The sequence below is a fragment of the Saccharopolyspora terrae genome (assembly GCF_004348435.1).
Taxonomy (GTDB): domain Bacteria; phylum Actinomycetota; class Actinomycetes; order Mycobacteriales; family Pseudonocardiaceae; genus Saccharopolyspora; species Saccharopolyspora endophytica.
In genome coordinates this window covers 55,777-104,600 of record NZ_SMKS01000013.1, presented here as the reverse complement: position 1 = coordinate 104,600, position 48,824 = coordinate 55,777, and the positions used below count along the sequence as shown (strand labels likewise).

The window sequence follows — 48,824 nt, the reverse complement described above, 5'->3', positions numbered from 1 at the left end:
TGCCCGTCTCGGTCAGCGGAGCGTTACGGTGACACACGAGGACCTCCTGGTGATCGGTGCAGATTGTGGTGATCCACACCGAACCCGGAGGTCCTCACTCATTCCAAGATCATCCGACCCCGTGTCAACCGTTCACAACCTCCCAAGGCACTACACCTAGTGGTAGGCGGTTTCTTCGATGGCGCCGGCGCCGCAGACGACATCGCCGGTCCACTCGACCGGAACCGGATCGGTCTCGTCCGGCGGGATGACCTGCAGGCCGGTCGGCGTGGGCTGGCACGGGTCGCCTTCGTCGCCGTGCGGGACGGCGCTCCAGTGCAGCGTCGCCGCGGCCGACTGGCCGGGCGAGAGCCCGATGAGCGCCGGTCCCGGGCCGGCCGCGCGGGCGACGTTCGTGGGAAGCGGGTTCCCGGCGGCATCGACCAGCTGCATTCCGCCGTAGCCGTAGATCGTGCAGAACTGGTCGCTGGTGTTGGTCAGCGACACGTCCGCGTAGCGCTGGCCCGCCCCGGCCTCGACCGGCGACATGCTGCCGGTCAGCTGCGAGGTGTGGCAGCGCGGATCGCGCGGCTGGTCCGGTGCGTCCTGCGCGTGAGCGGGCAGGCCCGCGCCCGCCAGCGCCCCAGCGGCCAGAAGTCCGACGGACGTCCGCAGAATGCGTGCTCCGATGTGCCGGTTCACGGCCATCACCCCCGTTCCCGCCGCCCCAGCGGGTTGGTTCGGTCATTGCTCTGCTGTTGGAAAGACGCCCTCCGGCGGAAATGGTTGCCCGCGCCGGAAAAACGGCGGTGCTTCGCGGGACCTCCTCCACTCTGCATCTCGTGAAGAAAACTCGCGACTAGGATCAGTGACTCACTGGAACAGGTGAGTGGAAATACGCACCGATTGCATTGCGTGCCGATCTCCTGGGGCTTTCGGGCGGCGATCTTAACCCGAATGGCGGAGCTGGCGGTTTGTTGGACTTCGATAGTTTGAGCAGCGGCAGAGGCCAGAACTTCAGGGGGTAAAAACATGGCCGAACGCATTCCCGGTATCGACGTAGCGCGGTACCAAGGGGAGCCGAACTGGGGAGCGGTGCGCGGCGCCGGATACGTCTTCACCTACATCAAGGCGACCGAGGGCATCGGATACGTCAGCCCCACGCTCGACGCCCAGCTCAACGGGGCGCGCGGGGCCGGCATGGTCACCGGGCTCTACCACTTCGCGCGACCGGACACCAACACGCCGCAGCAGGAGGCCGCCGACTTCGCCGCGCAGCTGGCGCGGACGAACTCCGCAGGCCCCGGCAACCTCCCGCCGTGCCTGGACATGGAGACCGAGGCGCCCAACCTCGGCGGCTGGATCAAGGGCTTCATCGACGCCCTCCGCGCCCACACCGGGCGCAACGAGATCGTCGTCTACGCCTCCAGCTCCTGGTTCCAGGACAAGATCGCCCCGGAGACCTGGGTGGATCCGGGCGTGTTCCTGTGGGTCGCGCACTACGGGCGCAACCCCGGGGAGCCCGGCTACATGACCGATCGCGTCGTGATCCACCAGCACGCCTCCGACGGGCAGGTACCCGGCATCGGCGGCGACACCGACCTCAACGTCTCGCTGGTGCCGCTGGAGGTGCTCACCGGAGCCGGAGCTCCGCCGCCACCGCCGCCCGCACCGCCGCAGGAGACCTACGTGGTGCAGCCGGGCGACACCCTGTCCGACATCGGTGCCAAGCTCGGCGTCGACTGGCGGGAGATCGCGCGGGTCAACGGAATCTCCGATCCCGACCTCATCTACGTCGGTCAGGTCCTCAGGATTCCGCGCTAGAGCGGCGTTCTCGTGATGGCCCGGGTGGTTGCGCCGCCCGGGCCATCGTGATGCGCAAGTGGCTGAATCGAGAGCGAACGCGAAAACAACGTGCCAGGAGTCACTTTCCGCCCGGCGCGCATTTCCTTTGGGAAAAGGTTCGCCCGGAATAACCGGTTCCTGGTTCTCGCTCGATCAACACGGGTTACCGTTTTCGTGAACATCACCCGAGGTGGAGGTGAACGCGATGGCGGACGTCGCTGCGCTGGTCCGGGCTCACTGGACCCGCGGTGCACCCGGCCGAGACGCGCCGGGCGAACTGGTCACGGCGTTGTACCGCTGGTGGGTCGTCGCGATGGTGCTCAAGATCCTCGGCGCCACGTGGGACATCTCCTGGCACTTCCGGTGGCTGCGGGACGACCTGGCGCCGCCGCACCTGCTCAACACCGTCGGCACGGTGATGGTGATCGGGCTGGTGGTCATCCACAGCTACACCGGCATCGGCGTCGACAAGGCCACGCTGCGCTGGATGCAGTGGGGGCTGGGGATCTTCCTCGTCGCCGCGCCGCTGGACGTGATCAACCACCGGGTCAACGGGCTGGACATCACCGCGTGGAGCCCGTCGCACGCCCTGCTCTACCTGGGAACCGGGCTGATGAGCATCGGCCTGCTGGTGGGCTGGAACCGCCTCGGCCGCGCCGACCGGTACTTCTACCCGGTCACCTGCTTCCTGTGGTTCACCGTGCTGGACAACTTCATGTTCCTCAACCAGCACCAGGAGTACGGCGTGCTCGGGCTGGCCGCGTGGGAGCGGGGAACGCCCTACGCCGAGGACAGCCTGCTGCAGTTCGCCGCCGATCAGCTGCACCGGCCGCTGGACTACATCGCGGTGGAGAACTTCACCCTGCCCACGCCCGACTGGCTGTACCCGAGCTGGGCGGTGCTGACCGGGCTGGGAACGCTGCTGCTCGCGCGGATCCTCGTCGGACGTCGCTGGACGGCCACCACGATCACCGTCGGGTACCTGGTCTTCCGCTGCGTCGCGTGGGCGCTGCTGGCCGCGGCCGGGTTCCCGATCTCCACCGTGCCGTTCTTCCTGCTGGTCGGGGCGCTGGCCATCGACCTGTCCTGCCAGCTGGTGATGCGGATGCGGCCGCTGGTCGGCGCGGTCGCGGTGACGGCCGCGGCCTACGCGGCCCTGTGGTTGCAGCACGCCTACATCGCCGCGCCGCCGTCGGACTTCGCCTCCGCGCTGTACGTGGTGGTGCTGCTGGCCGGGCTGTGGGGCGTGTTCGAACACCTGGGTTCCGGAGGGGTGCGCCGCATCGAGCAGCACCTGGCCGCGGTGCGCGACTGGCGCGTCCGCGGCTGAATCACACGATGACCGGGGCGCGGGAGAGGACGACGCCGAGTCCGTAGGCCACGCCCATGACGGCGACCTCGAAGGTCACCCAGGTGAGCAGGGCGGTCCGCTCGTGGCGCGCGATGCGCGGCACGAGCCGGAACCGCATCTGGGCGCCGACCACGGCCAGCAGCACCAGGCACAGCGCCTTGCCCAGGAGGATCTGGCCGTACTGGGTGGTGACGAGGCCGGTCAGACCGGCGTTCGGCGTGATGACCAGCTCCATCAGGCCGTTGAACAGGCCCGAAGCGCCGACCACGAGCAGCGCGAGCCCGGCGAGCTTGGAGAAGCGGGGCAGCGCTTCGGCGAGCAGGCCGCGCTGCGGCGCGACGAACAGCGCCACTGCGGCCAGCCCGCCGACCCACATGGCTGCGCCGACCACGTGCAGCTCCATCGAGATCATGCTGAAGTCGTGGTACTGCCAGTCGGTGGCGTGGCCGGTCAGCGGCATCGGCAGCAGCCCGAGCAGCGCGACGATGGTGCGCAGCTCGGTGGGCACCGACTCGCCGAAGCGCACCGCGAGCAGGCCGATGACCGCGCACAGCAGTCCGCCGCCCGCGCTGGCCAGCAGGCCGGGGCCGGCAGGCACGTCGTTGACGTAGGTGATCACCAGCGAGGTGGTGGCCGGAGCTCCCGGACTGGCTTCCATGGCCTGCAGGACCAGCGAGAACAGCGCGCTGAGCATCCACACCAGCGCGGTGATCACGGCGATCGGGCGGGCCTTGGCGAGCACGGGTTCGGTGCGCGCGGGCTGGTCGAAGCCGAGCAGCTTGGGCAGCATCGAGAGCCCGACGGTGGCCAGCGCCGCCAGGTCCAGCAGCGCCCGCATCACGGGGATGCCGAAGCGGACCAGGGGAGGCAGCGCGGGCAGTCCGGGGATGGTGCCGACGTCGGTGTAGGCCGTGGCGGCCAGCGCTGTCAGCAGCGCGGCACCCAGCAGAGCCACGACGACCAGCGCTTTGGCGTTGCGCGGGCGCTTCTGCTCGGTCTGCTCGCTCCCGGACACCGCTTCGTGAACAGCCACGTTCCGCATGATCTCACTCGAAGGTGGTTCGGCGAGCAGTAGTCGCATCAGATCACGCCTCGTGACGGAATTGTTCCTGAGCGCAAGGGCGGGTGGGCGACGTGATGTTCTCCATGTCGTTTGGGTCACCGTTTACCGCCGCATATGTTGATCTTCATTTTCGCCGATGTACCTGCTCCAAAGGCGTGTTCGGCGGAATGATTCCCATCCGGTCCATTTGTCCGGGGCCACTCGCCGCGCCTCGGGTGCCGTTGAGCGATGTGTTGCTGACAAAGTCCTCAGCGTTGTTGTTCTAGAGTCAGCGGCGTGATTCCGGCGGCGAGCGCACTTGTGCACCTGAAGTGTGCTACTCCCGTGCGCGATTCGCCGGGCCGTCGAGGAGTGTTCACCGGATCGGTTCCCGCGAATTCCACTCGACGTCGGACTGGTGGCGGACAATTCGTGGTCTGCTGTGACGCCGGGGCACCGGCACTACGGGATCACCCTGGGTTCACCCGGGGTAGGCCCGGGAACCCCCCGGGTGGCTCTGAAGCACGTCCCCGCAGCCAGGCGGCGGGAGCTCGGCACGACGGCGGTTCGCGGCCGGCCTCCGTCGCTGGAATGCGAGCGAGGATCGCCTCAGGGAAATTGGGGGTCCGGCCCCGGATGTGCGCCGGGCTCGCGAGACGCGAGATTGAGCGGTGTGAACGGACAGAGTGTCATGCAACGCGCGCTAGGGCGTGATGCGCGATGACCGCACTTGCGGTGGTGCTGGCGGCGCTGGGCGCCTGCGGATACGCGGTGGGCGCGCGCCTGCAGCACGCGGCCGTGCACGCCACGATGGACGGCGGCGGGCTCGGCCTGCGCAATCAGGCCCTGCTGGTCCGCAACCCGCGCTGGCTGGCCGGACTCGCCGCGCTCGGCGGCGGCGCGGTGCTGCACGTGTGCGCGCTGGGACTGGCCCCGCTGAGCGTCGTGCAGCCGATCGGCGTGCTCGCGCTGCCGCTCACCGTGCTGCTCAACCTGCGCGAGCAGGGCTACAGCCGGCGCGACGTCAACCCGAGCATGGCGCTGGCGGTGCTCGCCGCGACCGGTGGGCTCGCCGTGTTCGTCCTGCTGGCCGCGGGCAGCGCGACGCCGACGCCGGTCGGCGACGACGATCAGTTCACCGCCACCCAGATCGTCGCGGTGGCGGTCCTGCTGCTCGGCGTGGTCGCGGTCGCGACCCGCTCGAAGGTGCGCTGCGTGCTCTTCGCCGCGGGTTGCGCCGTGGCCTACGGGTACGTGTCGCTGATGGCTCGCGCCGTCGCCCAGCAGGTCGGGACCTGGGACCTGCTGGCGATCAACCTCCTGTCCGTTCTCGGCATCGCCGTGGCGATGGTCGCGGGTGGCTGGCTGCTGCAGCACGCCTACGCCAGCGGCCCGCCCGACCTGGTCGTGGCCTGCCTGACCGTCATCGACCCGCTGGTCGCCGTCGGCCTGGGCATCGGCCTGCTCGGCGAGGCCGACCACGTCAGCGGCTGGGTCGCCGCCGCTGAAGCGCTCTGCGCGCTGGTGGCCTGCGCCGGGGTGTTCGCCCTGGCACGCCACCACCCGGACAACACCGAACACCGCACATCGGACAGGCTGGACGTCGACCAGCCCCCGACAGAAGTTCCTGCCGCTACTGCCGAACACCGCACGTCCCCTCGTCCTAACGGGAGTTCCTCTTGACTTCGCAACCGTCGCGCAGGCACCCGCTGCGGATCGTGGTCGGTGCGACCACCTACCCGCCTCACGTCAACGGGGCCGCCAACTTCGGGCACCGGCTGGCCACCGGTCTGTCCGCACGCGGGCACGAGGTGCACGTGGTGTGCCACTCCGACACCCGCGAGCCGCGCACCGAGGTCGAAGACGGCGTTCTGGTGCACCGGGTGGGCTCCTACAGCTCGCCCTTCCACCCGTCGATCCGCGGCCTGATGCCGTGGCAGGCGCGGCAGGCCGACGCGCTGCTGGAGGAGATCCAGCCCGACGTCGTGCACGTGCAGTCGCACTTCTTCATCTGCCGCGGGCTGATCGACTCGGCTCGCAAGCGCGGCATCGGAGTGGTGGCCACCAACCACTTCATGCCGGAGAACATCTTCGGCTACTTCAAGATCCCTCCGTTCCTGCAGAACGCCGCCGGACGGCTGCTCTGGCACAACCTGGTCAAGCACTACCGCAAGGCGCAGATGGTCACCGCGCCGACGCCGCGCGCCGTGCAACTGCTGCAGGACAACGGTTTTGACCGCACAGCGCTGCCGGTGTCCTGCGGCATCGACGTCGACCGCTACCGGCGTCCGGCCGCGCGCTACCGGGAGCAGAACCCGGACCCGGAGACGCGGACCGTGCTGTTCGTCGGCAGGCTCGACGAGGAGAAGCACATCGACGACCTGCTGCGCGCCATGTCGTTGCTGCGCACCGAGGTCCGGAACCGCCTGGAGATCGTCGGCAACGGCGCTCGCCGGGAGGCGTTCGAGCAGCTGGCCGACGACCTCGGCATCGCCGACCGGGTCCACTTCCACGGTTTCCTCAGCGATGAGGAGCTCCTCGAGGCCTACGCCCGCGCCGACCTGTTCTGCATGCCCAGCATCGCCGAGCTGCAGAGCCTGGCCACCATGGAGGCCATGTCGGCCGCAACCCCGGTGGTGCTGGCCAACGCGATGGCGCTGCCGCACCTGTGCCGCCCGGGCGAGAACGGCTGGCTGTACCCGCCGCGCGACGTGCACGCGCTCGCGGGTGCGATCGGCGACGTGCTCGCCGACCGCGCCACGATCGACCGGATGGGCCAGGCCAGCCAGCGGCTGGTCTCCCGGCACGACATCGAACAGGTCCTGGGCCGCTTCGAGTCGCTCTACCACCACGTGATCGACCCGGACAGCGCCGTGGAACTCGACGAGATCAGCACCGAGCTGGCGAGCTGACCATGATCGTTCCGGACCTGCACCCAATGGAGCGTGTAGCTCGGATCAACGGCTCCGACCTGCACTACTGGGTCTACCGCGAGGAGCTCGGGGCCACCGCCGAGACGGTGCTGATCGTGCACGGGCTGCGCGGCACGCACCACGGCCTGGAGCTCATCGCCGCCGGCCTGACCGGCAGGCGCGTCGTGATCCCGGACCTGCCCGGGTTCGGGGACTCCGGGCCGATGAACACGCGGCACGACGTCGCCGGCTACGCCGAGGCGATCACCGAGCTGATCGGTCGGCTCGGTGGCGCCGAGCGGCCGCTCGTGCTGATCGGGCATTCGTTCGGTTCGATCATCGCCTCCCGTCTGGCTGCGTTGAACCCGTCCTTGGTGCGCCGGTTGGTGCTGATCAACCCCATCGCCCAGTCCGCGTTGCGCGGTCCGCACGCGGCCCTGGCCGGTCTGACCGCCGCCTACTACACGCTCGGCGAGCGGTTGCCCTCCCGCGCCGGGCGGTCGCTGCTGACCAACCGGTGGGTGGTGCTGGCGGCCAGCCGGGCGATGACGCGGACCCGGGACAAGCAGCTGCGCGGGTTCATCGACGACAACCACCTGCGGCACTTCAGCCGGTTCCACTCGCCGTCCGTGGTCAACCAGTCCTTCCAGGCTTCGGTGACTCACACCGTGACCGACTACGCCGACCAGCTGTCGATGCCGGTGCTGCTGGTGGCCGGTGAGCACGACGAGATCGCCCCGCTGGCGGGTCAGCGCGCGCTGGCGGCGCGATTGCCCGACGCCGAGCTCGTGGTCATCGCCGACGTGGGACACCTGGTGCACTACGAGACCCCCGACGCCGCGGCGGCCGAGATCGTGCGGTTCCTGGGGCGCAGCGACCACCGCGAGAAGGTCGCGATCCCGGAGCAGAGCCGATGAACCTCGTGGTCGACGCGCGCTGGACGCGCACCGATCAGCACGACGGCATCAGCCGTTACGGCGCGAGCCTCATCGAAGCACTGCACCACCTCCATCCCGTGACGATGCTGATCCACGACGAGCGGCAGCTGGACCTGCTGCCCGACGGGGTTCCGCACGTGCTGATCAACAGCCCGTTCTCGCCGCGCGAGCTGTGGGTCTCGCGCACCCTGAACCGGTTGGGCGCCGACGTGGTGTTCAGCCCGATGCAGATCATCGGCGGGTTCCGGCGCGACTACCGGCTGGTTCTCACGCTGCACGACCTCATCTACTACCGGCACCCGGAGCCGCCGGGGTTCCTGCCGCAGCTGGTGAAGATCGCCTGGCGGCTCTACCACAAGGCGTTCTGGCCGCAGCGCGTGATGCTCAACCGCGCCGACGCCGTGGTGACCGTCAGCAACACCACCCGCCGGTTGATCGAGCGGTACCGGCTGACGCGCAGGCCGGTCACCGTCGTGCACAACGCACCGCAGCCGCAGACCGCCCGGAGTTCACCACCAGGAACGGGTGGAGGACCGTGCGAGCTGGTGTACATGGGTTCGTTCATGCCGTACAAGGACGTGGAAACGTTGTTGGCGGGCATGGCTTTCCTTCCTGGTCACCGGCTGCACCTGGTCAGCCGGATCGCACCGCAGCGCGAGGCCGAACTGCGCGAGCAGCTGCCGCCGGGGGCGGACGTGGTGTTCTGGCGGGGGATCGGGGAGGACGAGTACCAGCAGCTGCTGGCTCGGGCGAGCGCGCTGGTCACCGCCTCGCGGGACGAGGGTTTCGGGTTGCCGGTCATCGAGGCGATGAACGCGGGGACGCCGGTGGTCTGCAGCGATCTGGAGATCTTCCACGAGGTCACCGGCGGGCACGCGAAGTTCTTCGAGTCGGGGAGGCCGAAGGACTTCGCCGATGCCGTGCGCGCGCTGGAGGACGACGACGCCCGCGCCGATCTGGTCGAGGCGGCCCGGTCCCAGGCGGCGAAGTTCACCTGGCAGAACTCCGCCGAACGACTCCTGGACCTGGTGCGGAACCTGACCGGCCGCGGTCAGTGACTCCAGACCTGAATGGCCCGAGCCACGTAACCGGCCTGCGGGGTCTGCGATCCTGATGGGTGGGTGTCGAAGTCGGCCTCCTCATCGCAGTGCGGATCCTGGTAGACGGTCACGGGATGACCGGTGTTGTTCGCGAAGGACTTCGCCTCCCAACCGGTTTCGAGCGTGACGCACTGCTCGATGCCGGTGGCCCGCAGCGCGAGCTCGCGCGGCTGACCACCGAACCCGGTCTCAGGCCAGACGCAGAAAGACCCTGCGGGACAACTGGTTCGGTTCACCTCGGCGTCGGCCGGTGGGCCGGCCAGCAGCGCGGCCAGCGACAGAACCGCCGTGAGCACCAGCCCCAGCGCGAGCGACCAGCGGGATCGGAACCGGTCGGTGGCCGACCGGGGGAGGGCGTAGGAGGACATGGCGGAAATCCTTTCGCTGGGTTGGAATTCGTTCCGGGTGCGGCGTCGATCGCCGCGTTGGAGCAAGATTGGCGGCACCGCGGAGCCGTTTCCAGCGAATTGGCCGGATACACCACCTACGGGTGGTTTCCCAGGCGTGGAAATCCATTCCGGGACACCCGGAGATCGACTCGCGATCCCTGCCGGATACACCACGATTGAGGTATAAAGTCCACCACTACCCGTCGGTAATAGCGGAGGTCGGCGATGGCGCTGGACGCTGATGTGATCGTGGTGGGCGCGGGCCTGGCAGGCCTGGTCGCCACCGCGGAACTGGCCGATGCCGGTCGCCGCGTGGTGCTCCTCGACCAAGAACCCGAGGCTTCCCTGGGAGGTCAGGCGCACTGGTCCTTCGGCGGGTTGTTCCTGGTGGACTCCCCGGAGCAGCGCAGGCTCGGCGTGCGCGACTCCCACGAACTCGCCCTCCAGGACTGGATGGGCACCGCGGCCTTCGACCGCGAGGAGGACCACTGGCCCCGCCGGTGGGCCGAGGCGTACGTCGACTTCGCCTCCGGCGAGAAGCGCGCGTGGCTGACCGCGCAGGGCGTGAAGTTCTTCCCGCTCGTGCAGTGGGCCGAACGCGGCGGTTACCTCGCCTGCGGACACGGCAACTCGGTGCCGCGCTTCCACGTCACCTGGGGCACCGGTCCCGGCGTGCTCGAACCGTTCCTCCGCCGAGTCCGCGAGGCCGAGGCCAAGGGCCTCGTCGAGCTGCGGTTCCGGCACCGGGTCACCGAGCTGGTCACCACCGGCGGAGCCGTCACCGGCGTGCGCGGCAAGGTGCTCATCCCCAGCGACGCCGAACGCGGCCAGCCGAGCCCTCGAAAGACCAAGGGGGAGTTCGAACTCTCCTCGCAGGCGGTGGTCGTCACCTCCGGGGGCATCGGCGGAAACCTCCCGCTGGTGCGCAAGAACTGGCCCAAGCGCCTGGGCAAACCGCCGAAGAGCATGATCGCCGGAGTTCCCGACCACGTCGACGGGCGGATGCTCGAGGTCGTGGCCAAGACCGGTGGCCGGATCATCAACCCGGACCGGATGTGGCACTACACCGAGGGAATCCGCAACTACGCCCCGGTGTGGACCAGGCACGGCATCCGCATCCTGCCCGGCCCCTCGTCGCTGTGGCTGGACGCGAACGGCAACCGGCTGCCCGCGCCGCTGTTCCCCGGATTCGACACCCTGGGAACGCTGGAGCACATCATGGGCACCGGCCACGAGCACACGTGGTTCGTGCTCAACCGGCGCATCATCAGCCGCGAGTTCGCCCTGTCGGGATCCGAGCAGAACCCCGACCTCACCGGCCGCAGCGTCCGCCAGCTGCTGCAACGCGGCGGCGGTGCCACTCCCGGACCGGTCATGGAGTTCGTGCGGCGCGGTGAGGACTTCATCGTCCGCAACAGCGTCGCCGCACTTGCAGAAGGCATGAACGAGCTCGGCGACGGCCACATCGACGCCGCCGAGCTCGAACGCACCATCATCGAGCGGGACCGCCAGGTCACCTCAGGGCTCGGCAAGGACCTGCAGATCAACGCGATCCGGGAGGCCCGCCGCTACGCGGTGGACCGGCTGATCCGGGTGGCTGAGCCCCACCGGCTGCTGGACCCGGCGGCCGGGCCCCTCATCGCGGTGAAGCTCAACCTGCTGACCCGCAAGACCCTCGGTGGCCTGGAGACCGACCTGGACGGCCGGGTGCTCACCGATGGGGTGACGCCGCTGGACGGGCTCTACGCGGCCGGAGAGGTCGCCGGCTTCGGTGGCGGCGGCGTGCACGGATACCGAGCCCTGGAAGGCACCTTCCTCGGTGGCTGCCTGTTCTCGGGCAGGCAGGCCGGAAGGGCCGCAGCTGCGGCGGTGGGTTGAAAAAGGGAATCAGATGAAGCAGCCGCTCACGAATCCTGAAATCTGGCTGCGCTCATCAGTCACGTCGAGCCATTCCGAAACGGCCCGTCCGTCCTCGCAGACAACGGTTTCGCCGATCACCCTGCGGTGAATCGTCGCCGTGTCCCCGGGATTGCCGATTCCCCGCACCGAGGCGTGCGTTCCGGGCTCCGAGCGGATCCGGGTGCCGAAGGCGAGGAAGTCGGTGGTGTCCTGCTCAGGGGCCGCGTGCGCGGCCTGGACCAGGACATCTCTGATTTCGAGGGCGATGGTGGCGATGTGAGTTCCGAGCCCGGAGATGGGCACGATCGCCGCCACCGCCATGCCTAACAGGGCATTCCGAAGCTTGCGCATCACAACCCCCACTTGGCCCGCCAGTTCGCTTTTCGACCGGATTTTCGGCGAAGTTCTGCGTTGGTCGGGACGGTTCCCAGTTTATTGACCAGAACCCGGATTCAGCAGTATCCGATCGGGTAAGACGATTTCGTGCGGGGCACGCACGAAGACCGGTGACGCGCAGCGGTCGGGACTCCTTCGGCAACACCTCGGGTGAGTGAGCGGACGACCAACATCGACGCGGTCCGCGACGACGAAGGCGCCGGCGGACCGCTTGGTCCGCCGGCGCCCTTCGAACACGTGTGCCGCGCAGGTCAGCCGGTGCGCGAGCCGATCCCCGTGAGGGAGCGGACCTCCATCTCGGCCAGACGTTCGACGTCCTGCTCGGACTTGCCCACGAAGGTGCCGATGGCGGCGAACAGGAACGAGATCGGGATCGAGACGATGCCCGGGTTCTTCAGCGGGAAGAACGCGAAGTCCACGCTCGGGATGATCGAATCCGGCGAGCCCGACACGACCGGCGAGAAGATCACCAGCAGCAGGCAGGAGATGAGCCCGCTGTAGATGCCCCAGAGCGTGCCGGTGGTGTTGAACCGCTTCCAGAACAGCGTGTACAGCAGCGTGGAGAGGTTGGCCGAGGCGGCGAAGGCGAACGCCAGACCGACCAGGAACGCCACGTTCTGGCCCATCACCAGGATGCCGCCGCCGATGGAGACCACGCCGATGACCAGCGCCGTCATGCGCGCCACCCACACCACGCGGTCGGAGTCGACCTCACCGCCGCGGACCACGCTGGCGTACACGTCGTGCGCGAACGACGCCGACGCGGTCAGCGTCAGGCCTGCGACCACCGCCAGGATGGTGGCGAAGGCGACGGCCGAGATGATGCCCAGCAGGACCGTGCCGCCGATCTGGTAGGCCAGCAGCGGTGCCGCCGAGTTCTCCGCACCGGGCGCGGCCAGGATCGCCTCGCTGCCGACCAGGGCGCTCGCGCCGTAGCCGATGATCAGCGTGCACAGGTAGAAGATCGCCATCGTCCAGGTTGCCCACACCACCGAGCGTCGCGCCTCGCGCGCGTTGGGAACGGTGTAGAAGCGCATCAGCACGTGCGGCAGACCGCCGACGCCGAGCACCAGCGCCAGCGACAGCGAGACGAAGTCCAGCTTGGTCATGTCGGACTTGCCGTACTGCGCACCCGGAGCGAAGATCGCGCGTCCGTGCGGGTTGTTGTCCGCGGCGGCGCGCAGCAGCTCGGACATGCTGTAGCCGAACTTGCCGAGCAGGAAGATCGTGATCAGCACGGCGCACACCACGAGCATTGTGGCCTTGATGATCTGCACCCACGTGGTGCCTTTCATGCCGCCGACCAGCACGTAGACCATCATGACGGCGCCGACGCCGACCATCACCAGCATCTGTCCGACGTGGCCGTGCACGTTGAGCAGCAGCGCCACCAGACCACCGGCACCGGCGATCTGGGCGATCATGTACATGACCGTGATGGCGAGGGTGGACGTCGCCGCCGCGGCGCGCACCGGGCGCTGCTTCATCCGGAAGCTGAGCACGTCGCCCATGGTGAAGCGGCCGGTGTTGCGGGTGCGTTCGGCCAGCAGCAGCAGGTTGACCAGCCAGGCGACCAGGAAGCCGATGCTGTAGAGGAAACCGTCGTAGCCGTAGATGGCGATCGCGCCGGCGATGCCCAGGAACGACGCGGCCGACAGGTAGTCACCGGACAGCGCGATGCCGTTCTGCACACCGCTGAAGGCGCTGCCGGCGACGAAGTAGTCGCTGGCCGTGCCGCGGTTGCTGACGCGGTAGACGATGAACAGCGTGATCAGCACGAACGCCGCGAAGACGCTGGTGTTGATGATGACGCTGTCGTCGGGGATGACGTGGGGTTGGGCAAGGTTCATCGGTCGAACTCTCCGGCCTGCTCACGGATCTCGTCGACGCGCGGGTCGATGTGGCGGCGGGCGAACCTGACGTAGAGGGTGGTCAGCCCGACGGTGGTCACGAACTGCCCGATTCCCAGCAGCAATCCGACGTTGACGTCGCCCACGACGGGCTTCGCCAGCTCCTCCGGGAAGTACGCCGCGGCCACCACGTAGCCCAAGTACCAGATGAGGAAAAACGCCGTCGCGGGGAAAACGAACCATTTAAGTCGACGGCGGAGGCTGCGGAATTCGGCGCTCTGCTGGATTGCGGTGAAATCGGGCCGGTCGGCGGTTGTGCGAACCGCGCTCTTCTCGATTCCGCCGAACGCCGCGCGTTGATTTCCGGGCTCGCGGGGGGAACCGCGCAGCGCGGATTGCGTTGCGTTGCTCATGCATCCTTCCTGGGGCTTCAGGGTGTGCCGGCCGGGGTCGCCGAGCTGGCGGAGGCGGGCAATTCTTACCACTGTTCTACCGCTATCGACACTGTGGGGAGCACCACCTGCGGATTTCCATTTCACCCGTCTGAGCAGGAACGGAGCCGAGAGCCCGCGACGGGTGGGCGACTCTCGGTTACTGGCTGGTAAGGCCAGGTCAGAGACCTGCCTCTTCAAGATCGAAAGTCGCTGACCAGGCGTTACAGCCTCTCTCGAGGAAGAGTTCAGGGCTCGTTTTAGTCCGAACGGGTGAAATTGCGTGAAGCGCTCCCGAACTGATCGAACACTCGGCGTGATCTCGCCTGTTTGGCGTAGCACATTGCGAAAAAGCCCCCGGTGCTTTCCTTGCGGCAGGGGCATATAGTGCTTGGACACTGAGAGGTAGTCGTGCGAACGGGAAGGGTCACGGTTCGATACCAGTGTCCGGAATGTACCGGCCGGGGAAGTCATTGGTGACGCTGAGTATCGACGAGATCGTGAAGGCAGGGAGTCTCGCGTTGGTTCGTCGGCCCCGCGCCCTCCCGGCATGCCTGCCTTTCACCCCAGACCATCAGCACGACGATTGCGGGACCGCACGCATGCGCCGTTCGCCTACGCTTTGTTCGACACGCCTGCTTGACCAGCGCGGAGACGCACAGGGAGATCGCTCGTGAGCGGGGACCGGCGGCCCGCCGGCGTCCTGCAGTGGCGCAACTGGTCGCTGCCCACGAAGCTGGCCGCCGTCGTGCTGGTGCCCGTCCTGTTCGCGATCACGCTCGGTGTCGGCCAGATCCAGTGGCAGGTCGACCAGGCCGACCAGTACGGCCGGGTCGCGCAGGTGCTCGACGCCGAAGACCAGCTGGAGCCGCTGACCAGCGGTCTGCAGCTGGAGCGCAACCACGCCGTGGAGAACCTCGTCGGTGACGGCCAGATCGGTGCCTTCACCGAGCAGGTCGGCGCCACCGACAAGGCGGCCGAGAACCTGCGGGCCATCCTCACCGAGAACGACGTCTACACCGACGTCGTCCACGAGCGCTTCGCCGAAACCCGCAAGGCGCTGGACGGACTGGCCGCGGTGCGCGCCGGTGTTCAGGCCAAGCGGGTCACCGCCATGCAGGCCGTCGGCGCCTACAGCCAGGCCGTGCGCGCGGCGCTCGCGCTGGACCGCGCGCTGACCACCAGCGTCGCCGACCCCCAGATCTCCAGCACCGCGACCGCGCTGACCGACCTGCTCAGCCTGACCGAGGAGGTCCGGCTCCAGCAGGCGCTGGTGCTGTCCGGGCTGCGCGACGGCTCGCTGGACGCGCCCACGCTCGACAACCTCTCCGGTTCCCGAGCCCGGCTGCTGTCCAAGATCAACGACGCGAGCTCCGGTGTGGCCAAGCACTGGCAGAAGCGCCTCGCGGAGCAGCTCCAGGTCCCGGCGATCGTGCAGCGCAACCAGATGCTCGGCGTGATCGTCTTGGAGAGCACCGACCGCAAGTCCAGCGGGGGCTTCTCGGTCGAGCGCGAGGCGTGGAACAGCGCCAGCGATGGCTCCGCGGCGACCATTGAAGGCGGTCGCGGCGAGCTGGCGGTCGAGGTCCGCACCATCGCGCAGGGCCTGGCCGACGACGCCAGCGACCGCGCCGGGTGGGACTCGGTGATGCTGCTGGCCTCGCTGATCGCCGCCGCCGGCGTGATCATCATGATCAGCCGTCAGCTGCTCGGTTCGCTGCGCGAACTGCGGATCGGCGCGCTGGACGCGGCCGAGTACGACCTGCCCTCGGCGGTGACCGCGGTCCGCCAGGGCAAGGGCGCCGAGGCCGAGGTGCCGCCGCTGCCGATCAACACCACCGAAGAGGTCGGCCAGGTGGCGCGGGCCTTCGACGAGGTCAACCGGCAGGCGCTGCGACTGGCCGTCGAGCAGGCCGACCTGCGCCGCGGCTACAGCGACGCGTTCGTCAGCGTCTCCCGCCGCAGCCAGGCCCTGCTGGAGCGCCAGCTGCGCCTGTTCGAGGAGCTGGAGCAGGACGAGGAAGACCCCGACCAGCTGTCCAGGCTCTTCCAGCTCGACAACCTCGCGACCCGGATGCGCCGGAACAACGAGAACCTCATGGTGCTCTCCGGCAGCGACCTGGCCCGCCGCTTCACCCAGCCCACCGAGCTCGCCGACGTGCTGCGCTCGTCGGTCTCGGAGATCGAGCAGTACCCGCGGATCGCGGTGCAGCCGACCCCGTCGGTGAAGCTGCGCGGCAACACCGCCAGCGACCTGGTGCGCCTGATCGCCGAGCTGATGGACAACGGCGCGAACTTCTCCGCGCCGGACACCGTCGTAACCGTCTCCAGCTACCAGTCCGGCGACGGCACGGTCGTTCTCGACGTCCTCGACAACGGCATCGGCATGGGCGACGACGACCTGGCCTCCGCCAACGAGAGGCTCGCCCGCGTCGCCGAGGACGACATCTCGACCTCGCGCCGGATGGGCCTGTTCGTGGCCGGACGCCTGGCCGCGCGGCACGGCATCAGCATCGAGCTGCACGGCGGTCCCGACGTCGAGGGCGTGCGCGCCACCGTGCTGGTCCCCGCCGAGCACGTGGTCTCCGCCCAGCCGAGCGGCCAGTCGCAGATGCCGCCCGCGGCACCGCCCGCGCAGGTCAACGGACACTCGATGCCGGGATTGCAGACCTCGTTCCCGGGTGCGGGTTCGCCGCTGCCGCAGCGGGTTCCCGACCAGCACCGTCCCGAGGACGACGGCTGGCAGACCCACGAGCCGGCCTGGGCCCAGAACGACGAGCCGAGCTGGGCGCGCAGCGAAGAACCGAGCTGGGCGCACAGCGACGACGACTACAACGCCAACGCGCCGACCAGCCTGTTCGAGCCGATCTTCCCGCACGACCAGGCCGAGCGCTCGGGCCAGTTCGACGGGAGCGGGTTCTTCGACTCCGGCTCCGGCCAGGGCAACGACTTCTTCACCCCGGCCGGAGGCGAGGACTCGCAGACCAACAGCTTCTTCGAGTCCTCCCTGGACTACGACCAGCCCGTGACCGGCGAGGAGCCCGACGAGCCCGCCGAGGAACCGGCCCGCAACGACCTGGCGGGGCAGTGGTTCATGCCCGCGGCGTCGGACTCGATCTCGGAGACCGGCGAGTTCCACTGGCCGGAGACCAAGGACGGCGACTCCGCGCTGTTCACCCCGGAGAAGCCGGCCGAGGACGACGAACCGCAGCTGACCTCGTCCGGTCTGCCGCAGCGCAAGCCGCGCAACCGGACGGCGGCTGAGCCCACCGCCGAGGAAGCTCCCCAGAGCCGCAGCGCCGAGGACATCAGCAAGCAGCTGGCGCACAACGGCGTCCAGTTCGGGCACACCGACCCGGAATCGGCGTTCAAGCCGTGGCCGCCGGACGCCTCAGAGCAGGCTCCCGAACTGCCCCAGCCCCAGCCCTGGATCCCGCAGACCCCGGAAGCGCAAGCCTGGGACTTCGCCGCGGACAAGGCGCGCGAGGCGGCGGAAGCCGCCGCGAACCCGCAGGAGGCGTCGTTCACCAGCGCCGGGCTGCCCCGGCGCAAGCCGAAGGCGAACCTGGTTCCGGGAAGCGTGTCCAACCAGTCCCAGCAGGAGAGTCAGCCACGACGCTTCCAGCGCGACCCGAACGCGTTGCGCAGCAGGCTGTCCGACTTCCAGGGCGGCGTCAGCCGTGGCCGGCACCGGATGACCGACGAGGGCTGAGTGGTGGACACACGCGAGAAGACACGTGATCATCTCGGCAACGAACAGGAGGTTGCATGAGCGCACAGACTATTTCCCGCAGGTTCGGCTGGCTGATCACGGACTTCACCGAACGCGTGCAGGGAGTGGCGCACGCGATCGTGGTCTCGGCTGATGGACTGGTGCTGACCGCTTCGGCGACTCTGCCCAGGGATCGCGCCGATCAGCTCGCAGCTGTGGCCTCTGGTCTGCTGAGCCTGACGCAGGGATCGGCGAAGTGCTTCGAGGCCGGCCGGGTCGTGCAGACGATCGTGGAGATGGACCGGGGCACCCTGCTGCAGATGGGCATCAGCGACGGTTCGTGCCTGACGGTGCTCGCCGCGCCGCAGTGCGACATGGGACTGATCGCCTACGAGATGACCATGCTGGTCGAGCGCGTCGGCCAGATGCTCACCCCGGAGATCCGCACCCAGCTGCAGAACAGCGCAGGCGCGGTTTCGGGTCAACTGGTGTGAGGACGAGATGAGCAGACGCTCGGAATACCCACGCCGAGACCGAAGACGGCAGAACTCGGGCGATGACAGCTTCGCCGATGTCGTCAACGCGTTCACGTTCGGCGCCAAGCCCAAGCGGGACAAGCGCAAGGGGCGCGAGGAGCCGGAATCGCCGCAGGCCCACGAGCTGGACCAGCGTGCCCGGACGGTGTCGCAGGACCCTGCCGACGCCGCTCCCGAGGCCCCCGCTGCCTCCAGCATCCGGTCCTACACCTGGACCGGCGGCCGGACGAAGTCGAACTACGAACTGGCCATCGAGACCCTGGTTTCGGTCGGCGAGAATTACCGACCCGGCGCACCGGTCCGGCTGGAGCACCAGTCGATCGCCGAGCTGTGCCAGCAACCGCGTTCGGTGGCCGAGGTGGGGGCACTGCTGTCGGTGCCGATCGGGGTCGCCCGCGTGCTGCTGGCCGACATGGCCGAACTCGGATTGATCACCGTGCACAACACGGTGAGCGAAAGCGGTAGCGCACCACACATGATGTTGATGGAAAGGGTTTTGAGTGGACTCCGTCGGCTATAGCGCACCCCAGCTCGGCTCCATGCCGGAGGCTGCCAACCGGGGTGGCACCAGCTCGACGTCGGCGAAGATCGTCGTCGCGGGCGGGTTCGGTGTGGGCAAAACGACGTTCGTCGGTTCGGTCTCGGAAATCGTTCCGCTGACGACCGAAGCGGTCATGACGGAGGCCTCCAAGGGCGTCGACGACCTCGACGCGACTCCGAACAAGACCACCACGACGGTCGCCATGGACTTCGGCCGCATCTCGCTGGCCTCGGACCTGATCCTCTACCTGTTCGGCACGCCCGGGCAGCAGCGGTTCTGGTTCATGTGGGACGACCTGGTCCGCGGTGCCATCGGCGCCGTCGTGCTGGTCGACACCCGCCGGCTGGCGGACTCGTTCTCGGCGATCGACTTCTTCGAGGACCGCGGCCTGCCGTACCTGGTGGGCGTGAACATGTTCGACGGTCAGATGCTGCACTCGCTCGAACAGGTGCGGGAAGCGATGGCGATCGGGCCCGAGGTGCCGATCGGCCCGGTGGACGCCCGGGACCGGGAATCCACCAAGCGCACCCTGATCGCGCTCGTGGAACACGCGATGCGGCACTGGACTTCGCGCCAGGCCATGTGAGCTCGACCGGGCGCCTTTGCGGTCACGGGTGGCGGTTTCGACCGAGGAACTGCCACCGACCCCGGAAAGGCGCCCCTCGTGCCGACTTCCGGAGTCAGCGCTTGCGGCCGACGCCGCCGAGCAGGTTGTACTCGCCGTCCGAGGGCTCGGTCAGGCGCGGTCCGTCCGGCCACCAGTCGAAGAGGTTGACCAGGCCGGGCTCGATCATCTCCAGGTCGGCGAACAGCTCCTGGATGCCCTCGCGACTGCGGTAGAAGCAGCTGCCCATCATCGAGTTGAACTTGACCTGCGACTCCTCGGCGAGCTGCGCGCGGGAACTGCCGTCGCCCGGGTTGTGCAGGTGCGAGATCGCCAGGTACGAGCCGGAGGCCAGCGCGTCGAGGTAGGTGCACATGATCGCCGCGGGGTTCTCGTCGTCGGTGACGTGGTGCAGCGTGTTGCTGTGGATCAACCCCACCGGGCGGTCCAGGTCCAGGTACTTGCGGACCGACTCGTGGTTGAGCACTTCCTCCGGCTTGCGCAGGTCTGCGACCGCGAAGTGGGTGAACTCGTTCTCCTCCAGCAGCGCGCGGCCGTGCGCCGCGACCGAGGGGTCGTTGTCGACGTAGATGACCGTCGCCTCGTGGTTGATCCGCTGCGCCGCCTGGTGGGTGTTCTCCGCGGTCGGCAGGCCCGATCCCAGGTCGAGGAACTGGTCGACACCGGCGTTGCCCGCCATGAAGCGCACGACGCGGATCAGCCAAGCGCGGCACTGCCTGCCGACCTGGATGGCTTCCGGGGCCAGCTGCTGAATCTGCCGCAGCACCTCGCGATCGACCTCGAAGTTGTCCTTGCCGCCGACGAACGCGTCGTACACGCGCGCGATGCTGGGCTTGGTCGTGTCGATCTGCGGGTGGGCGTCAGCCATGAGAGGAATCCGCTCGGTTGCCTTCGTGGGAACGATCTCCTACTAAGAGTAGGCCGGGGGCTTCGGCCGGTAAACAGCCCTCCGTTTGAGGTGCCGGTGAGTTTCGCGACTGAGCCGGTCGGCATTCCTGCGGGAGAACGGAAATCGTTGCCCGGCGAGCCACCGGGGGTGCACCGGCCGTTGCCCGGGTAGTGGCAGGATGACCGCGATGAGCGGAGCGGTACTGATCCTGGGTGGCCGGAGCGAGATCGGCGTGGCGGTCGCGGACCGCCTGGTGCGGCGCGGGAACGGCAAGGTGATCCTCGCGGCCCGGCGTTCGCAGGACCTCGACGACCAGGAAGCGGCGCTGCTGGAAGCGGGTGCCGACGAGGTCGTGCGGGTCGTGTTCGACGCGGCCCGGCTGGACACCCACGAAGCCCTGCTGCGCGACCTCGCCGAGGAGCACGGCCCGATCGGCACCGCGGTCATCTCCTTCGGCATCCTCGGTGACCAGCAGCGCGCCGAGTCCGAGGCCGCGCACGCGGTCGACGTCGTGCACATCGACTACGTCGCCCACGTCAACGTCCTCACCCACCTGGCGAACCTGCTGCGCGAGCAGGGCCACGGCAAGATCGTGGTGTTCTCCTCGGTCGCCGGTGTCCGCGTCCGCCGCGCCAACTACGTCTACGGCTCCGCCAAGGCCGGCCTCGATGGCTTCGCCAACGGTCTCTCCGACGCCCTGGTGGGAAGCGGTGTGTCGCTGCTGATCGTCCGGCCGGGCTTCGTCATCGGCCGGATGACCACCGGCATGGACCCGGCCCCCTGGTCGTCGACACCGGACCAGGTCGCCGACGCGACCGACAAGGCCCTCCACCGAGGCCGCCGGGTCGTCTGGGTCCCCGGCATCCTCCGCTGGGTCTTCGCCGCCATGCACTACGTCCCCCAACCCCTCTGGCGCCGCATGCCCCGCTGACGGGGGTGCCATGCCGCGTGCCCCGCTGACGGGGTGCCATTCCGAGGAAGCGCCCTGCCGAGGGAGCGTCGTTCCGAGGGTTACCGCCTCGGCGAGGGCGTCGTTTCGAATTTCGCGCGAAATTCGAGGTGGAACTTTCCCGCTCGAATTTCGCGCGAAATTCGAATCTCCTCACCCCGACGGGTGAAGGCGCGATGTGTCGGCCCCGGCCTCTACGGTGCCGGGCATGGACTTCCACGCGCTGCACGAGGGTGCCGAGCCGCTGCTCCTGCCCAACGCCTGGGACTTCGTCTCCGCGGCTGCGCTGGCCGAGGCCGGGTTCGCCGCGATCGGAACAACCAGCCTGGGCGTCGCCGCGGTTCACGGCGTGCCGGACGGCAGCGGGGGAACGAAGGACGAGACGCTCGACCTCGCGAAGAAGATCGTCGGGCTGCCGGTTCCGATCACGGTCGACGTCGAGGCGGGTTTCGGGCTCAGCCCTGCCGAGATCGGCGATTTCGCCGCGGAACTGGCGGATCTGGGCGTCGCGGGCATCAACATCGAGGACGAGCTCTGCGCCCCGGAGCTCCACGAGCAGCGCATCGCAGCGATCCGCGACCGAGCTCCCGACCTGTTCCTCAACGCCCGCACTGACACCCACTGGCTCGACCCGCACCCGACCCTGCCCGACGCGCTGGAACGAGCCCGCCGCTACGCCAGAGCGGGAGCGAGCGGTGTCTTCGTCCCGGGCATCAGCGCTGAGGGCGACGTCCGAGCCCTGGTCAACGCGGTCGACGTCCCGGTCAACGTCCTCTACAAGCCGGGTCAGAGCATCGAGGAGCTCGCCGCACTGGGTGTCGCGCGGATCAGCACCGGCTCGCTGCTCTACCGCGCGGCCCTGCACGCCGCGGTCGCCACCGCGCGGGAGATCCGCGCGGGTGGTGCCACGGCGGTGGACGTGCCCGGCTACCAGGCGGTGCAGGACTACATCATCGGTGGCCGGCGGCGGGGTTCCGGCGGCTTGAAGTGACCGCCGTCGGGGCCGGTCTGCTTGCTGTGCCCGGCACCGAGGTACTTGCAGAACCACCGGTCGGCGAGCTCGGCGACCTTCTCCAGGGCTCCGCGTTCCTCGAAGAGGTGCCCGGCGTGCGGCACGATCTCGATCTTGACGTCGGTCAGGGGCAGTGAGGTGAGCAGCTCGGCGGCCTGCCGGTTGAGGTTGAGGACTTCGCGGTCGTCGCCTCCGACGATCAGCAGCGTCGGGGCCTGAACCTCGGCCAGCCCGTCGCCGCCGAGATCGGGACGACCACCCCGCGACACCACGGCGGTGACCCGGTCGGGACGGCGCGCGGCGGCCTTCATCGCGGCGGCGGCGCCGGTGCTCGCGCCGAACAGGCCGACCGGCATGCCGCGGGTGGACCGCCAGGATCCGAGCGCGTCGATGGCGGGCGTGAGCCGCTCGGTCAGCAGGTCGATGTCGAACCGGTACTCGTGCGTTCGCTGGTCGGTCGACGCCTCGGCGGGCGTGAGCATGTCCAGCAGCAAGGTGCCGAAGCCCGCGTTCTGGAGTGATTCGGCGACCGCGCGGTTGCGCGGACTGCGCCGTGAGCTGCCGGAACCGTGCGCGAACAAAACCACCGCCCGTGCAGGCGGTGGCATCACGAGGTCCCCTTCGAGCTGTCCGGCGGGGGTTTTGACGATCACTGGCTCGGTCGTGAGTTGAACCATGGGGAGCCTCCCTCGGTTTCCGCACGCAACGACTACCCGGACGGGCCCGTCACGACACGCCGCAGGTCACCCCACTGTCACCTGATGGAGGCCGATCCGCAGGAGGATCTAGGAGCGCACGGCGTTGCCGAGGGTCATGATCAGCCGGTTGTCCCAGGCGAACATGGAGGACACGGCGACCAGGTCGTGCACGTCGTCGACGTCGAGCCCGGCGGCGTGCAGCCGTCGGACGTCGGCGGCGGCGAGCGCGGCCGGCGTGTAGGTGAGGGCTCCGGCGACGTCGACGACGGCCCGCAGCCGCTCATCGGCGATGGCGGCGGGACCGGCCTCGGCGAGGACCACGGCGGTCAGCGGATCACCGGAGAGCTCCACCTGCCGCTTGCCGTGCACGGCCGTGCAGTAGCCGCACCCGTTGATCAGCGAGGTCGCCAGCGCGGCGAGCTCGCGATCAGCCCGATCCAGCGCGCCGTGACCGGTCATGATCGCCTCGCGCAGCAGGGTCTGCGCCGACAGCACGCCGGAGTCGAGCTTGAGGGTCTCGGTGAAGTCGCCGCCGGACACGACCCGCGACACCCACCGCATCGAGGGGAACGCCTGGTCGGGCGTCGACAGCGCGAACCCGTCGGCCGCCGCACCGGCCTCGATGGTGATCCCGGCCTGGGACGCGGGACCGTCCCCGGCGCCGGCGACCAGCCGCAGCCCGCTCTCCAACCGCACCCGGAAGCTCGCGTAGGCGGCGACCTGCGTGGCGGTGACGACCTGGGCGGGGCTGAAGTGCTCCCGCAGCTCGGCGATCTCGTCGGCGCCCACGTCCGCCGGGTCGAGCGCGACCTGCTCGCAGTGCGCCAGCAGCGCCTGCGTCGCCTCGGGCAGCTCACCCCAGCGCTCGACGTCAGCCACGACCTCGGCGTCGTCGAGCGCGACGGCCACCGAATCGGCGTAGGAGGGGGACTCGTTGACCAGCGCGACGCGCAGCGCGATCCGCGCCCGATCGGCCTGGCCCAGCTGGGACTGGTCTTCGGGGCGGAGCACTGCGGCGTCGGCGTTCTCGGCGGCTTCCCGGACGTCCGGCCGAAGCACGGTGAGCGTTTCTGCTGCGCGATCGCTGACGGTCGTCATCGGCTCCCAATCGAATCGGAACGGATGCGCAGACCTTAGCGCTGCAAGATCGCTCAGCTGCGCGGGAGGTTGAGCTGCCAGGAAACGCCGTAGCGGTCTTCGACCCAGCTGAACTTCCGCGAGAACCCGTAGTCGTCCGGCGGCATCATCACCGCGCCGTCCTCGGAAAGCGCCTGGTGGAGCCGGTCCTGCTGGGCCTCGTCGACGCAGTCGACGTACAGCGACACCGACGGCGTGAAGTCGAAGGCGTGCGACACGGGCGAGTCGATGCACATGTGCTGCCGCCCGCACAAGGCGAACGTGGCGTGCTGCACGGATCCTTCAGTCCCCTGCTCACCAGGGCCGTATCGGCTGATGGCGAGCACTTCGGCGTCGTCGAACAGGCTGATGTAGAAGTTCATCGCCTCCTCGGCCTTGCCGTTCTGGAACATCAAGAACGTGGAGATCTGCGTCGGCATCTCGCCTCCCTGGTGCGCGGGCTGATCGCCGGGCGAGTATTGCGGTTGCGACCGACATCCGCCCGGACAGGAGCCGACATGACGACCCCGAAGGTCCCTCTGGTGATCGACACGGACACCGCGCAGGACGACTGCATCGCCCTGCTCGTCGGCCTCCTCGACCCCCGCGCAGACCTGCGCGCGATCACCATGGTCGCCGGCAACGTCGGCTTCGACCAGCAGATCCGCAACGCCTTCCTCACCCTCAACGTCGCAGGCCGGCTGGGCGAGGTCCCCGTCCACCTCGGCTGCCGCCGCCCCCTCGTCCGCCCATGGGAAAGCGCCGAGAACGTCCACGGCGACGGAGTAGGCGGCATGACCATGGACATGACCAACTGCGAACCCGACCCCGAGCACGCCGTGGACACCCTCATCCGCCTGGCCGCCGAATCCCCGGGCGAGCTGACGATCGTCTGCATCGGCCCCCTCACCAACATCGCCACAGCCACGATCAAAGACCCGACGTTCGTGGACAACGTCAAAGCCCTGTACGTGATGGGAGGCAGTAACAACGCCCGCGGAAACATCACAGCAGCAGCAGAATTCAACTTCTACGTCGACCCAGAAGCAGCAAAGGCGGTCTTCGCAGCAGGTTTTAACATCACCCTCATCCCCTGGGCCCCGCTTACCCTCGAGCACGCAGTCTTCGGCCCAGACCAACTGGCTGAGATCGAAGCCCTCAACACGCCCTTGTCACGGTTCTTCACCCGCGTCTGCGCCGCCACCCTGGACTTCGACCGAAGCGTCGGCATCAACGGCACAACCCACCCAGACTCCCTAACAGCAGCGGTGTTGCTGCATCCGGAGCTGGTCACCTGCACCGGCGACTACCACGTGGATGTGGAAACCCAAGGCGAGCTCACCCGCGGCTATTCCGCGATGTCGTGGGGTGTCCACGGTCTGGTGTCCAACGCCACGGTCGTCGAGGAGGTTGACGCCAACGCGTTTTACGACTACCTGGGACGAACCCTCGCTGGAAGGCAGGGCCAACGTGTATGAAGTCCTGACGTCTCGATCGCGACTTAGCCGGGACATTGAGGTCAGGTTCGTGTGTGAGCTCGAGCAAGGTTGAACTTCGTCCGCCAGCACTGCCATCTGACGCCCTGTTCGCGGGTCCTCCACTCGTGTGAGCCTGAGAAATACCTACATGCAGTTGAGCATTCTGATCATGCGATGGGGTGACACCGATTAGGGTGCCGCGCTGTGGCGATCGACGACGACGGATGGGACATCGAGCCGGGGACTGAGCTCCGCCGGACCGAGCTGCACGCGCGGTATGGAGGAAACCGCCAGAGTGGGATTGCGCCGATTGCGGGCTCTTCGAACATCCTGATTTTCACTGGGGATGGCGGCGGCCAGTACGGCTACACGTACGACGGCTGGCACGAGGACGGGACCTACCACTACACGGGGGAAGGTCAGACGGGCCCACAGGATTTTGTGCGTGGGAACAAGGCCCTCTCGACTCCAGGGCGCAGGGTGCGTCTCTTCCGGGACGGAAGTAAGAAGGCTTACGTCGAGTACGTGGGCGAGTTCCGGCTTCCTGAACAGGAACCTTGGTACTACGGCGAGTCGGCCGGAAGCGATGGCCAACGACGGCGGGTCATCGTGTTCAGGCTCGAGCCTCTGGACCCCGCGGTTGTTGAGCCGCCGGAAATCTCTGACGGTGAACGTCCCAAGATGCGAGGCGACGTCGACTTAGTCGAGGAGGCCGAGTCCAGCGCGGAGTACTCGTCCGAATCCAATGGAAAACCCCTGGCTCCAAAGTCCGACCACGACAAGTGGAGCAGCGACAAGCCGGCCACGAAGGATGAGCTCAAGCGCGACGGGCTCGCCGAGGTCATCGCGCGCCGTATCAGGAACTTCTCCAACGATGAGCCGGATGCGTCGTTCCTGATTCACATCGACGGCCCGTGGGGCACGGGCAAGAGTACGATCCTTGAACTGCTAAAGAAGAAGATCAAGGACGACTACCTGGTCGTGGAGTTCGATGCGTGGAAACACGCGAGCGTGTCGCCTTCGTGGTGGGCGCTGCTGGCTCAACTGCGGGCTGAGATCTCCCGAGATCGTGGACGGTGGTGGAGCCGAGCCAGGTTCCGCATTGCGGAGGTAACCAGGCGCGCGTTTCGGGGTAGTACGCCGTACATCGCGACGGCTCTTATCGTCGGCCTTGCGCTCCTAGGGGTGTGGATTGCCTGGCCGTACGTCGCTCCGCCGAAACCGGCTGCCTCGCTCGTGAGCAGTGCGAAGCTCTGGCTCGGCGTTGTCGGGGCCATCGCTGCGGTTGCGTTGGTCATGAGCCGCTTCGTGTGGTGGGAATCTGCGCGCGGCGCGAAAAGGCTCGAGCAGGTTCACAAGAACCCGATGGACGAAGTGACCTGGTATTTCAGCTGGCTGTTGATGAGTTCGAAGAAGCGCGTCGTTTTCTTCCTCGATGACCTCGACCGATGCAACGATCGTCACGTCGTGGACCTGCTCGACTCGGTGCAAACCTTGGTCCGGGACTCTCCGAATGAAGGCGGGAAGGCTGCGTACTTCGTGGTCGCCGCACATGGAAGCTGGCTGCGGCGGTCGTACGAGGCGGCTCACGAACCCTTCAAGGGTGCGGTTGATGAGCCTGGGCGCGGGCTCGGGCACCTCTTCATCAACAAGCTGTTCCAGCTCACTGTCCCGATGCCGACGTTGAGCGCAGGCACAAAGAAAACCTTCTTGGACAAGGTTATTGGATTCCAGAAGACAGACGGATCGGTAGAGAAGAGCGGCGACGCTGGCCAGACGTCTGCTGAGCAGGACGACCAGTTGGATAGCGAGCTTCGGATCGCTGAGAGCGACGAAGAGATCATGGAGGCCTACCGGGCCGCCTCTCCGGAGGTTCAGGCACGTAACGTTCACCGTGTTGTTGAGAGTTTTGAGTCAGTGAAGGTGTCCGAGACTCGGGAGCACACGCTCCAGAAGTTCGCCAAGTTGCTAGACAGCAATCCGCGCAGCTTGAAGCGGTTCACCAACACTTACGGCGTGCTGAGGTCCGTGCGGACTCTTGAAGGCAGTGACGTGGAAAGCGACACGCTAGCGTTCTGGCTGGTCTTGCAGACGCGGTGGCCGATCTTGACCGACTACCTGGAATCGAACGTCAACGCACTGGATGACGCAGAAGAGGGCTTCCAGCTGAGCCTGCTCCCCGATGAACTGAAGGCGCTTCGGGAAGACCCTGAACTGCACTACGTGCTTCGCCGTATGCCTGATGGAGTCAAACTGACACCGGACGCGATAAGGGCCTGTTGTGGTGCCCAAGCAGTTCCGGATGACGACGAGTCGGAGAAGAAGGAAGAACCTGCGCAGGAAACATGAGAACTTCCCGCTTGCGGGAGGTGAAGCCGCGACCAATTCCAGCGTCGGAGAGGGCTGTCTACTGCGGGTCGAGTCCGCCAGTCTTGACCTGCAGTAGCAGTGAGTTCAGCGAACTGCGCGGAAAGATGAGTGCCGGTCCGGAAGGGTCTTTGCTGTCTCGGATGGCGGCCCAGGTGGTGCCGTCGGTTGCCAGCTCGACGCAGTTGGCGGAGCCTCCGCTGCTGCGGCTGCTCTTTCGCCACACGGCGTTGGTCAGGTCGGGCGATAACATGCGCTCAGCTCCACTACGCGAGGTCCTGGATCGCTCGGTCGAGCGCTGACAGTGTCTCACGTTTTCCGAGGGCGGCGATCTGCAGCCGATCGAAGACCATCTCGTAGACGGGGACGTGCGGGGCACGGTCCCAGAAGTCAGCGCTGGTCAGGTCTTCGAGGTAGACGTAGGTGGCGTCGACCTCGGTCAGGTAGAGCAAGGTGAAGGGTGTTTCCAGCGCTGCGTGCTCTCCGGAGCTGAACTGGAGAACCTGCAAGGTCACGTGCGGGAGCTTCGCGATTTCGCGCAGGTGCTCCAGCTGGGCGCGCAGGACGTCAGGGCCTCCGACTTGCCTGCGTAGTGCGGCTTCGCCCAGAACGAGCTGAACTTCTGGTGGGTCGTCTTGAATGATGATCTCTCGCCTGCGAGCGCGCGTCTGGACGAGACGATCTATGTCCGCAGCTGCGACCGTGACGGAGGTCGAGAGGATCGCCCGCGCGTAGTCGTCGGTCTGAAGTGGTCCGGGCATGAGCTCGCCGTAGTAAATCTTGAGGATGTCGGCGTCGGCCTCCATGCCGATGTATCCCTTGGCCCAGTCAGGAACCTTGCCGTAGCTACCGCGTTTCCGAGCTGCCTCGGCAAGGCTTCGGACGTGCGCGGATTCTTCCTTCGGCGCTCCGTACAGCTTCAGGAGCTGGTCGATCTCCTTCAACGTGACCGTGCTCTGCCCGAGTTCGACGCGGCTGACCTTGCTGACGTCCCAGCCGAGGGGAGTGGCGACGGCGTCGCGTGAGGTCACGCCGGCTTCCTCCCGTAGACGACGGAGTTCCCGGCCTAGCTGAAGCCGAAGGACCTTAGGGCCAGGAACTTTTCCCGTGCGGCCGGGCTTCGCCATGCGGATTGCCTCCTCGCGGCAGTGATCGTCTGGGCCAGCCAAGAGTTTGCCTGCTGAGTGCTACGTGCAAAGCAAGATGCCTCTTTCGTGTAGAAGCTAACTTGCATTGCAAGTTGTACTCTAGCTTTCACTCCGGCTGGTCGTGTCGGGGGTATGTCCAGCTCGGGCCGAATCTGGAGGGCAGTTTGAAGACGGAAACAAGGCGGCCTGGTGTGCTGCCGGAACCTTGGATGCACCCGCATCTCGCGGCGTTGGAATCCTGCGTTCGGGCTGGCTTTCGGTTCCGGTACCTGCCCACGCTCGAAGACATCGCCGCTGTGCATGGGATTCGTGTCGCTAACGGAGCGATGGACGTGTTGGTAGCTGAATTCCGCGGAGAGTGCATCCGCCGCCCGGTTCCGCATGGACGGCCTCGAAAGCGCGGCCGCTCCGCCTGCCTTGTGGCACAAGCGCGGTGCTGTTGCTGATGTGGTCATGGAACTACTCGAACTCGCATCTCACGGTTCGTCGGGCGCTCCTGCTCGGGCGAGCGAGCGTGCGAACGATCTGTGGGTGCCCTGTGATTAGCCCGGGTCACTACTGGCTTCCGGTTGTCGACGGAGAGCAGGGAGTTCGTCACGCCTTCCGAGGCCGGCGGTGGGAAGGGCAGTCGGCGGAGACAGCCGTCTGCGGTTGTCACGTCGCGATGGCTCAGCCATCTGAGATGGATTGGGTGACCTTCAAGTCCTGCGACGAGTGTCGCTTCGTACTGCTTGCCGAAGCCGGGATCTCGCCGGCAGCCGTCTCTGTTGGCTCGTTCGACGAACGCAGAAACAAAATCTCATAGGAGCAAACATGCAGGTACACGACCCAGATGAGACATGGCGGCGGATTCGCAGGTGCGTCAGTGACTGGCGAGCAGCACTCGACTACGTGGAGATGGTTCCGGGTTCGGTTGACCGGCACCTCGAGTGTGCCGACGAGATGGAGGTCGAGGTCATGGTGGCTCTCGAAGGCTTCATCACGTGGATCGACACAGGCGGCCGCCTGCCGTCGGAGCTCGCGGACCGCGCGACGGCGCGGAGTTGAGGAGGCTCGATGGCGTGGCAGAACCCGGCGACAGGCTTCTGCGTTCGGTGGTGCAGTTAGGTCGGGTTGACCGCGGTCATGGCGGTTGTGTCGGCTGCTGTTTGGTTCGTGGGGTGCGGTTAGCGGAGTTGGATCTTGCGGAGTGGGTCGCCGCCATCGGTGTAGAGGGAGGCTCCGGGGTGGAGGGCTTCTTTGATTCGGTGGCGTGCTTGGAGTCCTGCTTGGGGGTGGCGGCCGTCTAGGGAGTGTTTATGAATTGCTTTGCTTGGCGGTGCGGGTAGCGGAACCTGATCGGCTCCGTGGACTCCGTGCGCCGCTCCTGATGTATGCCAATACACGGCATCCCGGCGTACTCGCCACGAAGCCGATCAGAACCCGCGGCGGTGCCGGCTGAGTCCCACACCTGAAACAGCGGCTTGCGCCGCATTCTTAAACAGCACCTAGGGCGCCTACTCGGATGGCGAAGGCGAGGTCGAAGGGTTCTTCTCCTGGTTCGAGGGTGAAGTCCTCGGCGGAGACGTGGCGCGTGCTGAGGAGGCCGTTGCCGATCTCGGTTGCGGCGTTGCGTTCGGTGAGTGCGATGCCCTTGGCGGAGCGGTCGATGACCAGGATGTGCCCGCCCGGCGCGATACGGCGGCAGACCTCGCGCGCTGCTGTTCCTGGTGCGCCTCCGATTTCCAGGACGCGCATGCCCGGTTCGAGGGGGAGCGCGTCGACGATGGCGGCCAAGCGCGGTGAGAGTCCCGGCATTGTGTGCCTCCCTGCGGTGGGGCTCGTGGCGACGAGTTTCTGTTAAGAGTCCCCTCATCGCGACAGCTGCGGCAGGACGTTAGCGAGAGCACCGAGCCGTGAAAAATGGCGCGCCTCAGAGGGAAGGCATCGCTACGCTGGGGTGATGGGGTCGGTTAAGCAGGTTCAGATCACTTTTGATTGTGCGGAGCCGGAGCGGGTGGCTCGGTTCTGGTGCGAGGTGCTCGGGTACGTCGTGCCGCCTCCGCCGCCTGGGTTCGAGTCCTGGGGTGAGTTCGATCGGTCTTTGCCGGCTGAGCGGCAGGGGGCGGCTTTCGCCTGCGTTGATCCCACCGGTGTGGGGCCTCGGTTGTTCTTCCAGCGGGTTCCTGAGGGCAAGGTCGTGAAGAACCGGGTGCATCTCGACGTGCGGGTCGGGACCGGGCTCGTGGGGGAGGAGCGGCTTGCCGCGCTGGAGGCGGAGTGTTCGCGGCTGGAGAAGCTTGGGGCCAGGCGCGGAGAGCTGCTCGTCGCTGATGGGTTCAACGAGTCGTGCCAGGTGATGCACGACGTCGAGGACAATGAGTTCTGCCTGGACTGATCAGGTGGCCACCCGGCTGAGCGGGGCATCATCTAGGGCGTGCATCCCTGACCGAAGGGGCTTGTTGATGAGCTGGTTGAGCGAGGTTCGGGAGTCGTACGACGCGATTGCGGTCGACTACGCCCACGAGACGCGTGACCTGCTCGACAGGCTGACCCACGTGCGTGCGGGGGTCGTGCTGTTCGCCGACCTGGTCCGGGCGATCGGGGGAGGGCCGGTCGCCGATGTGGGGTGCGGGCCAGGGCACACGACCGGGCTGCTGCGGGAGCTTGAGGTGGACTCGTTCGGCGTTGACCTGTCGCCCGCGATGATCGAGATCGCTCGACGGGAGCATCCCGATGCGCGGTTCGAGGTCGGGTCGATGACGGACCTCGACATCGACGACGAATCCCTGGCCGGCGTGATCGCGTGGTGGTCGCTGATCCACATCCCCGACGAGGCGGTTCCGGGAGTTCTCGCCGAGTTCCACCGGGTTCTCAAGCCGGGCGGAGTGCTGGCCGTGGGGTTCCACGTCGGTGACGGGCGGGAAGCCCGGACCCGCGATGACCTGCCCGAACCGGTCTACGGCCACCTCCGCCAACCGTCCCGCGTGGCCGGCTGGCTCCGGGAAGCGGGCTTCACCGTGGAATCGGAGCACCTGCTGCACCCGGACACGCCGCGACCGGGAGCGATCCTCTTCGCATGCCTGCCCCGGCCGGTGTCAGCCGAACACTGACCAGCAGATCTCGTTGCGGCGTTGTTGGTCCCCCAGGACCAGGTTCCGGATCTCGGCGGGGAGTTGGGTGCGCTGCCAGCGGCATTCGGCGTGCCCGGCCGCGGAACCCGCGGCCGCCTGAACGGCTTTGCGGCCAACAGCGCGATCAGGTGGTGGTCGGCGTCCGTGAGGGTTCCGCCGCGGCGGATGGTGATCAGGCGAGGGTCGCGGACCTTCGGCAGGATCACGGGTTTTCCGCGGTGAACAGGCCGCTCTCGCTGTTGAGGACTGAGTCGAGGAGTTGGAGGACCTCGGCCGTCTCGGCCATTTCACCGATGACGATGATCTTGAGGCGTTTGCGGTCTTCGTCGTGGATGGTTTGCACGCGCAGGGTGCGGTCGGCGCCGACGCCCGCGAGGACGAGGGTGCCCAGGCGGTCTGCTGCTGAGCGGTCGACGCCGTCGATCTGGACGATGCTGGAGACCTCCACCGCGCCGGCGGTGTGGGCGGGTTCGGTCGGTCTGCCGGTGAGCTGTTCGAGGTCGGATCGGGAGATCCGGTACTGCTTGCCGATGCGGACGGCGTTGAGCCTGCCCGAGCGGATGTAGCTGCGAACCGTGCGCACGTGCAGGCCGAGGAGTGCTGCGACCTGCTCAACCGAGTACATATCTTCCTGCATCGGCTCTCATTTTAGGTCATGAAGAGGAATGATGCGGCAACGCGTCACGTGGGGTCGCCGGGTTCGATGAACGACTGGACCATCCTGGGGAAGATCTGCGTGAACAGCGGTTTCGACGTCGACGAGGCGCCGGTGAACGCCGCGTGCTCCAGCTGGGCCTCGTAGACCGAGGTCAGCGCGCGGACGGCGTCGCGGGTGTCGACGACCAGGCGCAGGTTCAGCCGGTCCAGCGCTTCGTGCAGCAGCTCGGCGATCGAGTCCGTGAGGTGTTCCAGGGATTCGCCGGCGCGCTTGCGCAGGTGCGGGTCGCGCAGAGCGTGCGCGCGGAACTCGGTGACCAGCATGTACCAGTTCTGGTCGGCGATCAGCGACTCCGCGCAGGCCGTGCCCACCTTGACGATCGCGTCGTGCAGCGACTCCCGGTCGGCGATGCCCTCGACGAGCACGTCGTCGACGATCGCCCGCGTCTTCTGGATGCGCAGGCTCATCTCCTCCTCGTACACCGCGAGGAACAGGTCCTCCTTGGTGTCGAAGTTCGAGTAGAAGGCGCCGCGGCTGAAGCCGGCGGTCTCGCAGATCAGCTCCACCGGCGTGTCGCGAATGCTGTGCTCGGAGAACACCTCGCGTGCGGCGTCGATCAGGCGCCGACGCGTCTGCGCCCGTCGCCGTGTTTCGCGTTGGCGCGGTTGTTCGGTCATGCCGGGCATTCTCCTGGGGTGTTTCGGCTCACAGTTCAGTGCGGCCACGAGCTAGGTGGATCTCGGAAAATATACAGTCTGTATCGCATACACCGTGTATCGAAATACCGGGAGTGTTCCCCTTGTCTTCGTTGCTTTACCGGCTGGGGCGGGCAGTGGTCCGCGGTCGAGCCTGGGTGCTGGTCGCGTGGTTAGCCCTGCTCGCGGTGCTGGGAACCGGTGCCGCGCTGTTCCAGCAGGGCATGGAGACCGAACTCTCGATCCCCGGCTCCGAGTCGCAGGACACCCTCGACCACCTCAACAACGTTTTCCCTCAGATGAGTGGCTCCAGCGCCCAGCTCGTGGCCACCACACCGCCCGGTGAGCGCATCGACTCCCCCGAGGGGCGCGAGGCCATCGAGTCCCTGATCCACCGGGTCGAAGGCCAAGAGGGCGTGACGGCGGTGATGAACCCGCTGTCGGACATGGTCAAGAACCAGGTCTCCGCCGACGGCGACACCGCGCTGATCACCGTGCAGCTCAGCTTCCCCGCCACCAACGTGCCGGACTCGGTGAAGAACGGCCTGCTCGCCGAAGCCGACACCCTCGAGAGCCAGCTCGGCCCCGGCAGCGACGTCCACGCGGGCGGCTCGATCTTCGCCGTCAACATGCCCGCCGTCGGCGCCACCGAAGCGGTCGGCGTGATCGTGGCGCTGCTGGTGCTGCTGCTGATGCTGCGTTCGCTGGTCGGCGCCGTGATGCCGCTGATCACCGCGCTCGTCGGCGTCGGCGTGTCGATGACGATCGTGCTGCTGTCGACCGCGTTCGTCACGGTGTCCTCGGCCGCGCCGATGCTCGGTCTGATGCTCGGGCTCGCCGTCGGCATCGACTACTCGCTGTTCATCGTCTCGCGCCATCGAGAACAACTCGGGGCTGGACTCGACGTCCCCGAATCGATTGCGCGCTCGGTGGCCACCGCCGGATCCGCGGTGATCTTCGCCGGCGTCACCGTGATCATCGCGCTGCTGGCGCTGGCCGTTCCCGGCATCCCGTTCCTGACCGTCATGGGCATCCTCGCCGGCGTGTCGATCGCCGTCGGCGTCGCCGCGTCGCTGACCGTCATCCCCGCGCTGCTCAGCTTCGCCGGAGAACGGCTGCGCCCCAAGCGCGCCCGCGCCAAGCGCACGACCCGCTCCCGCGCGCGCACCAAGTTCAGCCTGCGCTGGGTCCGCGCGGTCACCAAGGCTCCGCTGCTGACGATCGTGATCGTCATCGCCGGGCTGGGGATCTGCACGCTCCCCGCCGCCGACCTGCGGCTCTCGGTGCCCGACGCCGGAGCTCAGGCCGTGGGGACCCCGGCGCGCGACACTTACGACGCCGTCGCCGAGCAGTTCGGCCCCGGCTACAACGCGCCGCTGATCGTCACCACCGACGTCATCGGCACCAAGGACCCGCTCGGCCAGGTCAACGGCATGGCCGACGAGATCCGCGCGCTTCCCGGTGTCGCCGCGGTCCCGATGGCGACTCCGAACGAGACCATCGACACCGGCATCATCCAGGTCATCCCCACTGCCGGCGGTGAGTCGCAGGAGACCGAGGACCTGGTGCACCGGCTGCGCGACATGAGCCCGCACTTCGAGCGGACCTACGGAGCCGGCATCGCCGTCACCGGCATGACCGCCATCGGCATCGACCTGTCGGAGAAGCTCAGCGACGCGCTGCTGCCCTTCGGCGTCATCGTCGTCGGGCTGACGCTCGTGCTGCTGGCCATGGTGTTCCGGTCGGTGTGGGTGCCGATCAAGGCGGCCTTGGGCTACCTGCTGTCGGTCGGTGCGACCTTCGGCGCCACGGCGTTCGTGTTCAACCAGGGCAACCTCGCCGAGCAGCTCAACATCACCCACGTGGGCGGCGTGATCAGCTTCCTGCCGCTGCTGCTGATGGCGATCCTGTTCGGCCTGGCCATGGACTACGAGGTGTTCCTCGTGTCCCGGATGCGCGAGGACTACACGCACCACCGCGACGCCAAGCGCGCCATCGAAGCCGGCTTCTCCAACGTCTCGCCGGTCGTGGTGGCCGCTGCGGTCATCATGATCTCGGTGTTCGCGGCGTTCGTCCCGCACGGCGACTCCAACATCAAGCCCATCGCCTTCGGACTCGCCGTCGGCGTGTTCGTCGACGCCTTCATCGTGCGCATGACGCTCGTGCCCGCCGTGATGGCGCTGCTCGGCGACCGGGCCTGGTGGCTTCCGAAGTGGTTGTCGCGCAAGCTTCCCGCGCTCGACGTCGAAGGCGAGGCTCTGGAGCACGAGATCCGGCTCGCCAACTGGCCCGGCAACGACGAGGTCGTCAGCGCGCGCGGGTTCGGCGTGCGCGACGACCGCGACGAGCCGATCTTCGAAGACGTGCGGATCGCGTTGCGGCCCGGCGGAGTGCTGGCGGTGCAGGGCGATGACGACGACCTGTCCTCGGCGATGCTGCACGCGCTCGGCGGACGGCTCAGCGGCGTGCGCGGCGACGTGCGCGTGATGGGTTTCCTGCTGCCGCAGCGCGCCCGCGCCGTCCGGTCCGCGACCGCGCTGGTGCGCTGCCGCGACAGCGAGGCACCCGCCGCCGAGATCGCCTCGGCGCTGACCGAGGGCGTGCGGCTGGTGCTCATCGACGAGCTCGACGCCGTCGCCGACACCGAACAGCGCCGCGAGATCGCCCGGCTGCTCGCACAAGCGTCCACATCGGACGGTGAGCCGGTGGCCTTCGTGGTCACCCACCAGAACCCGAGCCTGGTCTCCGGCCTGCTGCCGGAACACCGGCTGAGCACGATGCGGCTTTCCACGCGACCGGACGCCCCCGCGTTCGCCGGCCGCCTCCTGGAGGTGTGAGGGACATGCTGAACCCGTTCGCGCACGCGAGCAGGCGCGCAGGCGGCTCGGTCGGCTGGCGCACCTGGACCGGCTTGATCCTCGTGCCCGTGCTCATCGTCGGAGTGCTGGCCTGGGCCTTCTGGGCGCCGATGTCCCAGCACGGCGCCGCCAAGGTCGCGGTGGTCAACAACGACGAACCCGCCACCATCAACGGGCAGATCGCCCCGCTCGGCCGCGAGATGGCCGCGAAGCTGGTCAACAACACCGAGTCCGGCTACTCGTGGGAGATGACCGACACCGACGACGCCGACGAAGGCCTCAGCGAAGGCCGCTACTCGGCCGCGGTCATCATCCCGCCGCGGTTCTCCCAGAACGCCGCCTCGGTCATGACCGGTGAACCCCTCGACGCCACGCGCGCCGGCATCCAGGTCAAGACCTCCCCGGCAGCGGCACCCGCCGACGCCGCCGCGGTGTCGGCCGCGGCCCGGCAGAGCGTGTCGGTGTTCAACAAGCAGATCCTGGAGCAGCTGCTCGACGGCTTCTACGGCGGCTTCACGCAGATGCACGACCAGCTCGGCACGGCCGCCGACGGTGCCAACAAGCTCGCCGACGGCAGCGGGCAGCTCGCCGACGGCATCGGCCAGCTGTCCACCGGGGTCGGCCAGCTGACCGGCGGAACCGGGCAGCTCGCCGACGGCGGCAACCAGCTCGCGGACGGAACCGGGCAGCTCGCGGGCGGTGTCTCGCAGCTCTCGGGCGGTCTCACCCAGCTGCACCAGCAGATCAAGCAGATGCCGGCGCAGACCCAGCAGCTCGCCGACGGCGCCAAGCAGGTCGCGGCCGGAAACCGGCAGATGGCCAACACCTTCACGCCGCTGGCCGATCAGATCCTGACCGTCACCGACCAGATCCCGACCGAGTCCAGCACCCTCGCCAGCCTGCGGAAGCTCCTCGCCCAGTGCCCGCCGGAAGGGGCCACCGTCGACCTGTGCGCAGGGTTGCGCGCCGAGGTCGACCGGCTCAGCCAGCAGGAAGGTGCGCTGGACTCCATCAAGGAGCGGATCCAGAAGCCGGCGCGGGACATGCGCGACGGCATGCAGGGCCTGGCCCACGGGTCGGAGCAGGTCGCGCAGGGCAACCAGATGCTCGCCGACAAGTCCGGTGAACTCGTCGCCGGTGTCGGCCAGCTCGCCCAAGGCGGGCAGCAGCTCGACGGCGGCGCGCAGCAGCTCGCCGGGGGAGCGCGGCAGCTCGCCGACGGGCTCAACCAGTTCAACGGCGCATCGCAGGAGCTCGGGACGGGTGTGCAGGCGCTGGCCGACGGCAGCAGGCAGGTCGCCGACGGCAACCGCCAGTTCGCCGACCAGATGGCGCCGGCGGGCGACAAGCTGCCCAGCTACTCCGACGACGAGCGCGCGCACCTCAAGACCGTGGCCGCGAGCCCGGCCGCGCTGGAGTCGAGCCTGCCCGGCTTCGGCAAGTCGCTGATCGCGCTGCTGGTGGCCATCGCCTTCTGGACCGCGGCGATGGGCGTCTACGCGGTGACCCGGGCGGTTCCGGCCGACGCGTCCACCTCGCGTCGCTCCACCTGGCGTCTGGTGCTCGGTTCGGTGGTGCCCGGTGTCGCGGTGGGCGGGATCGGAGCGGTGCTGGTGAGCACGGTGCTCGCTCCGTTCCTGGGACTCGGTTTCGGCGGTTGGCTGGCCTTCACCGGGGTGACGCTGCTGGCGGCGCTGGCGTTCGTGGTGGTCAACCAGGCGCTGGTGGCGGTGTTCGGCAGCATCGGGCGGATCATCGCGATCGCGGTGCTGGTGCTGGCCGCCGCGACGGGCGTGGTGTCGACGGTGCCCGGATTCCTCCGCGACGTCAGCGCTGTGCTGCCGACGCAGGGTGCGGTGCAAGCGCTTTCGGCGATCGTCACCGGTAGCGGCGGGGCTCTCGGCGGGGTGCTGCAGCTCGTCGCGTGGCTCGTGGCCGGTGGCCTGGTGTTCGCCCTGGCGGTGGACCGGGCTCGCGTCGTCCCGTCGCGCCAGTTCCGCCGCCGTCCCTCGCCCGGACCGCGTCCGGCCTGGTGAGGATGACCGCCCACGACCCCCGTCGGTGCGCTCAGGGGCGCCAGCGGGGGTCGCGGCCGGTCGTGGCGACGATCTTGTCGAGCAGCAGGGCGTCCTCCGCCACCGGGACCTCCTCGGCGTAGGCGCCCATCTCCCGGCCCTTGGCCGCGGTCTTGGTGACCTCGGCGAGGGTCTGGCTGAGGGTTTCGGTGTCCCAGGTGGCCTCGGTGTCCGTCGCTCGGGAGAGGTCCCAGGCGTGGACCGTGTACTCGATGGTGATCAGGTGTCCCACCAGCTCGGACGGGTAGGTCGTCGGGCCGCCCATGTGGGTCTCGCCGGTCCAGGACTCCGGTGCGTCCCAGGCGCGCGAGGTGCGGTTGAGCTGGGAGAGCAGCGCCTTCGCCCAGTCGCCGCCCGTGCGGTCGACGGCCTCGGCAGGCGGAGCGACGTGCTCGCCGCGGGCTGCTGCCTCGAACGACGGTCCCCAGAACAGCAGGTGGTTGATCAGCGCCCGCACGTCGTATTCCGCGCACGGAGTCGGGGCCGACAGCTGCGAGGGCGAGATCCCGGCGACGACCTGCTTGAGCGTCGCCGCCGCCTGAACCAGGTGCTGTGCTCCGGACATGCCGCCCACCCAACCATCACCGGCCCGACACCGCCGAACCGAACGGGCCGTCAGCCCTCCCTCCCGACCTTGTGTCGATCACCCGGATCACTGCCGCAATCGGTGTCCGGATGACGGTGGTGGTCCCGGTCCGTACCCGGAATACCGCCGTAATCGGGTCACCCCGGGCGGGGGCATTCCGGGAGCCGGGGTCAGGAGAGGAGTTTGCGGAGGAACTTGTTGCCGAAGCCGTAGCGGATCAGGCCGTCGAGGTTTCGGATGGTGTCGGCGTTGTAGGGGTACCAGATGCTCTCCTTCTTCGAGGAGAAGCGGCTGAGCAGGATCGGCTGCGGGTGGGTGAACCCGCGCAGCGACTGCAGGCCGTTGACCTGGCCGACTCCGCTGTTCTTTCGCCCGCCGAAGGGGGCTTCGGGGACGCCGTAGATGACCGCGGCGTCGTTGTGCACCACCGATCCCGTGTTGAGCCGGCCCGCGATGCGCTCGGCCTTGGCCTTGTCCTGGGTGAAGACGCTGCCGCCGAGCCCGTACTGGCAGTCGTTGGCCATCCGGACGGCTTCCTCCTCGTCGCGCACCCGCATCACGGTCGCGACCGGACCGAAGGTCTCCTCGGTCATCAGGTCCATCTCGTGGGCGGCGTCGACGACCACGGTGGGCTGGAAGAACAGGCCCTCGCCGTCGGCGGGGGAGCCGCCGACCAGCACCTGCGCGCCCTTCTTCCGCGCGTCCTCCAGGTGCCTGCTGACCACGTCGACCTGCCGGTCGAAGAACAGCGGACCGACGTCGCCGTCCTCGGAGCCGTAGCGCAGGGCGGCCACCTTCTCCTTGAGCAGCCGGATGAACTCCTCGGCGACCGACTCCACGACGTAGATCCGCTCGACGCTCAGGCACACCTGCCCGGTGTTGAACATCGACAGGTACGCCGCACCGGCGGCCGCGCGCTCCAGGTCGGCGTCGGCGCAGACGATCATCGCGTCCTTGCCGCCGAGCTCCAGGGTGTAGGGCGTGAGCTTCTTCGCGCAGGCCGAGGCGATGCTGCGGCCGGTGGTGACGCTGCCGGTGAAGGAGATCTTGTCGACGTCGCCGTCGACGAGGGCCGCACCGGTTTCGCCGTCGCCGTGCACGACCTGCACCACGTCTTCGGGCACGCCCGCCTCGTGCAGCACCTTCACCGCGAGCTCGCCGGAGCGCGGGGTGACCTCGGAAGGCTTGAGCACCACGGAGTTCCCCGCCAGCAGCGCCTGCACGACCGGGTTCAGCGACAGCACGAACGGCGCGTTCCACGGCGTGATCACCCCGACCACGCCGAGCGGCTGGTACCGGATGCGCAGCTTCTTCATCGGCGCCAGGTACCCGTGCAGCCTGCGCTTCTCGTCGCGCAGGTCCTTGGTGGCGCGCTTGCACCAGAAGTTGACGAAGTCGCAGGCGGGCACGATCTCGATGGCCAGTGCTTCGACGCGGGGTTTGCCGGTCTCGGCGCGCACCTGGTCGACGATCTCGTCGCGCCGCCGGACCAGCACGTCGACCGCGTTGCGCAGGATGCGGGCGCGTTCGGCGACCGGCCGCGCCGCCCAGTCCTGCTGGGCCTTGCGGGCGCGCTCGACGGCCGCGTCGACCTCGGCCTTGGTGCTGATCTCCAGGTCACCGACGTGGTGGCGGTCCACCGGGCTGTCCAGGCGGAGGCGACGCCGCCCGTCCTCCGCGGCCGGCTGCGGCTGCACGATAGCCATGGGGATTCCTTCTACTCGTAGCTGACTTGCCAGTGCTTGATGCCGTTGATGAAGCTGGATCGAAGTCGCTCGGGCTCGGCGACCTGCCGGATGTTGGGCAGCACGTCGGCGATCGCGTTGAAGATCAGGTCCAGTTGCAGGCGGGCCAGGTTGGCGCCCACGCAGTAGTGCGCTCCGGTCCCTCCGAAGCCCAAGTGCGGGTTGGGATCTCGCAGCACGTCGAAGCGGAACGGGTCGTCGAAGACGTCCTCGTCGAAGTTCGCCGAGCTGTAGAACAGCGCGACCCGCTCGCCCTCGCGGATCAGCTGGCCGCTGACCTCGACGTCCTCGGTGGCGGTGCGCTGGAACGAGGTGACCGGCGTGGCCCAGCGGACGATCTCGTCGGGCGCGGTGGACGGCCGCTGCTCCCGGTAGATCTCCCACTGCTCGGGGTTGTCGACGAAGGCCTTCATGCCGTGCGTGGTGGCGTTGCGGGTCGTCTCGTTGCCCGCGACCGACAGCAGGATCACGAAGAAACCGAACTCGTCGGAGGTCAGCGACTGCCCGTCGACGTCGGCGGTGACCAGCTTGGACACGATGTCGTCCATCGGGCAGGCACGCTTGGTCTCGGCCATGGTCATGGCGTAGCCGAGGACTTCGGCGGCCGCGGCGACCGGATCGCCGAACTCGGGGTCGTCGAAGTTGAGCATCTGGTTGGACCAGTCGAAGAGGCTCTTGCGGTCCTCCTGCGGCACGCCCAGCAGCTCGGCGATGGCCTGCAGCGGGAGTTCGCAGGCGACCTGCTCGACGAAGTCGCCGCCGCCCTGCTCGCGGGCGTCGCGCACGATGGCCTCGGCGCGTTCGGTCAGCGCCGCCCGCAGGTTCTCCACTGCGCGCGGGGTGAACCCCTTGTTGATGATGCCGCGGATCTTGGTGTGCTTCGGCGGATCCATGTTGATCAGCATCGTGCGGATCGCCTCGAACGCTTCCGGCGTGGTGTAGCCGGGGAATCGGATGATCGCGTTGTTGGCCTCGGACGAGTAGAGCTTGGGGTCGCGGGAGATCTCCCGGATGTCGGCGTGCTTGCTGATCACCCAGAACCCGCCGTCGTCGTAGGGCGCGTCCATGCCGTCGGTCTGCGCGTTCCACCAGACCGGCGCGGTCTGGCGCAGCGAGGTGAACTCCTCGACCGGGGTCCGCTGGGCCCACAGCTCTGGATCGGAGAAGTCGAGTCCGGCCGGGATCGTCGGGTCAGGCACCGTTGCCTCCTCGCGGATCGCGGGGTTGAGCGCGGTCCGGCTTGCCGAAGCGCGTCATACAGACATACCGTAGATGTATGATTGTCAGGAGGCAATGGGCAGCGTCGCGGGTCCGCTCGGCCATACTTGAGCCATGAAACGACCGGCGTGGAACGGTGCGCCGCCGCGTGACGGCGAGGAGGCCAAGGCCCGCATCATCGACGCGGCGATGCGGTGCATCGACCGGCACGGACCGGGCAAGACGAGCCTCTCGGACGTCGCCGCCGAGCTGGGGGTCATCCGGCAGACCGTCTACCGCTACTTCCCGAGCACCGAGGAGCTGTTCATCGCGGTCGGGTTCGCCGCGCTCAACAGCTTCCTGGAACGGCTCGTCGCCCACCTCGCCGGACGCCGCGATCCCGCCGACGTCGTCGTCGAGGCGATGGCCTACGCCATCGAGCAAGTGCCGAAGGACCCTTACCTGGGGCTCTTCCTGGACCTCGGTCGCCCGGAAGCCTTCTCGCGCGGCGCCACGTCGGCCCGCGCCTTCGACGCCTGCCGGCTCGCGTTCGCCCGCACCGACGTCGACTGGGACGAGCTCGGCTTCTCCGGCGACGAGCTCACCGAACTGCTGGAGTTCCTGCTGCGCGTGCTCCTGTCGTTCGCCAACGACCCGCTGCCCGGGCGGGGCGGAGCCGATCTGCGGGCTTTCCTGCGCCGGTGGGTGACCCCGGCGATTCTGGCCCCGACCCCGGCGCCCTAGGAGCGGCGGTCGCCGCTCTGGGCCCGCGCCGCTGAGCGCGAAGACTTCGGCTCAACCAGTTGCGAGGAGTGGTCTCGGGACCGTACGTTGCGGACACGCCGAGGAACGGGACCGGTGATGGACCACGAGAAGCGTGAGCCATGGGCTGTGCACGTCGGTGCGCAGAAGATCCTCGCCGCTGAGGACATGCGGGACTACGCGATCTTCGCCCTGGACCCCAACGGGTACGTGGCCAGTTGGAACCCGGGCGCAGCCCGGCTCGGGGGCTACGACTCGCACGAGGTCATCGGTCGCCACTTCTCGCTGTTTTACCCCGCTGAGCAGATCGCCGCGGACTACCCGAACTGGGAGTTGCGGCAGGCCGCCGAGAACGCGTTCTTCATCGACAGGGGCTGGCGGATCCGGAAGGACGGCAGCCGGTACTGGGCGCACGTGGTGATCGCCGCGCAGCGCACTCCCGATGGCGCGCTCGACGGGTTCATCAAGGTGGTGCGCAACGAGAGCGAGTCCACCGCTCGCGTCGAGCGCACCAAGCGCAGGATGGCCGACCTGTTCGAGCTCGCGCCCGCGGGCATCGCGCTGCTCGACGACGACGGCCGCTTCGTCGACGCCAACGGCGCGCTCTGCGACCTGCTGGGTTACCGGCTCGACGAGTTGATCGGACGCCTCGACGTCGAATTCCTCGATCCCACCGACTCCGGCGGCGGTCTGGTCGGCGGTCTCACCCGCTCCTCCGGCGAACTGCTGGTCCCGCACCGGGTGCTGGCCCGATCGGACGGGTCTTCCGTGCCCTGCCAGGTGCAGGCCGCCGCGTCGGTCCGCGACGACGGCGGCCGCAGCTGGCTGGTCACCTTCCACGACATCACCGAGCAGCTCGCCCGCGCCATGACCCTGCGCTACCAGGCCACCCACGACGAGCTCACCGGGCTGCTGAACCGCCGGGGCTTTCAGGACCGGCTCGCCGAGCTGCTGCCGCCGGACAAGCCCGGCAGCGTCGCGGTGCTGTTCTGCGACCTGCACAACTTCAAGCGGGTCAACGACGCCCTCGGCCACGAAGCCGGTGATGAGCTCCTGTCGGCGGTCGCTGAACGCCTGCTCGCCGGGCTGCCCTCGCGCTGCGAGGTGGCCCGCTTCTACGGCGACGAGTTCGTGATCCTGCTGCACGACCTGGAGGGAAACCACGAGCTGGACTCCTTCGTCAACAGCGTCGCGGAGCTGTTCCGGATGACCGTTCCGCTGCGGCGCAGGCAGGTTCAGGTCTCGGCGTCGATCGGCGTGAAGGTGGTCGAGGACAGCGGCTCCGACGTCGTGGCGCTGCTGCGCTCCGCGGAGTCGGCGATGCTCGACGCCCGGGTGCGCGGCCAGGCGCGGTCGGGGATCGACCACGACCAGCTCACGCTGGAGCAGCACCTGCGCGAGGCCATCAACCAGAACGAGCTCGACCTGCACTACCAGCCCGTCATCGACAACGACGACAACGTCGTGATCGCCGAGGCGCTGCTGCGCTGGCGCCACCCCGACCTCGGGCCGCTCACGCCGGACGTGGTGCTCGCGGTGGCCTCGCGCGGCGGGATGCTCGCCGATCTCGACACGTGCGTGCTGCGCATCGCCTTGCGCGAGTCGAGGTCCTGGAAGCGCGATGACGGCGTCCCGGTGAAGGTGGCCGTGAACCTCACCGGACTCCGCCCCGAGCAGCCCGGTTTCGCCGACGTCGTGCGCTCGGTGATCCGCGAAACCGGTGCCGCGCCCAGCGATCTGGTGCTGGAGATGGTGGAAACGGTGTTCGCGCAGCTCGAACCGGAGCAGCGCCAGGAGATGAACGACCTGGTCGCCGATGGCGTGCAGTTCGCGGTCGACGACTTCGGCACCGGCTACTCGTCGCTGTCGGTGCTCAAGGAGCTGCCGACGCAGATCATCAAGCTGGACCGCATGTTCGTCTGCGGCGTCGGAACCGACCCCGACGACCTCGGCATCGCCCGCGCCATGACCGAACTCGCCCGCACGCTGGGCCGCATGTGCATCGCCGAGGGAGTGGAGACCTCCACGCAGCACCAGCTGCTGCGCGCGGTCTCCGTCGACGCCTACCAGGGCTACTACTTCTCCCGGCCGATCCCGCCGGAGGAGTTCCGCGCCTACCTCGCGGGCGGCTGATCGGCGGCCAGCGACCCGAGCAGCGCCACCGCGTCCGCGCTGGGGGAGCCGGGCTCGGCGTGGTAGACGACGAGTTCCTGGCCAGGGCTGGAGCGGACGCCGAAGGTCTGCATCGTCAGGGTCAGCTCGCCGACGTCGCGATGCCGGAAGGTCTTGCGCTCCAAGGATTTCCCGCGGGCGTCGTGGCTCGCCCAGAGCTCGGCGAACTCGCCGCCGTCGGCCAGCAGCTCGGTCAGGATCTGGCGGATCCGCGGGTCGTCGGGGGCCTGCCCGTGCCCCAGCCGGAAACCGGCGACCGAGTTGCGCGCGACCTCGTCCCAGTCGCGGTAGAAGGTGCGGGCGGCCGGGTCGGTGAACACCACGTGCATCAGGTTGTGCGAGTGCGTCCAGCCGGCGAACAGGGCATCGGCGATCGCGTTGGAGGCCAGCACGTCGAACGCGCGGTTGTAGACCAGCGCGGGGTTGTTGGGCCAGGCGTCCAGCAGTTGCAGCAGGCTCGGGGAGACGTGCTCGTGCACCGCGGCGGCGCGACCGCGCGGGCTCAGCCCGGCCAGCCGGAGCAGGTGCGCGCGCCCGTCCTCGGACAGTAGCAACGCGGTCGCGAGAGCGTCGACGACCTGCGCGGACGGGCTCCGCTCCCGGCCCTGCTCCAGCCGCACGTAGTAGTCGAACGACACCCCGGCCAGCATCGCGACCTCCTCGCGCCGCAGGCCCGGAACGCGCCGGAACCCGGTTGCGGGGAGGTTCACCTGAGCGGGGCCCACCTGCGCCCTGCGGGCGCTCAGGTAGGCACCGAGCTCGGAGTTCGGCATGCCGTCACCATAGGCGGGTTCCGGGTGCGGAGGGTGGGCGCAGCGCTCCCAGGAGGACGCCGTCCTGCCACGCCGGAGTCCGCTTGACCAGTGTGAACGGCATGGATGAGAGCAAAGTTGCACTGGTGACCGGAGCGAGCAGCGGCATCGGGGCGGCGATCGCGACCCGGCTGGCGGCCGACGGGCACCACGTCGTGGCCGGAGCCCGGCGCGTCGACCGGCTCGCGGAACTGCCCGGCGTGCACCCGGTGCGCGTGGACGTGACCGATCGCGCCGACGTCGCCGCGTTCGTCGCCGAGGCACGCGCGAAGTTCGGCCGGGTCGACGTTTTCGTCAACAACGCGGGCGTGATGCCGCTGTCCCGGCTGGATGCGGGGCTGGTCGGGGAGTGGGAGGCGATGATCGACGTGAACGTGCGCGGGCTGCTCAACGGGATCGCCGCCGTGCTGCCGGAGTTCACCGGTCGCGGGGGCCACTTCCTGACCGTGGCCAGCGTGGGAGCGCACGAGGTGGTGCCCACCAGCGCCGTCTACTCGGGTACGAAGCACGCGGCGTGGGCGATCACCGAGGGGTTGCGCCAGGAGTCCGATCCGTCGATCCGCGTCACGACCATCTCGCCGGGCGTGGTGACCTCGGAGCTGGCCGACTCGATCACCGATCCGCACGCCGCCGCGGCGATGAGTTCGTACCGGGCCCACGCGATCGCGCCGCAGGCCATCGCCGATGCCGTGGCCTACGCGCTCGACCAGCCGGCCGACGTCGACGTCAACGAGATCGTCGTCCGGCCCGCCCGGCAGCGCTGAGGGTCGTTCACCACGGCGTCGGTGCCGGACATCCCCATGTCGGCACCGACGCCGTGCCCACCCCCTCAGAGTGGTCTTGGTGAACGCGCACCGACGCCGGGCATCCCCACGACCGACGCCGGCGCGCGTCCTCCCCCCCCCCTCTCGCGATGGCTCTCACCGGCTGGAGAGACAGCCTCACTCGGAAGTGTCTATCCAGAAGCTTTCTTCTCTGGCGTTTTCTTCGAAGAAAGATATCTTCCAGGAAGAATCGTCGCAAGCTGCAAGACGCCGCCTGCGACGCAGGTCACCTCGGCGGCGCGACAGCAAGATCATCTGTGAGCTGCGAGGACGGCAGGACTTTGGCCCGTGGTGAGCAGTGGCTCCGCTACTCATGCTGGATCTCGTGAACCTGGGGGCAGTCCGAATCCTGTGCTGCGCGGCGCTGATCGCGGCCGCGAGCGGGTGCACGATCACCATCGTGCCGTCGGGCTCCTCGCCGCCCCCTCTGCCGCCACCGGCTCCCGCGCCGTCGACGACGGTCAACGCGCCTGTGGTGGTCGAGCAGCAGCAGCCGGTGCGCAACACCCACGACTGCGGAGAGCTGCAGAGCTCGGGGATGGACTTCACCGAGGTCGTCGGCTACTGGTACGGCCTCGGAGCGCCGTCGGACATGGACGACGATGCCGACGGCATCCCGTGCGAAACCATCTACGGCGAGAAGAACGTCCCCGCCGCTGGGCAGGCGGGCACCCACGACTGCGCGACCCTGCAATCCCAGGGCATGAGCTTCGCCGAGGTCACCGGCTACTGGTACTCGCTCGGCGCGCCCTCGGACATGGACGACGACTCAGACGGCATCCCCTGCGAAACCGTCTACGGCGAGCTCTAGGGCCAGATCGTCAGAGGGTCGCGGCACCTTCGATCCCTGGTTTCATCCGTCGGATGGGTCAGGCATTCGCGGACCGCGATGCTGGCCGTGTCCGACAACAACTCGTCGATGCCGGTCGATTCATGCGCGCCCTTCGTGAGGACCACTCTGCGATATTCCTTGTCGTTCACGAGGATGATGAGCAACGCGGCCTTGTTGTCATTGGCTCTGTCGGTCAACGTACCCGTCATCTTGACCTGCTCGCCGATGTCCTTGAGCTCGCCATCAGCGGAGACGCCACCCACCGCTTCTTGAGCCGCGTTGCTGCCCCACGGCTTCACCTCCGGGGCGAGCCAGACCTGGAGCACCAGGTACTCGACGAGCAGCGCGATCACGCCGCCGCATGCGGCGATCGCGATGCCGGTGAGGACCTTCCTGCTCGGACGATCGCTCTGCTGAATCCTGTCATCCACCACGTGCGCCTCCGGAATGGAAACCTCGCCCCCGTGAAGATCAAATCCTGCCAAGGGTCCCGTGAAGCGCCGGGCCGTGGAAGCGAAATGCGGTCGCCGCACCCGTATGGCGGATCTTGGTCGGACGGGGTTCGCAACGATGGAGGCACGCCTCTGCCTCGGGAAATGTGACTGTGGACGCACGGGTGCCCCGCGCGAACCTACGGGTGCGTAACCTGCTCAAATGGCTGAAATCGTCTATCCGCCCGTCATCCTGGCGGCGAAGGCCATGTTCCGCGTGCTGGACAACCGGCTGCGTGTGACAGGCACCGAGCACATCCCGCGCACCGGAGGCGCGGTGATCGCCTGCAACCACGTCAGCTACCTCGACTTCATCTTCTGCGGGCTCGGCGCGCAGCCCGCCAAGCGGCTGGTGCGCTTCATGGCCAAGAAGGAAGTCTTCGACAACAAGATCGCCGGGCCGCTGATGCGCGGAATGCACCACATCCCGGTCGACCGCGCGGCGGGACGGGACTCCTACGACGAGGCGGTGCGCAGGCTGCGCGCGGGCGAGGTCGTCGGGGTGTTCCCGGAGGCGACCATCAGCCGATCGTTCACCGTCAAGCCCATCAAGTCCGGCGCGGTCCGGATGGCCGCCGAGGCAGGCGTCCCGGTCGTGCCGATGTCGCTGTGGGGCACGCACCGGCTGTGGACGAAGGGCAGGCCGAAGACGCTGACCAAGCGCCACGTGCCGATCCACATCCACGCGGGCGAGCCGTTCTGGCCCACCCCGCAGGACGATCCGGAGGCGCTCACCGAAGACCTCCGCAACCGCATGTCGGCGATCCTCGACGACCTGCAGGCCGGTTACCCCGAGCAGCC

The 48,824-nt window shown here is 68.2% G+C and carries 45 protein-coding genes (1 of these 45 running past the window's edge); 25 read left to right on the top strand and 20 right to left on the bottom strand.

What is annotated here, in order from left to right; all coding sequences use genetic code 11:
- Positions 1-156: 156 nt before the first annotated feature.
- Positions 157-681, bottom strand: coding sequence for a DUF4232 domain-containing protein (locus E1181_RS11040; protein WP_235876676.1), 525 nt, complete (start codon positions 679-681; stop codon positions 157-159).
- A 330-nt stretch (positions 682-1,011) separates the two neighbouring features.
- Between E1181_RS11040 and E1181_RS11035 the strand changes: the two genes are divergently transcribed.
- Both E1181_RS11035 and E1181_RS11030 read left to right on the top strand, forming a co-directional pair.
- Positions 1,012-1,803 carry a GH25 family lysozyme gene (locus E1181_RS11035; RefSeq protein WP_132673888.1) on the top strand — a complete coding sequence of 264 codons (792 nt, stop codon included), beginning with the start codon at positions 1,012-1,014 and terminating at the stop codon, positions 1,801-1,803.
- A 226-nt stretch (positions 1,804-2,029) separates the two neighbouring features.
- Positions 2,030-3,154 (top strand): hypothetical protein, encoded by a 1,125-nt coding sequence (locus E1181_RS11030; RefSeq protein ID WP_207922104.1) that lies wholly within the window; start codon positions 2,030-2,032, stop codon positions 3,152-3,154.
- Position 3,155: 1 nt separating this feature from the next.
- On the opposite strand, the gene E1181_RS11025 is transcribed toward E1181_RS11030, so the two are convergent.
- On the bottom strand, positions 3,156-4,208 hold the full coding sequence (locus tag E1181_RS11025; protein WP_235876675.1) for a copper resistance D family protein: 1,053 nt from the start codon (positions 4,206-4,208) through the stop codon (positions 3,156-3,158).
- Between the two features lie 729 nt (positions 4,209-4,937).
- Here E1181_RS11025 and E1181_RS11020 point away from each other — a divergent pair.
- Genes E1181_RS11020 through E1181_RS11005 form a run of 4 tightly spaced genes read left to right on the top strand, consistent with a single transcriptional unit; the run spans position 4,938 to position 9,125 of the window.
- Positions 4,938-5,900, top strand: coding sequence for a DMT family protein (locus E1181_RS11020; RefSeq protein ID WP_235876674.1), 963 nt, complete (start codon positions 4,938-4,940; stop codon positions 5,898-5,900).
- On the top strand, positions 5,897-7,129 hold the full coding sequence (locus E1181_RS11015; protein ID WP_132673886.1) for a glycosyltransferase: 1,233 nt from the start codon (positions 5,897-5,899) through the stop codon (positions 7,127-7,129). The genes E1181_RS11020 and E1181_RS11015 overlap by 4 nt, the downstream gene beginning before the upstream one ends.
- A gap of 26 nt (positions 7,130-7,155) precedes the next feature.
- Positions 7,156-8,046 carry an alpha/beta fold hydrolase gene (locus E1181_RS11010; protein WP_235876673.1) on the top strand — a complete coding sequence of 297 codons (891 nt, stop codon included), beginning with the start codon at positions 7,156-7,158 and terminating at the stop codon, positions 8,044-8,046.
- Positions 8,043-9,125: a glycosyltransferase family 4 protein gene (locus tag E1181_RS11005; RefSeq protein WP_132673884.1), complete on the top strand. Its 1,083-nt coding sequence runs from the start codon at positions 8,043-8,045 to the stop codon at positions 9,123-9,125. Before E1181_RS11010 ends, E1181_RS11005 begins: the two co-directional genes overlap by 4 nt.
- Here the strand turns inward: E1181_RS11005 and E1181_RS11000 are convergent.
- Positions 9,119-9,535, bottom strand: coding sequence for a peptidase inhibitor family I36 protein (locus E1181_RS11000; RefSeq protein WP_132673883.1), 417 nt, complete (start codon positions 9,533-9,535; stop codon positions 9,119-9,121). The genes E1181_RS11005 and E1181_RS11000 overlap by 7 nt on opposite strands.
- 246 nt (positions 9,536-9,781) lie before the next feature.
- On the opposite strand from E1181_RS11000, the gene E1181_RS10995 reads away from it, so the two are divergent.
- Complete coding sequence (locus E1181_RS10995; protein ID WP_132673882.1) at positions 9,782-11,434, top strand: FAD-binding dehydrogenase; 1,653 nt, start codon at positions 9,782-9,784, stop codon at positions 11,432-11,434.
- A 9-nt stretch (positions 11,435-11,443) separates the two neighbouring features.
- Here E1181_RS10995 and E1181_RS10990 read toward each other — a convergent pair whose 3' ends face one another.
- The 3 genes from E1181_RS10990 to E1181_RS10980 form a co-directional block, all read right to left on the bottom strand.
- A complete protein-coding gene (locus tag E1181_RS10990; RefSeq protein ID WP_132673881.1) occupies positions 11,444-11,806 on the bottom strand; it encodes a hypothetical protein in 363 nt (120 codons plus the stop codon).
- 296 nt (positions 11,807-12,102) lie between these two features.
- Positions 12,103-13,701, bottom strand: a complete 1,599-nt coding sequence (locus tag E1181_RS10985; protein WP_132673880.1) for a solute symporter family protein — start codon at positions 13,699-13,701, stop codon at positions 12,103-12,105.
- Positions 13,698-14,114 (bottom strand): DUF485 domain-containing protein, encoded by a 417-nt coding sequence (locus tag E1181_RS10980; RefSeq protein ID WP_132673879.1) that lies wholly within the window; start codon positions 14,112-14,114, stop codon positions 13,698-13,700. Before E1181_RS10980 ends, E1181_RS10985 begins: the two co-directional genes overlap by 4 nt.
- Before the next feature lie 691 nt (positions 14,115-14,805).
- On the opposite strand from E1181_RS10980, the gene E1181_RS10975 reads away from it, so the two are divergent.
- The 4 genes from E1181_RS10975 to E1181_RS10960 are packed head-to-tail and all read left to right on the top strand — an operon-like array spanning position 14,806 to position 19,507.
- Positions 14,806-17,844, top strand: coding sequence for a sensor histidine kinase (locus E1181_RS10975; protein WP_132673878.1), 3,039 nt, complete (start codon positions 14,806-14,808; stop codon positions 17,842-17,844).
- A gap of 56 nt (positions 17,845-17,900) precedes the next feature.
- Positions 17,901-18,338, top strand: coding sequence for a roadblock/LC7 domain-containing protein (locus E1181_RS10970; protein WP_132673877.1), 438 nt, complete (start codon positions 17,901-17,903; stop codon positions 18,336-18,338).
- A gap of 7 nt (positions 18,339-18,345) precedes the next feature.
- A complete protein-coding gene (locus E1181_RS10965; RefSeq protein ID WP_132673876.1) occupies positions 18,346-18,900 on the top strand; it encodes a DUF742 domain-containing protein in 555 nt (184 codons plus the stop codon).
- A complete protein-coding gene (locus E1181_RS10960) occupies positions 18,881-19,507 on the top strand; it encodes a GTP-binding protein (RefSeq protein ID WP_132673875.1) in 627 nt (208 codons plus the stop codon). The genes E1181_RS10965 and E1181_RS10960 overlap by 20 nt, the downstream gene beginning before the upstream one ends.
- Positions 19,508-19,601: 94 nt before the next feature.
- Here E1181_RS10960 and E1181_RS10955 read toward each other — a convergent pair whose 3' ends face one another.
- Positions 19,602-20,414: an SAM-dependent methyltransferase gene (locus E1181_RS10955; RefSeq protein ID WP_132673874.1), complete on the bottom strand. Its 813-nt coding sequence runs from the start codon at positions 20,412-20,414 to the stop codon at positions 19,602-19,604.
- A 208-nt stretch (positions 20,415-20,622) separates the two neighbouring features.
- Between E1181_RS10955 and E1181_RS10950 the strand changes: the two genes are divergently transcribed.
- Complete coding sequence (locus E1181_RS10950) at positions 20,623-21,366, top strand: SDR family NAD(P)-dependent oxidoreductase (protein ID WP_132673873.1); 744 nt, start codon at positions 20,623-20,625, stop codon at positions 21,364-21,366.
- 226 nt (positions 21,367-21,592) lie between these two features.
- Positions 21,593-22,375: an isocitrate lyase/PEP mutase family protein gene (locus tag E1181_RS10945; RefSeq protein WP_132673872.1), complete on the top strand. Its 783-nt coding sequence runs from the start codon at positions 21,593-21,595 to the stop codon at positions 22,373-22,375.
- On the opposite strand, the gene E1181_RS10940 is transcribed toward E1181_RS10945, so the two are convergent.
- From E1181_RS10940 to E1181_RS10930, 3 genes are all read right to left on the bottom strand, one after another.
- Complete coding sequence (locus tag E1181_RS10940; protein WP_132673871.1) at positions 22,330-23,073, bottom strand: dienelactone hydrolase family protein; 744 nt, start codon at positions 23,071-23,073, stop codon at positions 22,330-22,332. The two genes, E1181_RS10945 and E1181_RS10940, sit on opposite strands and share 46 nt — an antisense overlap.
- Before the next feature lie 108 nt (positions 23,074-23,181).
- Positions 23,182-24,192, bottom strand: a complete 1,011-nt coding sequence (locus E1181_RS10935) for a peroxidase-related enzyme (protein WP_132673870.1) — start codon at positions 24,190-24,192, stop codon at positions 23,182-23,184.
- Positions 24,193-24,245: 53 nt separating this feature from the next.
- The gene (locus E1181_RS10930) at positions 24,246-24,650 is read right to left on the bottom strand and encodes a VOC family protein (RefSeq protein WP_132673869.1); all 405 of its coding nucleotides are present in this window, start codon (positions 24,648-24,650) and stop codon (positions 24,246-24,248) included.
- A gap of 78 nt (positions 24,651-24,728) precedes the next feature.
- Here E1181_RS10930 and E1181_RS10925 point away from each other — a divergent pair, with 78 nt between their 5' ends.
- Positions 24,729-25,688: a nucleoside hydrolase gene (locus E1181_RS10925; RefSeq protein WP_132673868.1), complete on the top strand. Its 960-nt coding sequence runs from the start codon at positions 24,729-24,731 to the stop codon at positions 25,686-25,688.
- A gap of 204 nt (positions 25,689-25,892) precedes the next feature.
- The gene (locus E1181_RS10920) at positions 25,893-28,037 is read left to right on the top strand and encodes a KAP family P-loop NTPase fold protein (RefSeq protein WP_132673867.1); all 2,145 of its coding nucleotides are present in this window, start codon (positions 25,893-25,895) and stop codon (positions 28,035-28,037) included.
- 58 nt (positions 28,038-28,095) lie between these two features.
- On the opposite strand, the gene E1181_RS10915 is transcribed toward E1181_RS10920, so the two are convergent.
- Together E1181_RS10915 and E1181_RS10910 are read right to left on the bottom strand one after the other, a co-directional pair.
- Positions 28,096-28,308 (bottom strand): DUF397 domain-containing protein, encoded by a 213-nt coding sequence (locus E1181_RS10915; RefSeq protein ID WP_132673866.1) that lies wholly within the window; start codon positions 28,306-28,308, stop codon positions 28,096-28,098.
- Between the two features lie 13 nt (positions 28,309-28,321).
- The gene (locus E1181_RS10910) at positions 28,322-29,182 is read right to left on the bottom strand and encodes a helix-turn-helix domain-containing protein (RefSeq protein WP_132673865.1); all 861 of its coding nucleotides are present in this window, start codon (positions 29,180-29,182) and stop codon (positions 28,322-28,324) included.
- An 834-nt stretch (positions 29,183-30,016) separates the two neighbouring features.
- Between E1181_RS10910 and E1181_RS10895 the strand changes: the two genes are divergently transcribed.
- On the top strand, positions 30,017-30,250 hold the full coding sequence (locus E1181_RS10895; protein ID WP_132673864.1) for a hypothetical protein: 234 nt from the start codon (positions 30,017-30,019) through the stop codon (positions 30,248-30,250).
- Positions 30,251-30,679: 429 nt separating this feature from the next.
- Here the strand turns inward: E1181_RS10895 and E1181_RS10890 are convergent, their stop codons facing one another.
- Complete coding sequence (locus E1181_RS10890) at positions 30,680-31,000, bottom strand: SAM-dependent methyltransferase (RefSeq protein ID WP_235876672.1); 321 nt, start codon at positions 30,998-31,000, stop codon at positions 30,680-30,682.
- 145 nt (positions 31,001-31,145) lie between these two features.
- Between E1181_RS10890 and E1181_RS10885 the strand changes: the two genes are divergently transcribed.
- On the top strand, positions 31,146-31,580 hold the full coding sequence (locus E1181_RS10885) for a VOC family protein (protein ID WP_132673863.1): 435 nt from the start codon (positions 31,146-31,148) through the stop codon (positions 31,578-31,580).
- A 67-nt stretch (positions 31,581-31,647) separates the two neighbouring features.
- Positions 31,648-32,295, top strand: coding sequence for a class I SAM-dependent DNA methyltransferase (locus E1181_RS10880; protein WP_132673862.1), 648 nt, complete (start codon positions 31,648-31,650; stop codon positions 32,293-32,295).
- Positions 32,296-32,518: 223 nt separating this feature from the next.
- On the opposite strand, the gene E1181_RS10870 is transcribed toward E1181_RS10880, so the two are convergent.
- Together E1181_RS10870 and E1181_RS10865 are read right to left on the bottom strand one after the other, a co-directional pair.
- Positions 32,519-32,953, bottom strand: a complete 435-nt coding sequence (locus E1181_RS10870) for a helix-turn-helix domain-containing protein (protein ID WP_132673861.1) — start codon at positions 32,951-32,953, stop codon at positions 32,519-32,521.
- 44 nt (positions 32,954-32,997) lie between these two features.
- Positions 32,998-33,651 (bottom strand): TetR/AcrR family transcriptional regulator, encoded by a 654-nt coding sequence (locus tag E1181_RS10865; protein ID WP_165944589.1) that lies wholly within the window; start codon positions 33,649-33,651, stop codon positions 32,998-33,000.
- A gap of 122 nt (positions 33,652-33,773) precedes the next feature.
- On the opposite strand from E1181_RS10865, the gene E1181_RS10860 reads away from it, so the two are divergent.
- Together E1181_RS10860 and E1181_RS10855 are read left to right on the top strand one after the other, a co-directional pair.
- Positions 33,774-36,506: an MMPL family transporter gene (locus E1181_RS10860; RefSeq protein ID WP_132673859.1), complete on the top strand. Its 2,733-nt coding sequence runs from the start codon at positions 33,774-33,776 to the stop codon at positions 36,504-36,506.
- Positions 36,507-36,511: 5 nt separating this feature from the next.
- Positions 36,512-38,563 carry a YhgE/Pip domain-containing protein gene (locus E1181_RS10855; protein ID WP_132673858.1) on the top strand — a complete coding sequence of 684 codons (2,052 nt, stop codon included), beginning with the start codon at positions 36,512-36,514 and terminating at the stop codon, positions 38,561-38,563.
- 31 nt (positions 38,564-38,594) lie between these two features.
- On the opposite strand, the gene E1181_RS10850 is transcribed toward E1181_RS10855, so the two are convergent.
- The 3 genes from E1181_RS10850 to E1181_RS10840 all read right to left on the bottom strand — a co-directional run bounded on the left by E1181_RS10850 (position 38,595) and on the right by E1181_RS10840 (position 42,132).
- On the bottom strand, positions 38,595-39,167 hold the full coding sequence (locus E1181_RS10850) for a TIGR03086 family metal-binding protein (protein WP_207922103.1): 573 nt from the start codon (positions 39,165-39,167) through the stop codon (positions 38,595-38,597).
- 191 nt (positions 39,168-39,358) lie between these two features.
- Positions 39,359-40,894: an aldehyde dehydrogenase family protein gene (locus E1181_RS10845; RefSeq protein ID WP_132673857.1), complete on the bottom strand. Its 1,536-nt coding sequence runs from the start codon at positions 40,892-40,894 to the stop codon at positions 39,359-39,361.
- Between the two features lie 11 nt (positions 40,895-40,905).
- Entirely contained in the window at positions 40,906-42,132 is a 1,227-nt protein-coding gene (locus tag E1181_RS10840) for a cytochrome P450 (protein WP_132673856.1), read from the bottom strand.
- Positions 42,133-42,265: 133 nt separating this feature from the next.
- On the opposite strand from E1181_RS10840, the gene E1181_RS10835 reads away from it, so the two are divergent.
- Positions 42,266-42,874, top strand: a complete 609-nt coding sequence (locus tag E1181_RS10835) for a TetR/AcrR family transcriptional regulator (RefSeq protein ID WP_132673855.1) — start codon at positions 42,266-42,268, stop codon at positions 42,872-42,874.
- Between the two features lie 117 nt (positions 42,875-42,991).
- Positions 42,992-45,025 carry a putative bifunctional diguanylate cyclase/phosphodiesterase gene (locus E1181_RS10830; protein ID WP_132673854.1) on the top strand — a complete coding sequence of 678 codons (2,034 nt, stop codon included), beginning with the start codon at positions 42,992-42,994 and terminating at the stop codon, positions 45,023-45,025.
- Here the strand turns inward: E1181_RS10830 and E1181_RS10825 are convergent.
- Positions 45,007-45,837: a helix-turn-helix domain-containing protein gene (locus E1181_RS10825; protein ID WP_132673853.1), complete on the bottom strand. Its 831-nt coding sequence runs from the start codon at positions 45,835-45,837 to the stop codon at positions 45,007-45,009. The two genes, E1181_RS10830 and E1181_RS10825, sit on opposite strands and share 19 nt — an antisense overlap.
- Positions 45,838-45,938: 101 nt before the next feature.
- Between E1181_RS10825 and E1181_RS10820 the strand changes: the two genes are divergently transcribed.
- Both E1181_RS10820 and E1181_RS10815 read left to right on the top strand, forming a co-directional pair.
- The gene (locus E1181_RS10820) at positions 45,939-46,640 is read left to right on the top strand and encodes an SDR family oxidoreductase (RefSeq protein WP_132673852.1); all 702 of its coding nucleotides are present in this window, start codon (positions 45,939-45,941) and stop codon (positions 46,638-46,640) included.
- Between the two features lie 385 nt (positions 46,641-47,025).
- Positions 47,026-47,511, top strand: coding sequence for a hypothetical protein (locus E1181_RS10815; RefSeq protein WP_132673851.1), 486 nt, complete (start codon positions 47,026-47,028; stop codon positions 47,509-47,511).
- On the opposite strand, the gene E1181_RS10810 is transcribed toward E1181_RS10815, so the two are convergent.
- Positions 47,508-47,966, bottom strand: a complete 459-nt coding sequence (locus E1181_RS10810; protein ID WP_132673850.1) for a hypothetical protein — start codon at positions 47,964-47,966, stop codon at positions 47,508-47,510. The genes E1181_RS10815 and E1181_RS10810 overlap by 4 nt on opposite strands.
- Positions 47,967-48,186: 220 nt before the next feature.
- On the opposite strand from E1181_RS10810, the gene E1181_RS10805 reads away from it, so the two are divergent.
- Positions 48,187-48,824, top strand: the 5' portion of a protein-coding gene (locus E1181_RS10805; protein ID WP_132673849.1) for a lysophospholipid acyltransferase family protein. It continues 103 nt past the right edge of the window; 638 of the gene's 741 nt are visible here — the first part of the coding sequence; its start codon is at positions 48,187-48,189; its stop codon lies off the right edge, out of view.

Coding starts and splice junctions, on each gene's coding strand:
- E1181_RS10990 (WP_132673881.1), bottom strand. CDS start 11,806: ATGCGCAAGCTTCGGAATGCCCTGTTAGGCATGGCGGTGGCGGCGATC.
- E1181_RS10965 (WP_132673876.1), top strand. CDS start 18,346: ATGAGCAGACGCTCGGAATACCCACGCCGAGACCGAAGACGGCAGAAC.
- E1181_RS10895 (WP_132673864.1), top strand. CDS start 30,017: ATGCAGGTACACGACCCAGATGAGACATGGCGGCGGATTCGCAGGTGC.
- E1181_RS10930 (WP_132673869.1), bottom strand. CDS start 24,650: ATGCCGACGCAGATCTCCACGTTCTTGATGTTCCAGAACGGCAAGGCC.
- E1181_RS11030 (WP_207922104.1), top strand. CDS start 2,030: ATGGCGGACGTCGCTGCGCTGGTCCGGGCTCACTGGACCCGCGGTGCA.
- E1181_RS10980 (WP_132673879.1), bottom strand. CDS start 14,114: ATGAGCAACGCAACGCAATCCGCGCTGCGCGGTTCCCCCCGCGAGCCC.
- E1181_RS10820 (WP_132673852.1), top strand. CDS start 45,939: ATGGATGAGAGCAAAGTTGCACTGGTGACCGGAGCGAGCAGCGGCATC.
- E1181_RS10825 (WP_132673853.1), bottom strand. CDS start 45,837: ATGCCGAACTCCGAGCTCGGTGCCTACCTGAGCGCCCGCAGGGCGCAG.
- E1181_RS10870 (WP_132673861.1), bottom strand. CDS start 32,953: ATGCAGGAAGATATGTACTCGGTTGAGCAGGTCGCAGCACTCCTCGGC.
- E1181_RS11000 (WP_132673883.1), bottom strand. CDS start 9,535: ATGTCCTCCTACGCCCTCCCCCGGTCGGCCACCGACCGGTTCCGATCC.
- E1181_RS11035 (WP_132673888.1), top strand. CDS start 1,012: ATGGCCGAACGCATTCCCGGTATCGACGTAGCGCGGTACCAAGGGGAG.
- E1181_RS10995 (WP_132673882.1), top strand. CDS start 9,782: ATGGCGCTGGACGCTGATGTGATCGTGGTGGGCGCGGGCCTGGCAGGC.
- E1181_RS10955 (WP_132673874.1), bottom strand. CDS start 20,414: ATGGCTGACGCCCACCCGCAGATCGACACGACCAAGCCCAGCATCGCG.
- E1181_RS10985 (WP_132673880.1), bottom strand. CDS start 13,701: ATGAACCTTGCCCAACCCCACGTCATCCCCGACGACAGCGTCATCATC.
- E1181_RS11010 (WP_235876673.1), top strand. CDS start 7,156: ATGGAGCGTGTAGCTCGGATCAACGGCTCCGACCTGCACTACTGGGTC.
- E1181_RS10970 (WP_132673877.1), top strand. CDS start 17,901: ATGAGCGCACAGACTATTTCCCGCAGGTTCGGCTGGCTGATCACGGAC.
- E1181_RS10910 (WP_132673865.1), bottom strand. CDS start 29,182: ATGGCGAAGCCCGGCCGCACGGGAAAAGTTCCTGGCCCTAAGGTCCTT.
- E1181_RS10850 (WP_207922103.1), bottom strand. CDS start 39,167: ATGTCCGGAGCACAGCACCTGGTTCAGGCGGCGGCGACGCTCAAGCAG.
- E1181_RS10885 (WP_132673863.1), top strand. CDS start 31,146: ATGGGGTCGGTTAAGCAGGTTCAGATCACTTTTGATTGTGCGGAGCCG.
- E1181_RS10855 (WP_132673858.1), top strand. CDS start 36,512: ATGCTGAACCCGTTCGCGCACGCGAGCAGGCGCGCAGGCGGCTCGGTC.
- E1181_RS10945 (WP_132673872.1), top strand. CDS start 21,593: ATGGACTTCCACGCGCTGCACGAGGGTGCCGAGCCGCTGCTCCTGCCC.
- E1181_RS10935 (WP_132673870.1), bottom strand. CDS start 24,192: ATGACGACCGTCAGCGATCGCGCAGCAGAAACGCTCACCGTGCTTCGG.
- E1181_RS10950 (WP_132673873.1), top strand. CDS start 20,623: ATGAGCGGAGCGGTACTGATCCTGGGTGGCCGGAGCGAGATCGGCGTG.
- E1181_RS10940 (WP_132673871.1), bottom strand. CDS start 23,073: ATGGTTCAACTCACGACCGAGCCAGTGATCGTCAAAACCCCCGCCGGA.
- E1181_RS10915 (WP_132673866.1), bottom strand. CDS start 28,308: ATGTTATCGCCCGACCTGACCAACGCCGTGTGGCGAAAGAGCAGCCGC.
- E1181_RS11020 (WP_235876674.1), top strand. CDS start 4,938: ATGACCGCACTTGCGGTGGTGCTGGCGGCGCTGGGCGCCTGCGGATAC.
- E1181_RS10830 (WP_132673854.1), top strand. CDS start 42,992: ATGGACCACGAGAAGCGTGAGCCATGGGCTGTGCACGTCGGTGCGCAG.
- E1181_RS10865 (WP_165944589.1), bottom strand. CDS start 33,651: ATGACCGAACAACCGCGCCAACGCGAAACACGGCGACGGGCGCAGACG.
- E1181_RS10925 (WP_132673868.1), top strand. CDS start 24,729: ATGACGACCCCGAAGGTCCCTCTGGTGATCGACACGGACACCGCGCAG.
- E1181_RS10880 (WP_132673862.1), top strand. CDS start 31,648: ATGAGCTGGTTGAGCGAGGTTCGGGAGTCGTACGACGCGATTGCGGTC.
- E1181_RS10835 (WP_132673855.1), top strand. CDS start 42,266: ATGAAACGACCGGCGTGGAACGGTGCGCCGCCGCGTGACGGCGAGGAG.
- E1181_RS10845 (WP_132673857.1), bottom strand. CDS start 40,894: ATGGCTATCGTGCAGCCGCAGCCGGCCGCGGAGGACGGGCGGCGTCGC.
- E1181_RS10890 (WP_235876672.1), bottom strand. CDS start 31,000: ATGCCGGGACTCTCACCGCGCTTGGCCGCCATCGTCGACGCGCTCCCC.
- E1181_RS11005 (WP_132673884.1), top strand. CDS start 8,043: ATGAACCTCGTGGTCGACGCGCGCTGGACGCGCACCGATCAGCACGAC.